Below are 53821 nucleotides of genomic sequence, written 5' to 3'. Positions count from 1 at the left end.
CAAGCCGAAACGACAATCCCCCACTGACACATATCGAACAAATGAGTGAACAATGCTTTGAATACCGTTGAAAGATACAAAAAATCAAGAAATTGCGTACACAATTCCCCCCAACAAATAGCAATCCCTTGGTTTTCTAAAATAGAGCCTTTAGCTTTGAAGTCTATTTTCTAAGCTAAAACCAAATTCATGAAAAACCTAAAACAAAAAGCCTATGAATAAAGAATCTGCTTCTGCTCTGGGCTGGGGGCTAGTTGCGCTCCCGCTCTATCTCTATGGTCTAAAAAATAAAATGGGCTGGAGATACTGGTTAACAGCTGCTCTTATTATTGCGCCTATTGGTGGAGTGATTGGACATGCCCTGGGAAAAGAAGATAAAGAAGCCAAGGCTTTGCAAAATCAAGCTCAAAAACATGCTCTGGAACAAAATGCGATTGAAGCTTGTCGAGAACGGGAATGCAAAGACAAAGGCGGCTTTTATTTCAATGGTCAATGTCAAGGTGATCCTATTGTTACTTCTTACGGTCAAATATTGGGGACCAACTATCACGACTTGAATTGTTAGTTTATGCTCTCTTACTAATATAGAAGGTTGCCTTTAATTATAGAGGGCAACCTTTTGTTTTTGCAGTATTCTAAGATTAAAACACAGGCTTTAGCAGTTCCGAGTTGATTCGAACATAGCCGAATCAACCGTAATTGCGGTTATACATTGTTGGCATTAGTCTATTTTTTCAAATAATATATCTTTCACAGTACCTTCAGAAGCAACTTTAAAAGAAATTACCTTTCCATTATTGCCACGATTGAATGTGTACTTTGTTCTTCTATTCGCCCCAAAGGTATCTTTAACGCCTTCTTTAATTAGGACACCTTCATTATTGGGGTAGTTTAAAATTAGATTGTTGTTTTCAATTACAATAGAATATGTAACATTGAGTTCGTCTGAATGGTAGTTTCCAACAAACGCATCTAAATTTTGATTAGGAGATGAAGCAAGTACAATGCTTTCAAAGTAGAAAATAGCCCCTCCGAAATCAACTAATAAATCAGCTCCTGTATTTCCCTCTATTTGAAATGTATATACAATTGAAGGGTTATCAATTCGGACGAATGAATTTGCGCTTTTTGAAATTAATGTTGTGGCACTTCTACCAAAGCTGCTAATAGCTTTTAAGGTGTCATTTTCAATAAAAATTTCCATTCTTAAATCACTGTTTAACTCTTGATAAACTCCTTTGAATTTCATTTTTTCGCTAGTAGAATGCTTATATGATTCTTGTCTTTTACCCTCAACAAATGTTTCATCAACAAGTAAATCCAATATTTCATAAGAAATGTTTACTGCATTAACATCCTCAGAGTTTGTATATACTATAACTGCTATGTTTTTCTTTGGAATGCATATAAATTGAGAACGCATGCCTAAATCCCGACCACTGTGATTATAAGTCGTAAGTCCTTTGTAAGAAGAGACAAACATTCCTCTAGCATGCCTCATAAGTTGACCGTTATTTAAAAGGTCCAATTCGGTTATAAATTCTGCTAAATAGAAGAAGTCATGATTTGGATTTAAAAACACATTAGACCATTTTGCTAAATCTTGAACGGTACTCCCCATTCCACCTGCACCAATACAATGAGTTAAGGATTTGGGTTGTCGGTACTGCCCACTCTCTTTGTAATAAGGATATGCTCTGTTTTCAATAATATCTTCTAAATTCTTACTGTAAAATGTATTATGCATTTTCAACGGTTCAAAGATTTCTTGCTTGGCAAATTCTTCAATTTTCATTCCTGAAACTCTTTCAATAATTAATGCAAGCAATACGTAATTTGTATTAGAATAAAGCATCTTTTCCCCTGGTAAATTATTTACACCTTCTTGTTTAAACATAAGCTCTTGAATCATTTTATTTGTATAACCTCTATGTTTATAATCAAAACCTTGCAGATCAAGAAGAACGTTATGGTTTCGAATACCACTCGTGTGATTCAAAAGATGCTTTATTTGTATGACATACTTATAATTACTTAATTCTGGAATATATTTTCTTACATCATCATTAATTGAAAGTTTCCCTTGTTTTTCCAATATACCTATACATGCTGATGTGAACTGTTTTGTAATAGAAGCAAGTCCAAATACTGTTGAATCATTAAAAGGGAGCTTATATTCCAAATTCATTACACCTTTATTAATGTGATACATAAGTTCGCCATTTTGAACAACTCCAACAGTTATACCTGGTCCAGATTCAATATAGGAATTCAGGATTCGATTTATGTTCTTATCGAAAGAAGTTTGAGAAAATGCAATCGCACTAGTAAGAGCTGAAATAATGGTTAGTATGAATTTCATTTTTTTTAATGATGTTTTTTGGTAATTAATGCCAACGTCAGACTGTTGAAAAAACGATAGACTTCTTACCTAAAGAGCTATTAAAAGCCGTTTTATTGGAGTTTTTCAATAGTCTGGCGTGTATGCATATGATATGCTAGAAGTTATGCGCTGTACAATATAGCTATTCCCGAAGCAAAATCTGCGATTTGGCGGTGCTAGACAAAATCCCTGAACTTTAACTTTAGCCCTGATTCCTAGAATAGCCATATGCACTTTATTGGCAACAGTTATTTTTTTTTATAGTACTCATAGAAATAAAAAGATTCATGGATTAAAAGGGAGAAATCATCGTAAGTGTATTCTTTTACTAAATTATTATACTTGTTGAAATGTTGAACACGGTTTGATGTAAAATACTTCTTATGATAATCATGGTAATCGGTCTCCCAAATTATCTTTTTCCTTTTTTTGAATATGACTTTTTCAGCAAGAAACCACTCATTTGTTGCATCATTGAATATAAACTTTTCATAGTTTTTCTTTTTAGGGTGAATTGATATTTTTAAACTATCTGTGAAACCATTTTTTTCTTGAATGAAGACTTTAGCTAATCTGGAGTCTTCAAAATTACATATAACCTTAAAAGGATTAAATTCATCAATTGCTACTTCAATCTTTTCGAAATTAAATTTGGGATTGACTTTATCTTTGAAGTATGCTTCTCGAATTTGTAAAGTATCTTTGTCTTGAACATTTATTTGACAGAATGATTTTTGGGAAATTTTAGTATAAATGTTAACTGTTGAGGAATCTGACCAATATAGTATTTTATGAATATAGTTCGGGCTTGAAACCATAATTTTGGTGCTATCTAAAGTACTAAATTTAATAGAACTGAGAGGAGGAAGATATGTCGGCCATTCTTTTGGACTACCGTCTGGTAAATATTCTGTTATAAAAGTATCTCGTCTAATTTTTCCTTGCCAATAAATTTTAAATAAATAATCAATTTTGATATTAGTTTCTTTCTTTATTTGTCGAGACTGACAATAAAGGTTTTGAAATAAGAATATAAAGAACACGGAGATAATTAGTTTTAACATTAGTTTAGTTTGATTTACTAAGTATGACTTTATGAGGTTTTAGTTTCTTACAAAACAATATTTTAGAATTCCTTTATAAGGAAGGAAAACGCATTGTTAATTGTTGCCAATACCATATATACACAATTGCATATACAGTCAACTATTTATCAATTGCGATCCAAGAGCACCAAGCCGAAACGACAATCCCCCACTGACACATATCGAACAAATGAGTGAACAATACTTTGAATATCGTTAAAACATACAAAAAATCAAGAAATTGCGTACACAATTCGCCCCAACAAATAACAAGCCCTTGGTTTTCTAAAATAGAGCCTTTAGCTTTGAAGTCTATTTTCTAAGCTAAAACCAAATTCATGAAAAACCTAAAACAAAAAGCCTATGAATAAAGAATCTGCTTCTGCTCTGGGCTGGGGGCTAGTTGCGCTTCCGCTCTACCTCTATGGTCTAAAAAATAAAATGGGCTGGAGATACTGGCTGACAGCTGCTCTTATTATTGCGCCTATTGGTGGAGTGATTGGGCATGCCTTGGGAAAAGAAGATAAAGAAGCCAAGGCTTTGCAAAATCAAGCTCAGAAACATGCTCTGGAACAAAATGCGATTGAAGTTTGTAGAGAACGAGAATGTAAAGACAAAGGCGGCTTTTATTTCAATGGTCAATGTCAAGGTGACCCTATTGTGACTTCTTACGGTCAAATATTGGGGACTAACTATCACGACTTGAATTGTTAGCCTATGCTCTCTTACTGATATAGAAGGTTGCCTTGTTTGGGGCAACCTTTTTTAGCTTTTAACCACCTAGACTATTTATATAAGTTGAATTTCTTTTAAAATAGAAGACAAGCATTCATCAATAACTAATATTTGCTCATCAATTATTGCTCTATCAAACGTAACTAGATTATCTTCTACAGGAGACTCAGATAATAGTTCTTCTAACTTTACCAACTCTTTCTCTAACTTAATAACACACGCATTATCAACATCAAGTGCGTTGAACAACTTTTGTAGAAAGGAGATCGAAGGAATAATCTGATTGTTGAGTACTTTAATAGTTTCTGTATCAATAAATTCACTGTAAGTCAAACTTTCGCAGAACTTATGAAAGCTTGCCCATGTCGCATCTAATTTAGAGCTTAGATATTCATACTGATTCTGTGTTTTATTAACTTGTTTTTGCAAAATATCTGCAATATAAAGACCAACAAATAGAGTAATAATACTAAGGGCAATATTAGGTATATCTAGTTCACATTTTACTTTAAAGTATCTAAATTCACTTGTAATATAAGAGACTATAACCCCTAGGCAAAAAGCAATGGCAATGGAATAGAGATGGTCTCTTAGTTTCCTTACAAAGGATGATTCTTTGAGCTTTTCTATCCATGAATTGCCTTTAGATGGTTTAGGCTGGCTCATAAATAGTATCTTTTATCTTTTTTATGTATTTAGGTGTTTCTCGTGAAATAATCAAAATATTATTCCAAACAATATCAGGAGTATGTTCATTTCTTAGCCTTCGAAATGCTTCGTTTAAAAATGAACTCATATATCCTTCACCACCATCCAAAATGATTTTTAACTTAACTTTTTGATCTAAAGCAATTTTAAATTTATCTTTCAGCAACTCATCAAAAAATTGTTGCCCAGAGTGTGGACCATCTTCATAAGTTCTGAATCCTGTTCTAGACGAAAAATCTTTTGGGATGTCAATTGTCACCATAGTTTTATTGTTAGATTGGGAAGTGTGCATTTGGCTCACAAGTTTTGTTTATTTTCCAAAAATAATAAGTTCCTTCAAAATTTACCTTTATTGTCTCAATTATTCCTTCATCGAAATCTAAATAGACATTATTTGTTATAACAACCAAACTAGTAATAATCTTATCAGTATACATTTCGAAAATAGTTGGCAAGCCTTTTCCTCTCCACGACAAGCCTGTTTGAGATTCTATACCATCTTCAAAGGCTGCTTTTAATAAGGCAGCATTATTTCCGAATAATCGTCTAGCTGCTCGATAGATAAAGTTTCTACTAAGAGTCTCTGTAATTCCTTTTCCATTGTCTACAAATGAAAACTTAACAGAGTTTTCTGCTTCGTTGTGGCTAATACCCAAATGCCAAGTAATCTTATCCTCAGTAGAAAAAGCATGATCACAAGAGTTTCTTAGCATTTCGCCTATTCCTCCATATAAACAAGGACATCTTGCTTTAGTTCCCCAAACCGTCTCCATTGCCTTATAAACTTCAGGAACAATTATTTGATGATGAGTATCTTTTGTTCCTGTTGTTAAGATTTTATTCTTTGAATTTTGATTTTTTGATGCAATCGTACCACCCATTCGATCCATAAAACCTGATGCTTCTAGAATGTCTTTTGCAGCTATGTTTGTAGGTTTTTGTCCTTTACAAAGTATATCATGTCTCGATAAATCATCTATAACAGACAATAACATAGCCAAAGCTCCTTCTGCTATAACTTGGACATTTCTCAAATCTAAGTCTAAATAATGACCTCTATGGCCATATTTTTTGACCTTAGCTATAAATTTTAGAACTTCTAGGACGTGCCCATACCTTAAGGTTAAATTCTCAGGGGCAATGAGTCTTTTAAATTTATTAGCTAAATGATTAGTGGCTTTTGTGTTTGATGGTAGATTTAACTTCTTTTGTGTACTTTTAGGTCTGTATCGTTTTGGGGATCTATGCCGCTCTTTTCGTAATTTCTTCTTCTTTGCCATTTTTGAGGGTCCATTCATTTTTTTGAGGAATAGTTAAAGGTAAAAAAAATATTAAAAATAAATAATTTAATTTACATACAACCTTCATTAACAGGAGAAATAACCACAGAAGTATAAAGCTTTAAAACCTTAGACTTGTTTCTTAACCTCGTTAATTAACCATTCGGAGCCATATAAATCTGAAATAGAGAAGAATTTATTTTCATTAATAAGTTTTACAATAGCTTCTATTGTATTTCTATCTACTTGTTCTTCTAAGTTATATATGCTAATAGTTAGAGAGTGTTTCTTTTTTATCTCTACTTGGTCAAAAGTTATATTCTGTAAGAGACCTCCAATAATTATTATTTCTCTGATAGGACCATAGAAGATAATATCTTCTAAAGTTGAATACTCAAGAGCTATTGAGTACGAGTGGAATTTAGTTTGTTTTATTTCAATATCTTTTTTATAAAAAAAATGATGAGGAGTATAAATGTTGCTTTCTGATAAAATATGTTTTTTTTCAGTAGGAAATAAAGTGTTGTATTCCCATATTATAATTTGATTTTTACCTGTAGGCAATAAATTTCTAGAGAAAGAAAAAGAATATGCTTTAGATATAAAAGAAAATGTACGATTAAATCGAATTAAATATATAACAAGCATTATAGGAGCTAGGAATGCCAAAGTAGAAAGTCCAATTATTAATAAAGAATGAATTAAAGTATGTTTAAATATTAGTCCAATGATAATATGAATTAGTATAATAATAGGTAATGCAAACCCTTGATTTCCTTTGTATTTAGATAAATACATAACATTACTGCTAGCTATTTTAGACAGGTTCATGAGTATTAAACTAGTTAAAAGCATTCCAATAATAATAATAATAAGGTCTAATCCTAAAGATGTATTTGAGTAATATCCTAAATAGATAAAAGGAAAGAAGATTAAAATAGAAGCTAGAACACTTAGCATTCTGCTTTGTTTATATATTAAGTTCAATATTTTTAAATAAAAAGACATTGGATGTTTAAAAATATGATAACAACAATATTGTAGGATTCCAACATAGTGATTTATTTTACCACAGATATTAAAGCACTGATTTTTAATCCAGGCTTTACTTTTACTATTTGATATTCTTAAAAGAATGGGGATATTCTCATTTGCTGAAATATCCCCATCATATTTAATTGCTTCATATGTGAAAAATTCCATTCCGTCAGTCCAGTTTGGGGACTGAATTAATTTATTACTAAATTGTTTTTCCTTGAGTTTGTCAACAATTTCTAGTGAAACAAAATATTCAAAGAAAGATTTATGAACAAAGCTGTACATGTTTTCATTTCTTTGTAAGAAGTATGCTGTAATTAATTCATTTTCTAAACCCTCACGAGATTCAGTTCCTCTAATGTCTAACTTTTCAACTTCCCTTTTTATATAATTATTAATTGAATCTGTCCTTAGTGAAACTTTTTCTAGAAATACATCAACAGCAAGAGTCCGAAAAAAGGATAATATTATTGTTCGTTGACTTTGACTCTTATTTAGTAGACTAACAATTTTTTTACTTGTTTGCCGCTCAATCCAATGGTCTAAATAATGATTCATTAATGTATTAGCATTAAGATTTTTATTTTGATATTCTTTATATAAATAAGGTAGCATTTCCCTTATAATATGCATCATAGATGGACGCTTGCATAAATCATAAATGCTATTGTTGTTTTTTATAAATTCGAAATATTTAATGACATCTTCAGTGTTTTTATAAAAGGCTTTTATTGATATTTTTATATTCTTATCAGAAAGGTAATCCAGTAAAATTTTTTCACAAAAAGGAAGTTCTCTAGGTACAGAATTATCTATAGTTATTTTTAAAATGTTTCTTTCTTCAAATTCATTCGGAAAGTAAGACGGACGCCCTGCTATAATTAGCTTGTTATTTTTAACAGCTAATTGCCAAATAGCATTTAATTGGTCAAAACGCTGTTCATGCGTTCCAATAAATCCCATTTCATCAAAACCATCTAGTAAAAAGATGAAGTTTCCACTATGTATTAGCTTATTAAATAGTTCAATTCCAGTATCTAGTCTGTTTTGAACTATAAATTCACTAATAGCACCTTCAATACCTCTATGTATTGGAGATGTACTTCTTAAAGGGATGTATATAGGAATTCTATCTGACTTTCCATCTAGCACTTTTTGAGCTAAATGATGTGCCAAGTATTTGAGATAAGAAGTTTTTCCTGTACCAGAATCCCCCATTAATGCAAAATGTTTTCTATTATCTTCATTTAGCCATTTCTCTATATATTCTGTTAGATGACTATTGCCATTATTGTATGTTGGATTTATAAATGTATCAGCTAAAGTTATTTTTTTATCCTTAATTGTAAGAGTAGCGAAAGGTAGTTCATCATTTCTGAATGAATAAATTAAATCCTGTAGATATTTATCGAAGTTTATAATTTTTTTTAGAAAAGTCTTTTCTGTGTATATGTTTTTCTGTAACGAGTCAATCCCCCCCCCCTTTTCTAAAATATAATATTCCTCAATAAGAATATTTCTTTGTTGAGGAATAATGTTGTTTTCTATTAAGATGCTCTTTATATTCTCTAATTTAGAATTAGCTAATGATTCACTAATGTCAATTGGGAGGACGGTTTCATGACAAAAAATTATTTTAAAGTAAGTATATATCCCATTTTTGTAGTAACCATAGAGTACTTTTAGTTTTGGGTCATAGTTTAATTCTAAATTAGGATGCTTTAATTCAAATAAATTCTTGACTCGTTGATGAAAACGGTTATCTACAGGTAAAGGAATAGGAGGTGAACTGATAGTATGTTCTGGAACTATTTGTATGCTTTTCTCTTTATTCTTTGCGAATTTTTGCCTCAATCCTATGATATAAAATATAGTAATTGTAGATATTGAAAGACAAAAAATAGCATAGTTTACTGTATTGTAAAAGTCTGAAGTGACTGAGGTAATAATATTTAAGTTATACTGATGATTAAGAAAAGTAATAAAAATATTTATCAATGAAGGGAGTATGGTAGTTATAATTGTTAGAGAGCCACCAATTATAACTACGGCAACAATTACAGGGTAAGTTAACGATTTAAACTTTCCTTTTTGGCTTTCAAAAAATTTAATAATTAGAAGCCTCAACAGTATAAAAATTAGAATTAGTATTAATGTTGTTATTAAAGCAGAGATGTATATTGACATAATGGGGATTTGAGATATTCTATAATGTAGAGGTGAATTTTGATGAAGATAAATAGTAAAAAATGTAATTAATTAACACTTTATAAATTAGTGTTTTTTTTTATTATCAAAAAAAAATGCATTTAAATAAAAAAAAAGCGAAAAAATCGCTTTCTACTTCTGATTTTTCTCAAGTATAGCAATAAGCCGCTCCTTATCTTTCAACCGCTCATCTTTATCTTTTAGTTGAGCATCTTTGCCTTCAATAACTTTGTTTCAGGTATTCAATTTCCTTTTTCAGGAAAGCAACTTCTTGAGCTGTTTCTCTTGTTTCCTTGTTCGTACTATTATACACGTGCTGAAGCATACCGTTTGTGTTGACGATGCTTTGTAAATTAGAATGTTCAAGTTTCAGCTCATTAGATTGGACAAACCAATGAACCTTGATATAAACATTTTCTCCTATTAGTGTGGAAGATTCGGGGTTCAAACTCGAAGCTTCTGTCATGGATTTAATAATTGTTCTTTTGTTCACAGGTATAAGAGTAAAAAGGGGGTATGATGTAGATTTACACTTATTGGGTCGTATTGAAGGAAACAAAAAAATATAATAGGTTATGTTTTTATAGAATAATCAAATTTATACTCAAAAAAAATATGTACTTAGGTAAAAAAAAGCTTAAAAGCTTTGTTCTTTCTTTTTATTAAAAAATGTTCTTGCATAAGGGAAAAGGATATTTACCAAAGCACTTAGAAATAATAAAAACGCACCTGTATATAATAATGTGGATGAGTAAGCAGGAGGAGAGGTTGAAGTTATTTGATTGATAGCAATACCTAAGACAATTGTACCTGCTATACTAATGCATGCAGAAACAATAGCAATAAATGGAGCTGTTTTTTGATGCTCTAATTCTGCTTTTAAATCAATAATCTCAATTTGTTGTTGGGTTGCTTCCCTCACTTTTATATTATGCGTATTCAGCAACTGCCGAATAGCTATAGGATTGTTTTCTAAATCTTCCACGGTTATTGCATTTAAGTTACCTCCTTCATAGATTGTTCGTTCATCTATATTAGGGAGTGTTATTCCTGTAGAGCCACTCATTGTTCCATTGATTTAGTAAGCCATGTATATTGTAATGTATGTCCTGTTTCACCAAATAATGTACTAACTCTATACGTTAAAGATAACAATTTCCCATCAAAATAGCCAAGTTGCATAGGGATTTTATTTCCTAAAACATTTCCTGCTAAGAAATTATAAAACGTTAGCTTAAGTCTAGAATCATTGACTTTAGAAGCTTCTATATGATGGCTTTTATAAGCAGTACTATTTTGAAATGAAATTTCAATTTCAATTGTACTAATATAGAATACAATTGGTTTTCCATGTATTCCAATCACCGAACCACTATCAAGTACTTCATATTCTCCAACTTTTATTTTCATTATTTGAAGTTGTTATATAGAAAAAAGGGTTTTATACTCAAAAAAAATATGTAACTAGTCAAAAAAAAGGAACAATGTTCCCTTCTCTTTTTATCGTTTTAATAATCTGATAATTTCTTCTTTGTCTTCTAGTGATTGTCTTAAATGCTCATTCTCTCTTATTAAATGCTCTAACTTAACCTTCAAAACCTCTGATGTATCAGAAACACTAGTATTGTTTCCTGTATTACTCACTTGATTAATAGTGCCCTCTTTATTTGTAATACTCTGAATATTATTAGTACTACTTTTAATAAGCATTTGACCTTGTCCTTCTAAAATCCAATCTATACTAATTTGAGTATTATACTTTTTCAAAGCTCTTACCATTTTCATAGATAAATTATTACTACCATTTAGGTAACTAGTATAGCTTTGAGGTGTAGTATACCCTAGTATTTCTGAAAAGGTTTTTTTATTAAATTTTAAAAAAGACCTTACTTCTTCAACTCTTTCTCTTTCAGTCATTTGCAATTTTATATACTATTTTACATTGATTTAAAATAGAATTTCAAATTTAAAATTTTGGTTTTGTAAAATTTTTAGACTACATTTGTTTTAACAAAGGGAGGTAGTCAAGCAAACAAGCTCCATTTTTAACAAAAAAGCAATTAAGCAAATACACATATACAAGGGTTATTGTTGCCAAAAAGAACTTTCAAAGATTCTTTTTAGGCTACTCCATGTAGACGTATGTAGACCAATGTAGACAAATATCCAAACATCACAAAAAAATGTAAATAGTTTTTCATGTTTCTTTTGAGGGAAAGGAGGGTGAAATGATTGGGCGTACTGTGTGGTATTGCGACCTTTTGAGGAAGAGGCAGCAACTAGAGAGCGATCTCTAGCGTCCAGCGCTAAGTATAGGTCAAGTTGAGTGTTTCTAAACAAGGAAAGCTTGTGGACAAGCTACGAGCTTCCTTTTTTATCACTTTCAAAGCCTATCAAAATAATAATATAGTTCACTATTCTAGTGCCTTAATGGAAGGCGGCTTTACGTCCCGAGGTCAAGGGGTTCGATTCCCCTTGCTAGAGCTAAAAATCCAATTTATTTTATCAGAAGTAGTGTGTGCCGTTCCCAATTCGGTATGGGCGAAGCCATGTCAAAATTTAAGTCTATGGAAATAAACATCAACCACAAAGAGCAAACATTTTACCAATATGTGTTAAATACGATGTCTGTGGCAGACTTTAACACTTTACCGAGCCAATTAGAGGCAAGTGCCCGCATGACCACCATGCGCTTGCAAAAACCTAGTAAAATGAAACTGTCAATGATTCAAAAACTGGAAAAAGTATTGGGAGTGCCGATCAAGGAACTGGTGGACCAATACGAAATCGGTTTTGATGTCTTGACGGTTCGAGAATACAAACAATTAATTCAAGCGGACTAAAAAAAGGTGTATGAATGGACAACAAGAAAAGCAGTTAACCGAAGCAGAGTACCAACGTATTATAGCGCAACAGAGAGCAACGATTGAGCTATTGGAACAAGAGATAGAGAACGGAAAAATATTTGAACAGAATTTTGTCAACACAGAGAAAGCAGCGATTCTTTTGTGTGTCAAACCAAGAACAATTCGAAAGTACAATTATGAAGGCAAACTAACAGGCAGAAAACACAAGAAGGAAAGCCGCCTGTTTTTCGCCCTTAAGGAAGTCTTAGCCTATCGGAAAAAGGTCTTTCGACATTGGGCTTCTTTTGATTAAATCAATTATTGAAAATTTAGAAAAACAACATCCTATGCTAGTAACCTTTAGAAAAATAAGATCGAACAAACACGAGTTCAGAGCACAAGATAAGGACAAGGTATATCAAGGAAGTTTAGACGCTTCTCCTTCTGATCGAGGCTCTACCTTGATCAGTATAACATCATACCCTTCCTTAGACAAAGAAAAAGCAGGGGAAGTGATGAGCAAATTCGTGGAGTATAAACGACAAATGAACTAAAAATAAGAACAATGTCCAAAACAAAATATTATCACTTATCCCTCCAACACAGCCAAGGAGCAAGGTATTTATACTTTTTAGTCAATGATGAAGCCGAGAATGGCGTTTCTGTTAATGTCAACAAAGCTTGTGTTCTTTTTGACAAAGAAGAAAAAGAAGGCTTTTTAGCGGTTCCCACCTACTTAATAGAGGACTTGGAACGAGAAATAACCGTTTTTGAACAAGGCGATGAAGTTGTTTTTAATACGCCAGAGAACTTGGAGCAATTGGGCTTGCAGGAGGAAGAAGGCGTCTTGGTTCCAATGCAGCAATATTACGTACTTCCAACCGACTATAACAAAGAGGAAGACAGCACCTTTTACTTTTTGCACAAAACTCAAGAAGAAGATGAGTGCATTACCAAGAACCTACGCCAGGCAAAATTGACCACCGTATACGCTGAGGATTTTAAGTACCTGTTTCTCAAAAAAGAACGAATGGAGGCGCTTAGCGTGGATTTAGAAGCCCAGTCAGGAATTGGTGTCAACAACACGGCTGAAAATCGGGCAGCTTTAGGCTTGGAGTATGATGAGGACCTTACTTTGGTACGAGTGGAGGAAAAAGAGGCAACAGAAACGGAGGCAGCGCCCGAAGAATCGTCCGTTAGCTATTTGGGGATCGGTTTAAAAGCCTTGAGTTTATTGATGGACCTTAGAAAAGCTTACCGACAAGCTCAAGCGCCTTCTGCCCCAAATCCACCGTATCGAACAATCAATGATTTAGCCCAGCAAATTCACCAAGTCAATCGAGAGAAAGGTTTTTGGGATAAAGAGCGCAATGTCGGCGAAATGTTGATGCTGGTGACCTCAGAGCTAGGAGAAGCGATGGAAGCGCATCGAAAGGGTAAGTTTGCGGATTGGGAGGCGTATTCCAATGAAGTTTCTACGATAAAAACAGCTCCTTTGTCTTTTAAAAAGCACCTCAAAGATAGCTTTGAAGATGAGCTGGCAGATGCCACCATTCGGCTGCTCGATATGGCAGCAGGGTTAAAGATTGATCTAGACAAACACATTCAAGCGAAATTGGACTACAACCGCACTAGAGCCCGCTTTCATGGAAAGCAATATTAAGAAAATGGTCTAAGGACTAAAAGAAAAGCCATAATGGTCAACTGGAAAGGTTTAGAATGTGTGTGTGTTCGCATTCAGAAGGGTTCAATTCTCTTCCCAGTTACGAGAAATCAAGCGCAAGCGGATTCGTTACGGCGACGTATATGCCGATAGAATTTTACTGTTTTTAACAAGAGGGCAATCGAAGGAAAGACTTGCCCTCTTTCAACCCAATCAATGAGTCAACAGATAGACATACAGCCAACGGTTTTTAAAGGTTCCCTTGAAACGAGTTTTTTTGATATGATCGACAAAAAAGCGACCTATCACGCAGGAAAAGACAAGATGGAAACCTATCAAAAAGAGCGCAAAAAAGGCGACAAGCGAGTAACGCCGTACACCCACGATTTATTTCACGCCATCATTCGAGCCGTAGCGCCCACGATGGAAGACATCAAAAAGCATCAACGGGAGCTGTACGAGGAATGTCGAGCAACAGGACAGTATTTTTGTTTTACCACCATTCCAAGTTTGCAAACGATGTTAAACGACACCCAGCACCACGCCGCCTTGACTCCAAAGGACAAGACCGTTTACAATCAAATCAAATTGATGTTGGAGATCGGCATTATCACTGAAAAGGTGAACTATGTTCAAACAGGACATAGAAACCCGTTTCCCTGCGAAAAAAGCCCCTCAGGACGAGGCAAATTTCAGTTGTGGATAAACCCAGAGGTGTTGTGTATTAAGGCAAAATACGAAGGATCTGCGGCTTCTGATAATGCCTCTTTTTTTGAGGCTATAGGGAAAAGTTTACCGCAATATAGAACAAGTTCTTTACTATATAAGGATAAAGAACTTAAATCAATAACCAATACTCCTTTGGATGTGGATAAAGCGGCTTTGCCTGTCGGCAAGTTGAATCCATCCAATATTCAGGATAAAGGACGAGAAATCAAGTCGAAGCCTGTGGCATTTCCAACTTTTCCGCCGCAAAATTGGAGCAAAAAACAATTTTCTAGCTTCAAGCTGTGGGAATTGATGCGCTACAATTTGTATCAAAATCGAGTGTTTAACGAGCAGACCAATACAGAGTGTCAGTTGCTGTTAGAAAGTCTCTTGGATCAAGCAGAAAAGCACGTACAGGCCTATCGAAAAGCAAAGATTCAAAGCTTTGAGCAAAATCCCGCTTATTTGGTAGCGAAAAACCAACCAAGGATGCTCAAAAACTTTGCGGCAAGGCTGCCAAATGTAGAGCGCTCTGCGGTGGAAATTGTAGCACATGCCATTATCAAGCAAGAGAAACATGCCCAAAAGAAAGGCTATACCCTCTGGTATCCTGTGAATTATTTAAACTCCATCGCAGCCCAAAAAGCCTTTGGCTATTCTGTGGACGATTGGGACAGGATTCAAGCGAACTATTTTGATAAAAACCGCTCGTCCAAAGCCTATTTTGAGCAAATCCAATGGATGAACAGTCATTACAGCAAAATGCTAGAATTGTTGCCAAGTGATGGTGCCAAACGGGTGTACGAGCTGACCAACCAAGCTTATTGGAAATGGTACCAAGGAATCAAACGAGATCCAAACCTCAGCGAATCAAAAATCAAAGAACTAACGAATTTATTCATACAAAAATTTAAACCATTGCTAAACGATGAACACCTCCAACGCCAATACCAAGCCGAAAGCTAAAGTGCAACGAAATTACATTGCTTATGTGCATATTCGGTGGAAGAACCAAACCAACAACAAAGCGATGAAGATAGAAAATGAGAAGCAGCTCAAGAGTGTTGAAAAATATTTGGTCAAGTATCGACACTCGTGGAAATGGGCTAGCTTAAAAACATTACATACAAATAAAGTCATCCATTATTATCATCCGAAAACAGGTGTTGAACGCTTGGATTTAAAAACCTACAAAGCGCAATTTACTGCCTACTCCTTGTACATCATCCCGACCAGCTCCTACAAGCGCAAAACGGGCATTGAAAAAGGAATTAGCCAACGAATTTATGATTTAGAGCAAATCCATCAATACTGGACAAAAGATGTGTTGAGAATAGATGTTTATCTGGAGGGCAAGAAAATTAATTCGTATGAGAATGGTCGATTTTTAAACTAATACAACATGTTTTTAAACTAAGATAACATGAGTGATTACAAACTATACACAAGCCTAGAGCAGCAACGAATTCCTTTGCAATTACAACGCTCGCATTGGCAACAGCTGCACGGATGGTTGAGCAACTACCTTAGAAATGGCACTGCGCACAACAGTTTGGAAGCGTTGATCCAATGTGCCTTGACTCAAATTTACATCAAGGTATCCAAGCAGCTGGAAACCTTGGCAAAAAAAGGCAAAGCCCTACCAAGTTTTTCGACCCTTCATTTGACGCCTTTGGAGAAATATTGCTTTCGCTACGTGTTTTCGATTGAGTTGGCAATTTTGGAGGAAGAGCAGGAAGATACGACCTTTTTCATAGCGTATTTACAACCCATTTTAGACCACTTACAAGCACATGAAATCAATTCTAACACAGGATTGAGCAGCATTTAGAAGATATTTATTTATTGATAATTGATAAAACAACATAGAAAATGGCAGATAACAAGCAACACAGCCCATTCAGTGCAAAAGATTATGTGATTCAACATTCAAAGCAACTGTTAAAAGAAGCTCCGTTGTGGGCTTTGATTAGAACCGATAAAAACGGTGCTATTCACATTCATACAGAGAGCAAAGCTCAATTTCTGGCTTTGATGTTTGGGGTGTTCAAAGAGGAACCAGAATTGAAGGAAGATTTGGATATGATGTTCAAATTCGAGGCACAACGAATTAAAAAATAAATCCATTAAAAAAGGAGTTGCTGTCACTTAATCCAGCAACTCCAAGTAAGAGCATTTTGAAAGACAAAGATATGACAACTTTTAGAGAAAATCCATACGCCAAGGCACGGAATCTGCTCAATGGCTGGATATTTAGAACGAATTTGAATAAAACCCTAGATTCAAAATTTAAGCACAAACGATTTTCTGAGCGTTTTGCTTTGGCAAACAATGCTTTTTTAAGCTTGGGTGTGGTGGCACAGCTGGCGAGCATGACCACGGCATTTGTGATGCTGTCTTATTTGTTTGTGAGCACCCCTACTCTCGTTCGCATCGTCGCTTCGATTACTCTGTTGGTAGCGATTGAGGTGATCAAACGTTTATCGACCAACGATGCGATGCAAGGACTTTTTCAGTATAAAAAAGTCGAGCCTTTTGCGGCTGTCTTGGGCTTGGCGACGCTAACGGTGAGCATTTACATTGCAATTGAGGGGGCTAAGATTTTGCCGAGTTTGCTTGTTGATGATGCGATCCAGGAGCAACCGAAACAAGTTGAACCTGATGCGATCAATGAGGACTATGATGGCAGAATAGCCGCCTTGACGTTGGAGCGTGATACTTACCGAGAAAATCGTCTTTGGAGGGGTCGCTTAAGAAGTGAGGATGCTGCAATCATTGAGCAATACAACGAAGATATCCAAGTAGTACAAGCGCAAAAGGATGCTGCTTTGGTGGAGTTAAAGACAGAAAATAAGGCAGCGAGAGACCAGGCTTTTCAAGTTTTTCAAGAGCGCTCTGATGCGGTGAAAGTAGAGCGAGCCGATTTAGGACGACAGCTGGTCACGGCTGCGATTGGTTTTGAGGTTTTGTTTGTGCTGTCGATGTGTTTTTCTTGGTGGTATTATACGGAGTGTGAGAAGGAACGGCAGGATCTCAAGGAAAACATTGAACAGCCGATAAACACAGGAAGTACTTCTAAAGTTAGTACTGAAACTTTGGAAGTAAATTCGAATACTTTGGAAGTTGAAGTGGTTGGTGCTAGGGCAAATAAGAAGATCGGATTCAAAGATTATGAGGAACAGGACAAGGCTCCTCTTGAGGTTGAGAAGGTGAAAAAAGATTATACTCGGATTTGTGTTCGTTGTTCTACGCCTTTTGTCCATAAAACGCACAATCATAAGTATTGTACTCGGGCTTGTATGTTGGCAAATCGAGAGGAACGGGTTGGTAAAAAATAGCTTATTTACTTCCAAAGTATAACAAATACTTTGGAAGTTTTTTGTTTCACTGGAATGCCTATGTTTGCTGGAATACTTTGGGAGTAAAATTTGATTGTTTTGGTTGTTCTTTTAGATAGAAGGATTTTTTTATTTATTTGTTCTTAGAGTGTTGTATATTGGAGTTATAATGGCGTGCATATAATTTCAAAAAATCATTTTTAGAAATGAAAAAAAAGGAGGTATTATCAAAGATTCAGGAGTTACTAAAAAGTGGGCAAAAAGAAAATATAGAAATCGCTTGTATCCAAGCTGAAGCACAGAATATTTCTAAAGATGAAGTATTAAATCCTTGGTTAGAAATCATTGACGATAATGAATTAATTGCAAGTCCTCTTCTTAATATATTCTCCAAATTATTTAGCCAAAATTCTTTATGGCTAAATGGCTTAAAAAAAATTCCTCAAAATATAATCTTTCTACGCAATTTAAAAAATCTTGATTTAGCATATAACGAAATATCTACTCTTCCAACCAACATTGGGGAGCTACTAAACTTAGAAACCATGAATTTATCAGGGAATAATCTAAGCACTATCCCTGAAGGTTTACGTTTCCCCAAAAAACTTAAAACCATCAAATTATCAGGGAATAACCTAAGCACCATTCCTGATGGTATTGGTTTACTTAAAAAACTTGAAATTATCGATCTATGCAAAAATAAATTTAAGAGCATTCCAGAAAGCATCAAAAATCTAAAGTCTTTATCCGATTTAGATTTATCTCTTAATTATATAAATTGCATACCTAACTTTATTGGCGATTTGCAAAATTTGACTAGACTAGACTTAGAAGAAAATGCTATAAGTATTTTACCTATAAGTATCTCTAAATTACAAAAGCTAGATTATTTAAATCTTGAGGAGAATAAGATTGAGGTTATTCCAGAAAGTATCTATGAACTAAAAAATTTAACATGTTTACTCTTAGGTCAGAATAACATAAAATCTTTATCAGAAAAAATAGGAAATTTAGCAAAAATAGAACTTTTAGGTTTAGAAAGTAATCAACTGAATCAAATACCAAAATCAATTTCCAAGCTAAAAAACCTAAAAGAGTTATATATAAAAGATAATATGCTTTCTATAAGGGAAGTACAAAAAATAGAGAAACTAGTGCCGTGGTGCAAAGTAATTACTTAACAATAAACTGTAGACAACAACGTTTTCTATGTCCGTAAGATGGTTTAATAAATGGGGACAAAAAAAGAGTATGGATCACTTCTTAACATACTTTAGAAAATAAAAAAAAGTCCAAAAAAATACGCTACTAAAACAGGTGGGCGTATTTTTTTTGCTTGACATTGGGCTATAAAGCTGCTATATTAGGCGTTTTAGCATTCTTAATAAAAATAAAAGCACATTGAAAAAACTGAAAAAAACTAGAGCAAAACTTCGTTCAGGAGAAAAGATTGTTGGCAAGGGTGTTCCCGATTGTATGCTCAACCAAGAGCGAATTAAGAAGCTCAAGCAACTAAATTCTAAAACAGCCAAAAAACGGAAAAAATAGATGAAGATTGTTGATACATTAACTCCAGAGGATGGTTCCAACTTGGAACGCTGGTGGAAGTTTCAAGGTTTTGAGGCAATCTATAAGGAATTTAGAAAAGGAGCTGTTAACGATGATTTAAAGAGGATTAAAGACATTCGAGAAGTGTCAAAGGTTTTTCATTTAAAAGGCTATCAATTTGGGAATTGGGTAACACATGAAGACCGTTTTAATTACTTGGCAGCACTCACGGTTTGTCTTTACGATTTAAATCGAGTTCTACAATTTAAAGGCAACAACATAGGTTTAGATAAACACTTAGGGATTGCTTTTGGAGCGAGGGGGAAAAGAGGTGCTTTGGCTCATTACGAACCAGGTACCAATATCATTAACCTGACTCGTTATAAAGAAGCTCATCGTTTTAAGGATCCTTATGACAAAGCAAAACGTTTTGTTATTTCAGGAGGGGTTGGCTCTTTTGCCCATGAATACGGTCATTTTTTAGACTATTTCTTTGGCTCTAGAGTAGAAACACATAGGGCTTTTTCGTTAACTAATGGGGATTCTACAGATTTTAAACGAATAACCTATGATGCAAAAAAGTACCCTATGCGCCATTTAGTAGAATCTATTTTAGAAAAAGCTTATTGGGCACCGAATAAAAAGGAACATTCTGTTTATGCGAATCGGATTAAAGGTGCCTCTAAAGGTTTACTTCAAAAGTATTTTTTGCAACGGAATGAAATTTTTGCTCGTTTATTTGAACAATACATTTCTCACAAACTAAAAAGCTTGAAGATACAAAATGTCTTTTTGACCAAGACAAAATATAACAAGGCTCAATATATGACCCCAACAGAAATGAAAGCAGTGATTCCTTTGTTTGATAAATTGTTAGTACAGATGCGAAGACATTTTTAAATCCTATTCTCCTTACCATTAAAGAAAGCTGTTCAATTTTGGACAGCTTTTTTTATGCCTTTTTAGAAAGCCAAAAAATTACGCCCCTAAATCAAGTCCCTCAAAAGAGAATCCTTTTGATTGCCAAACAGCTGCTCTAACTTTATGTAAAACCAATTGATTAATTTAAAATAGTACTTCGTGGATTTTTTGCTTTGCTATCGCAAAAACAAAAAAACATCTTTGTATCCATATGATTATCAGAATTTCAAACGCTGAATATTTAAAATTTAGCCTACTAATAATCGTATGGATACGATTTTACCACGAAGTATTGAAAAAAAGCACCATGATTCTAGCCATTTGTATGCTAATCGTAGCAGGAATAATTTATTACAGTTGTCATCGAATTCCCCCCGATCCACTTTTTCCGAAGGAGGTTTGTATAGAAGAAAAGGATTTTTGGGAGAACGAGACAGGTGAAACGATTCAAGAAACAACCATGTACCCACTACAAACAGTCGCTGAAGCGTCCGAAACCTTAGTACTTCCTAAGTATTCCAGGAACCAATCCATCAAGGACCCCAAAAAAGCCATTAAAAAGCGTCGAAAAAAGCGCCGCATTGCCAAAAAAAGCCGCCAACAGAACCGCATTTGTTAACTCTTTAATCCCATACCATGAAACGACAAAAGACCGTTTTTATCTACCGACACAAAAGGCTTTTACGCCGTATTTCTGTTTGTCATTATGCTAGAATAGATCAGCGCTACCGACTCGATTTAGAGCCCAATTGTACCCATTTGCGCATCAAATGGTAAGCATTACTTTTCTCATTAAATCTTAAACCAAAAATGAAAACCATCAAATTAAAAAGAGGGGATGTGATTTCCCATGCGGGGAAAACTTACCGCATGAACAAAACAATTCATGCCAATGTCACGGCAGAACATCAAACGGATACGACTGTAACACCACGACAAGAAATCCCACCACCACCGATTCCAGAGCCCATCGGAAGGGCAAAAAGCGATCCTGCTCAAGGCGTTTCCAAAGCAAGGGTACTCGAATTGATTCAAGAAAAAATTAAAGTCTTGGAGCAACACGAAAATAAGTTGTTGATGGAGGGGATTTTTGATGTGGACGATGATTTAGGATTGATCGACCAGCAACGAGGGGAAAACTATAAAACGGCTTCTTATGCTGCTACGACCGTTCATATTATGGACTTAAAATCATTGTATAAAAAAGTTGAAAATCTAGCTTAAAAATGACCGATAAAAACGACGTAGAAAATGCCTCAGAAAATGAAGTTGTCAATAACTTTGTCAATGGATTAGAAAATGAGGTTGAAAATGCCAAAAACTGCATTTCTGACGTAGAAAACGCTTTAGAAAAGGAACAGACATTTTCAGAAAATGCCGCCACAATGGACGTAGAAAATGCGCCCACAATGGACGAGGAATTGGAGGAAAAATTGGACGAGGAATTTCCTTTAGAAGAGGAGGAAGATTGGGAAGAAAATGAAGCAGCCGATGCCTTTGATTTTCCTGATGATGAGTTAGAAGAACAAGACCCTTTGGATGAGGCAATCAATGGCGAGCCAGAAGAAAAACCAATCGACGAAGTGATTGGAGATTTAACAGGGGACAGCGTGAAAAACTTGGAGCTGCTAGAAGAATTAGGAGAAATTGCGATGGAAAAGATTGACGACTCCAAAGCTATGTTGTGTAGTGCCATTAGTGGAGAATCTCCTGCTCGATACGCCAGTGACAAAAAACTGAACAAAGCGTTGTTGAGAGCCTTTGCCAATTACATGCGGAGTAACCAGGTCAAAACCCCCAGTCCTTTGGGTTCTTTGTTGTTGGTGTTAGCCATGTGGGGACTGCCCACCTTGGGAGCGGCTTTTTATGATCGAAACAAAGCCAAAAAAGCGATCAAAAAGCAGGCTGCTCAAAAAGCAAAAAAAACAGCAGAGGGAATTGAAGATCTGGAAATAGAAGGCGAAGCTCAAAGCGATACGTCAGATCAATTGGATTACACACACTTGAAGGAGTATCAAGAAAATAGACGCCTGTTTGATATCCACAAAGAAACGGGCTGTTACAATCGAACCCCCAAAGGACAGTTTTGCAAAACCAGTTTAGCGACCGAAAAACCCAGTCCAGAAATTCAACAGATGTTGGATCAAGGATGGAGCAATGTAGAGATTCGAGCCGCTTTATACAACGAGTAAGTATGACAAACCATCCTTTTTTTTTAGCCTACTTTGGAAAACCCCATTCAGGCAAGACCTATGATTTGATCCAATTTGTGAAGCGTTGTGGACGAGAGACTATTTTTGTCTACAATTCTGGACACGAGAAAGATTGGATTGGCTTTATAGAAATTGAGCTTTGGTCGGATGCTAAAAGCAAGGAGCTGTATTTTACCTACAAAGGTCGAGACTATGTGTTTCACAAACACTTTATGAAAAAATTCAAAGGCAAACGAGTGAAAGCCATGATGGCTGATGAGAAGTTGACCGAACAGCTGCTTTATAAACGCTTGTCCAGAAAAGGCTACAAAGGCTTGTTTTTTATCATTGACGATGCTACCAATGTCTTTAGTTCTCAATTAACCCAAGCACAAAAAGCCTGTTTTTACCGAGCCAAACACGTTGGGATTTGGTTTGCCTTGGTGTTTCACGATCCCAATATGTTTCCCAATGGCGCTTGGGGAGCCTTGACCTTAGCTCGTTTTTTTAAGAACAATGTGTCTCCACCAAGAGGCAAAAAGAATGTCATTCCTCATTTTGACCAGGTGATGAAATCGTTTGAAATCTTGCAAGATGCGCCTTTGTACAGTCATTGCACGATTGTCATGGATACAGGGGATTTGAAGGTGAAACAACCAACCGCACCACGAAAAACTAAAAAAGGACCTTCAAAAAGGTCTCGTTCAACCACACAAAAATAATAGAATCAATGTTAGACATGTTATTAGCAGGACAGAAAGAACGCTTAAAAAAAGATTTGGAAACTATCCTGGAACAAATTATAGGTCAAGTAGCGGATGCCCACGAATTAAATCCATTTGATTTGGTGTTGAGTTTGTCGGCTCAAGGCGATCAAGCGATTGCTACTGTTTTCACCAAAAAGAAAGTTTCTTTGCATGATTTTGATGCTGGAGATATGATAGAAGACTTGTTAGAAAAACAATTGACGCTGCTTCCCGCACTGGTTCAAAAGCTATTTTGGGAACGAGTAGGAAATGCAAAAATCAGAGAGGAGGTACGGGATAGTTTGAGGGACAATGGAGCAATCTTCGTTCGTTATGATGCCAATTATCAATTTCAGTATTATCAACAACAAACAGGCAAAATGAAACGCATTGACATGGATGCTTTTTTTGCGAACCTTACTTTTTAAGTTTATCTTTAATTACTTTATTTTGATACAGTAGTTGGTTAGAAACGGCAACCAACTATTCCATAAAAATATCTTGTTATGAACCGTCCAACAAACTTGTTGACCGTTCATCCTCCTTTCCCTAAAAAACAGCTTGGTCGTTACCGAAACATTCGAGGCGCTTACCTGATTCACCATCAGGGTCAAATTGTCTATGTTGGCGGCTCGAAAAACATTCAGAAAGCCATTGCCAGACTCTTTCAAAAAGGCGGTGCGTTGCAAGAACTGTGTTTTGAGCAATGCACCTTTGAAGTGATTTTATCCAATCTTAAAAGAGGCACGGTAGAACAAGCCTTAAAGATAAAACTCACTCCAGCCTACAATTACCACCCCGAGCTGAGGGATTACAAAGCCTATCGTAAAAAACAATCCAAACGCATTTGGGCAGCCTATCGAGCACAAACTCGAATCGAGGTCCAAGGCGAGCACCAAACCGATTCTAAACATGGATAAACAAGCCGTTAAAACCTTACAATACCGCTTGAGAAAGGTATTGAATATTAGTCTGTCAGTAGATGGCGACTATGGACTCTCAACCAGACAGGCGGTCTTAAAATTTCAGCAGACTCATGGTTTGCAGTTAGATGGCATTGCTGGTCCTCAAACGTTGGCAAGATTGCATTTGGTTTATATAAGAACCGTTCAAGCCAATTCTAATTTGCTTCATTTTGGAAGCAGGCGTTTTGTCATTTTTGTGGATGCAGGTCATGGCGGCATCAACGATCAAGGACGTTATGTGACACCAGGAAAAAGAGCCTATCATCAAGACTTGATCTTACACGAACGAGGGCATTATTACGAAGGTTTTGAAAATCGTTTGGCAGCAGAAGCTTTTATAGAAGCTTGTACGAAACAAGGTATTCAATGTATTCGCACCTATCATCCACACAAGGACTGGTCGTTGTCGGAGCGCACGGAATTGGTTCGAAGCTATCTAAGAAGAGGTTATTACGGCTATTTGCATTCCTTTCATTCCAATGCGATTTCTAGTAGCAACAGCATTCAAAAGCTAAAGAACACCATCGGTTATATGGTCTTTAGTACGCTAGGAAATACCTTTTCGGATCAAATTGCTCAGCAGCATTTTACACACGTTCAGCAAGCTGTAGGCACCAACAATTGGCACTACCGAGAGCAGCTGAAGGATGGCGATTCGGATTATGAAGTGAACTTTCAGATCTTGAGAGAAACAGATCTCTTTGAGTTTACCGATTGTTTTGGAGCCATCTTGAGTGAGTGGGGTTTTCACAGCTCCAGCAAAGATGCTGCTTTTATTACCAATCCAGATACTAGACTCCAACGGGTTCAAGCTTGTGTAAAAACAGCGCTCTGGGTAAAACATCAATTTAACACGCCTAAATCCTAAACCTATGAAAGAGAACATTCAATTCCTACTGATTTTGTGTTTGTTTGCTTATGTGATTTTTTTGCAGCAATGTCGTCAAGCTTCACCATCAGAGCGAGAACAAGTAAAAATAGATACCATCATTCGAATGGACACCATCTTACCGCCTCCAGTAATTGTGCAGCTGCCAAGGCAAGATGTCCCAGAGCCAAGCATTATTTATGTGGATAGCTCTAAAGATATGGTAATTCAGGAGCAAATTGATACGAGCAAACACCAAGCTGCTCAATTGTATCAAGATAGCTTAGAGGATGAAAACTTGACTTTATATTACTCTTCTATTGTTGATGGTCAGCTGATTCGTAATGACTTGGATTACAAGCTAAAGATCCCTACCCAAATTACGAAGACGATTGAGATTCCGAAACCTATTCCAATGCCTGTTCATTCGATTCTGTTAACAGCTGGTGTTGGTGGGAATGTTCGTTCTTTTGCCAGTGTTCGGCTGGGTTTACAGTTTGTATCTGCAAAGGGTTGGTCTTTAGGCTATGATTATGATTTGTTGCAGAAGGTGCATTCTGTGAATCTTGGGGTGCGGTTGGGGCAGTTTGGGGCAAAACAAAAAAGAGGTTAGCTGACGAACTAACCTCTTTTTTTTACTTTTATTAAACTCATTTGGATATGAAATCTAGAATACTTTTTTTGATGTTTTTAGCATCACTTTTAAAGAAAAAATAGATTAATAACAACCAAAATAAACCAAAACCCAATAGATATAAAGATATCTGAGAATCCCCTAAAATAAAGAAACATATTGACGCAAAAAATAGAACAACAGGTACCGAAAAACCTAAAGGAGCTTGAAAAATTTCTACCAATAACTTGTCTTCATCTTTTTTTAAGAGCACTTTTATATATCCTATTCTTCCCGTTAATAAATAACGGAACAACATCTGATTTTCAGAAATAGTCTTAAGCAGTCTAAATTCTTCTTCGAACTTTGTACTTGTTGTGTTACTGATAAAAATATCTTGAATGCTTTTGTTAACGCCTTCTATTTGGTATTTGTGATTTAGTAACATAATGGAGGAATTTATTAAATTCTGCTGGGGCAGTTTTAGATATAGTTTCTTTATTGTGACAATAAGATAAAAAGAACCTTTTATAGAATAAGGTAGCGTAATTATAAACGATTTATGCTGTTCTCTTTTTTCTTTAGCCAGTTTTTTAATTCTTTAGCATATATGAGTCGTACAGAATCAGGGTTCCAGTTCTTTTTTACAATACCCCCATTTTTGTCTAAATAGATTTTTTCCTTAAAGCCAAATCGTTTGATAAAAGAAAAAGAGTATTCATTATGGTAAAGTGCTTTTTCTGAAATGTTAGTATAAATTTTAAATAACTCTTTTAATGATTCAATATCTTTTTTGCTACGTATTTCGACAACTTTTTTAAAGTTTTGGTTTTCAATATTTCCAATAGCCTTTTTGATAACAATTTTTTTAGTCTTATCGAATAGCCTTTCTAATTCTGAGTTTCCTGGTATTTTTTTATTTAAGATAAAGTTGAGAATTGCCTCAATAATTGAATCTGTAGATGTCATTTTTCTTGTTATTCTAAATGATTTTCAACTGAGTTAGTAGTTCATGTGTTCTTCCTAAACCTTTCACATTTTTTGCGAAGAGATTTAGGAAGAAAAGATCTAATAAATTATCAATGGATTGAAAGTGTTCCTGAAGATAGGAGGGCACTATTGCTATTTGTCAATTATAATCTTAACTAAAGAAGTTTTTTGTTTTTTTTGATATGTGGAAAGCATTAGCTCATTTGGAGAAAGAGGAATAAGAGATCTTCTATAGTCGTAAGTGGTTCTTTGTGTTAATTTTCCGATATCAAATAAAATTTTTTTATCAACTTTTCCATCATCATCTAAACAGTATGCCATGATGACACTATTTTTCCCATTTGTACAATATTTAACCCTTTCGTAATTGAGTTTTTCATTACCTTTGTTATCTAAAAAAACAATATAATGTTTATCATTTAAATAAAAATATTTATATGAATTAAAGCGATAATACCCCCCCTCCTTTGTATTAAGTTGCCACTTAAGTAAAATTCTGCTCCAAATAATATCTCCTGTTAAACTTATTTTAAATGCAAGAATGTTACCATAATTTCCTGTACCTGAGGAATGCACTCCAGCAGGATCGAAGTTAAGATTTTGTTCACATATCATTAGTAAGTTACCATCATTACAATTTATTACCTCAAGATTTTTTAAAAAAGAGACTCCCTTATTAATCTCAGGAATTTTTTTCTTATTAAAATGTTCAATTTCTCCTGGAATTTTAAACTTATTCAATTTAGGCACCTCCTGTGTCATGTCCATAATAAAAAAAGCAGATGTTCGAGTAATATTTCTGTCTGCAAAACAAGCTCCCATACAGTAAAGATTTCCTTTATTATCTTTGTGAATAGTCATACTATGAACTAACTGCCCTTTAAGGGCTTCACTATTCAATAACTCAATACTATTACTATTAGCTTTTAGAATTAAGACTTCATAATTTGGTTTATAAGACTTCTTAACTGTTTCTCTGTAATCTGCCCAGTCGTACTCATTTTTTCTTTCTTTATTATACTTAAAAACTTTGATGATAGAATAATAATCACCATTGTTATCTAGAAAATTAGCATGCATGTCAAAAGGTCCAGATGGAGAATGATAACCATAAACATTATCGGTTTTCCATAATAGCTTCATTCCTTTTTCAAAAACTTGGACTTTTTGACCTAAAATAACTGCTAATTTTGAACTATCTTTTGATAGTTGAATACCTAAGAAAGGTTTTTGACCAATATAAGATGATCCATTAATAAAATAACCTATTCGACCAGTAACAGGTTCCTCATATAAATTTTGAGGTGCCTCAAGCCTTGTAGCATCAAGATTCAATTTTCGAATATAAATTTTAAATGTTTTAGCATCTTTTTTTTGAGAATAAAACAAGTAGAAGAACTCTTCTTGAAACTCAAAGAAATTCCAACATTTATCATCTTCAGGAAAGTTCTCAATATCTTTACTTGATATAAGGTTTAATGTTTTTTTATCATAGATTGCAATAGTTTTTTGACTATAAGAAATAATGTTTTTCTCATTAATTTTCTTTTCACCAAAACAGGATACACTAGAAGACTTACCAAATATATAGCTATCAGAGTTTTGAGAAAAAATACTACTAATAAATAAGTTAAATAGAATTAATAAACCTACATTTTTCATAAAAATTTTGTTTATATTTTTTCTCAAAGATAACTATTTAAACGTTTTTTGAATAATTGATGAGCAAAAAGCGTAACCCCCAGCGTAATAATTTTCAATCTACTCCACACAACCCAAGTCCAAACATATACGCCAACATTTTTAGCCCTTAAAAACCATCCTAAAAACACCCAAAATTACGCTACAAAAGATCTCAAAAGCCCTTAAAAAATTCGTTTTTTAGCCCAAAATAGCGGCATCTTTGTACTGTTCATAACAAGCAATAGAAGCAAACCCAAACAAATTTACTTATGTGCCACTAAACCCTTTTACCCATGCTCATACCAGAGAAGATGGAAATAGTCATCAAACCCGACTATTTAGGAATCGGCTTAATTGGTTTAACGATTTTATTCATTCTAGTCATCAACAAAAAAGTCCTTTAGATGAAAGCAGTAGCAAAAGCCATCTTAACCTGGTTTGTTGGTTTATTTAATGTCGGACTATACAAGATGACCGACGGCATGGATAGCCTAGTGTTGTCCTTGGTTCGGAATGGAGTCGAAGAACAAGCCAATGAGTTAATCCGCCTGTACCAGTTGGTAGAATATCAACAAGAAATCTTAGTCATTTTAGACGTGTTTAAATGTCTTTTGATGGTGATTAGCATCTTGTTTTTATTCATCGTGAACCAACCACGAATCAGCAGTTTTTTCTCAAAAGGCTGCACCAAAATCAAAGCATTGTATCAAAAATTAATTCAAACAAAACCCGTAGCTTAAGATGGCAACAAACAAAGTATTAAGAGTCTACATCCCAATTACGAAGGATTTAGCAGTCGCATCGGATCAAGCCTTAGTGAATGGCAAACCATCCAACCTTCCTCTAGGACCAGGAGAATACCAAGTAGAGTCGATTGAAGATTTAGAAAAAGCAGGTTTTCCAATTGATTGGAGCCGTTCCTTGATGGCATCAGGAGCCAAAGGACAAGTACAAGAAGGCCATTTTGAATTCCGTTTGTTGCTTCCTGACAGCAAAAAAGAAGATGGCACCTACGATTATGCAGCCAAAGGAGTGGTAAAAATTGGCGTGACCGATGCCAGTTTAGTGCTCGATGGCAGTAAAGGAAATTCTGTTGAAGGTTTGGTTGTTAGTGGTGGCGTCTTTGGAGAAGACACTTTAGCAATCCTTGCGGGCTTGGCAAAAGAAGGAGTTTATCTAAAAATCACAGGTATGCACTTGGATGCGGACGACGATCAACATTATACCTCTAAAATGGTAGAACGTTCTTGGCTGCACGATGGGACTTCTGATGGTGATCGAAACATCTTTTATCCCAAAGCCTCAGCGAACGACAACCAGACGAATATTCGTTCCATCACCGACCTTGGTGTAGCTTTAGATGGCAGCAACTATTTAGAAATGCCTGTCTATCGAGGTGTTGGCGTGAATGTGACGATGACCACTGAGTGGGTTCGTCGATAGTAAACCTAAAAAACAACCCCTTAAAACCCTAAGAGCCAATTGTCCCGAGTGGCAATTGGCTTTTTTCAAACCCATATCCTATGGCAGTAGGTCAATTTTTTGATAGCATACAGACAGGGGATATATTGAGCGGTGGTTTTGGCAATCATGGTGTTTCAGGGAGTGAACTTGCCCATATATTTGGAGCAATGGCACAATCGGACACCATTCAAGCTGCTCAAGAACGAGAAGATCGAGCCAAGCGCACCAAACTACTAGTGATTAGTGGTGCCGTGATCACGAGCTTATCGTTTATTCTCCTATTATATTACCTAACCTCTAAACGCCCAAGAACCTAATGGAAAAATTGCAAACAGGTACCCTCGCTGAATTGAGAGGCGATTCTACCACCAATCCCAACCCAACAGCCAGCCAGCCCACGATTAAAGTGGCGAGTCCAGCTCCAACGGCTACGAATGAATTAAATACTTCTAGCAATGCTTCTGCTACCGTTATTAAAGAGCCCACCACGACCGATACACCAACCCAAACAGGAACAACTCCTTGTGGTTTGTGCAAAGCCAAATCCATTGCCAATCTAGCCTTTAGTTTTAGTTTGGTGATCTTGGTCTTAGCTTTTTCTTTTAGCCTTGTAAAAAGTCCTAAATAATGGATTTTACAAAGCAATACGGTGGGTCAAGCAATGGCTTGAATATTAACCTATCGAGCAACCGTCCCAGTTACAGCCAACAGTTTGGAGGCTCGAATGGGACACTGAGCGAGCAACGGCAAGAAAGTAAAACAGGCACTGATGTAGCAGGAATTATTGGCGCTAGTGCTGGTGGTTTGGACAGCATCACCAATTTTATTACCGCCGTTACAGGCAAAGGCGGTTCTAGTACTACTCCTGCTTATGTGCCCCCGCCACCACCAGAAAAGAAAACCAATCCTTGGCTCATTGGAGGCATTGCAGCAGGAGTGGTTGTTTTAATCATTGTGATCATACTAACTAAAAATGGAACATCCAAGCAGTAAAACAGGGCTTCTAATCGCTGTGATTCTTTTGGTTTTGGTCGGAGGTGGTTTTGCGGCTTGGAAAGTCTTGGGAACCAATAAGGACGACGATGAACCTGTTCAGGAACAACGCCAGGAGCAGTTGCCTCCGATTACAGGAAGAAAAGATGCAAGCAGTGAAGCCACCAATATTTTAACCAAGGATTTAGTGGCGAAGTTATTGGGCAATAAGAAGGATCCTAATGCACCACCACCACCCAAACCTGTTGCAGTGCTTCAGAACAGCGAAGCAGGAAAAGCCTTGATTCAGGAGCGGATGAAGTACATCCAAATGAATGAAGGAGCCGCCGATGAGGTGCGAGCCATTCACAAAGTAGGTCGAACCTTGGTTGATACATCCAGTTGGACCAGCCAAGCAATTGAGGCAATCAGTGGAATGTTTGCACAGCTGCATCAAGTTGAAAAGAACAACTATTTAACCTATCCCATTTTTGGAAAGTATGAAACCAAAGGAGAACCATTAAGAAAGGAGCTGCAACGCTTTTTAGCGCAGTCTTGGGATGGATATAATGTTACCAATCAACGACATGCAGGCGATGCTCATTGGATTGGTCAACTGAGCTTAAATTTGATGTATGGCAGTCAAAATGCGTATGTACATTCGGAGGATGAGGTTTGGTGGATGAATCAAGGAGAGAGTGTTCGAAAGGGACTAGACTTTTTTAAGGCAGTGAATGGGCACAATGTCAGTGATAGAGAGCTGCTAAAAAGAGTGCATGGTCGTCCCGTGTATAATGCTGGGGTAATGCATGCCTTTGTTAAAAGTTGGATGGCTGAAATGGAATACTTTGATCGAGTGACGGAACAAACCGCTGTTGCCGCATTGATTGCAGAAGGTTATTTGGTAAAAACAGCAAAAGCTGATAAAATGGGGAAAAAATAATGAGAGAAAAAACCAATCCCGTGTTAACAAAAAATCAACTGTATATCGGAGGTGTTGTCGTTTTGATTGTCTTGATTTTTGTTCTAGGCAATTATTTTGGCAAAAAATCCAAAACCAATAAACAGATTGAGGTACAGGTAGATATCAAAGATGAAAATGGCAATGCAGTAGCCTATGATCCGAATGAGCTTTTGGAGCGTCTACACAAAGGGCTGACAACTCGATATTACTTTGATTTTTCAGAGCGTTGCGAACCGATTAAGGAATTGTATGACTTAGATGCGGTTCGTTTTATGGCGACGGTACGAGCGTATAAAGTAAAATATGGGGTGGATATTCAGGTGCATATTGCTGCTTGTAATGTGGGCTGTGATGGCAGTGGAGGCTATGGTGCTTATGGTTATTTTATGTTAATTGAGCAGCGAATTAAAGAACTAGAACATATTATCAAATAAAAGCAAAGGCTTCATATCATTTTTAGAAAATTATCAACAACAATACAACAAACCCAAACATGAAAACACTATCGAAAAAAACTAAAATCATCCTCTTCGTACTCATCGTCTTATTACTAGCAGGGGGAGCAGCTTATTATTGGAAACAAAAAGCAGACAAGCAAAAGGAGAAAGAAGCCAAGATGGACGCAGAGCAGCCCCAAGAACCGAAAACAGTAGTTGCCGCTGAGCAACAAAAAGCAGACAAAACAACGGTTAAAAAACAGTTGACAGTCATGGACAGCACCGATAAACCTGTTTAAAATGAAGGAAAAAATTCAAGAACACAAAGTCCCCTTAATTGTGGGGGCTTTGGTTTTGTTGGCTGTACTTGCTTTTATGTATAAAAATAAGCTAGCATCCTTCTTTTTGTATAAAGGAGGATTGACCAATGCTCAATCCGCAACAATGCATCCAACCGTGACCAGCAACAACAGTGCAATAGTGGATAGAGATACCCTTTTACAAAAAGGCAGTAAAGGCAAGCAAGTAGAGGAATTGCAACAATTGCTGAATGTCAAGCATGGTAGTAGTGGTCCTAGTTTTTATGAGTACTTAACGGTAGATGGCATTTTTGGTTCCGCAACGGAAGCGATGTTAAAAAAGTACACGGGAAGAACAAGCATCAGTATCAATGACTTGCTAAAAGCCTTGAAGTAATGCCGTTCTTAATCCCCTTTATTCTAGGAGCAGGTGGGACGGGCTTTTTGTGGTGGCAAACCAAACAAAAGGAGGAAAAGGAGCCCCATTTAGGGGAAGATCTGTGGAATGCCCTAAAGCCCATTTTAATCATCTTATTAGTGCTGTTGTTTCTGCGATGGCTCTATAAAAAAGGAAGTATTGAACATGACGTCGATGAAAACATATAATGACTCAGGCATGAAAGGAGTGGCTTTATTAGCCATCGTTTTGCTCTATGTCTGTGGAAAAGAAAAAGGTAGTTATTTAATGGCAGCCAGTTCCTTTTTAGTAATGGCAATTCCTGCGTATAGTTTGGGGCAGCTTTTCTTTGAGGATTCAGAGCAAAGAACAACAACTAAAGTAGACGTATGGTTATTCTCTAATCTATGACAAACAATCAAATACAAGCCGTCGATGCGTCGATGGATACCATTCGAAGAATGCTGCACAACAGAGACAGAATGATTAAAGGGTTGGTCCTTGTGCTGTTGTTAACTTGGGTTATCGGAGGTTATCATGTTTTTGTGCAATTGCCAAAAATGAAAGGGAATGACGCTCAAGAATAAAAAAGCGGTGCTGGTTGGCGTTGTTTGTTGCATCGTTCTTCTGTTCCTTTGGTTCAAGGATCAGCGGCTTAAAATAGTGGATCAATCCAATGCATTGCTGCGCTCGGCGACTAAAAAATATGGAACCAGGACTTTAGATCAGATTCGTCAAATTGTTGTCCATCATTCGGCTTCTATTGGTCAAACGGCCAAGGACTATGCTCGCTATCATGTCTTGACCAAGGGCTGGGCGGGGATTGGGTACACTTTTGTGATTGAAGTGGATGGGTTGATTGTTCAGGCGCATCCTTTGACGGTCGTGAGTTACAATACAGCTGGGGTAAATACGGCCACCATTGGCATTTGTTTGAGTGGTGATTTTACGAAACAAGAGCCCAGTCGGGCACAGCTCAAGAGCTTAAAGCAGCTAATCCGATATTTAAGAAAAACCTTGCCTCAGCGTTTGGACGTTTATGGTCACAAGGACTTTGGAACAACCCGTTGTCCAGGACCGAATTTATACAAACATTTGCATCAATTTCAATTGGCATGACAATACAAACGAAACAATATGTAGGAGGGGCGGCTTTGTTGCTCCTCTTTTTAGTTTTAATCCGCTCCTTAATTGTAAGGGCTAGGCGTCTACGTTTTGTAAAAGCCTGTGAAGCTGCTTTTGGTTCCTTAGATCAAACGCAAAAGGATTCCATCCAGCTTATTGTGAAGATGTTTGAACGATATGGAGATAAAGACCAAAATAAGTTGATTTATATCCTGGCAACTGCTCGACATGAAAGCAACTTTCGACCGATTAAAGAAAGAAGAGCTTCGTCTAGTCAAACAGAGGTGTACAACAATCAAAATGCCTATTGGTATACGGGCTATTATGGGCGTGGTTTTGTACAGCTGACTTGGGATCGGAACTATGCTAAAATGTCGAAGTTACTAGGAGTTGACTTTGTTTCTAATCCTGATTGGGTGATGCAGCCTAAGTATGCAGCTCGTATTTTGGTGCAGGGGATGATGGAAGGGGCGTTTACTCGTCGTCCTTTGGAAAGGTATATTAATGCATCGAAGGTGGACTTTTATAATGCTCGCTGGGTGGTGAATGGTTTGGATCGGGCGGAGCGAATAGCCAATTATGCAGAATCTATTATTCAGAATATAACTTGATTCCCGTGAACATTGGCATCATTTGGTCAATACAACTATTTTAATAAAACTTAAGATTGGAGATAAACCAAGTTTGATTTATCTCCAGTTGAAGTTACTGCTGTTTAATGCACTCGATATTGCCAATGCATAACGTATCTTTGGTTAGGTCAATCAGAGTCACTTTATCTTTTTTAATTAACATCTGATTGGTGAATTCCTCATCGCAAACAATATCCTCTGATGGATCAAAATTCCATTCAACTTTTACAATGTCATTCTTTGTAACCTTTTTTACAACTCCTTGATAAATCATTGCAGTTCCATGTAGACCATAAGGACTATCTACAGGAGCTGTAGGACTATGTCCTAAATACAAAATAATAGAATCTTCGCTAATGATAGATAATTTACTAGTATGAACGCAATACGCTTCTGTTGGCTGATGATCGTATGTTGTGTCTATACCTAAGTATATAATTGGATCATCACCAACTTCAAATTTATCCGAATTGCATGAACAACATAATATTAGAATAAAAATAATACTTTTTGATAGTTTCATGTGCCTTTATTTAGCCCTAAGTAAATTCTTCTATATTTCTAGTTCAATAGAAATATGTTTAATCTCTAAATATAAGATAAATAGATGTTTTTTCCAATTTTATTTTAGATCTCATAGTAGACTGTATTGCCTTCCTACAATAGTTCTAAAGTCGCCCTGAATCAGGCGGTATGGATTGTCAATCATACTCAAGTAATTTCAAATCATTTGAGGTAAATGATCTTTTAAAAAAATTTCAAAAAAAATATCCACTCCTCTCCTTTTGTGTATTTTTTTGCTACCCCAATAGCTTTTTAAATTATAATCAACTAATAAACAACAAATTACCCTAAGACATCCATATCCTTGTCCTGGGCACAATTCACACGTTGCATTCGGTTGCAAAAAGAACCAAAAACCTAGTAAAAATCGCCGTTTCAGCTAGTTTTTTGGTTTTCTTTTTTATCCCATGTTACGGTTCATTTACATACTTCTACACTACTTTTCGGTACCCATTCGGTACCCGTTTTGTTCCCATATTAATACTTGATTAAAGGAGTTTTTTCATTTTCTTTAATTTTTTCAAGTATTAAAACCATGATTAATTTCTCTATTGTTTACAATCGTAAACACCAACTCCGTAAAAACGGAACCGCATTGATTCAAATCAAAGCTTATTTGAACAACAAAGCCAAATTCTTTTCCACCAACATCTACGTTACCCCCAAACAATGGAGCCCCAAGCGCAAGCAAGTGGTTGACCATCCCAATGCCATGTCCTTTAACAATGAAATTAGAAGGCAAATTGATCGGATGGAAACCTACGCCCTGGAGTTGATCAAAAAACAAGGCTCTGTTACCCTAACGCAGTTGGAAAACACCAAACGCTACGAGGATCTCAATTCCTTTACCGAGTTTTTTGAATACGAGATGACCAACAGCTCTACCCTAGCCAAAGAAACCAAGAAAAAACAAAAGACAGCGCTCAACTATCTCAAGAAGTTTCGAAAGAAAATTCTTTTTGCGGATTTGACCTATGATTTAATCCTAGAGTACGACCGATTCTTGGCAAGTCATGGCTTGCATGTCAATACCATTTACACGCATCACAAGCAACTAAGACGTTATATTAATGTCGCCATCAAACGAGATATTTTTGATGCCAATAAGAATCCTTACAAGAAGTTTAGCCCCAAACAGGTGAAAACGGAGCGCACGGTGCTCACTCAACAGGAAGTCGTACAGCTGGAGCAGCTCTCCTTTGGACGAGAAGAATTTTACTTGGAGCTGATTCGGGATATGTTTCTCTTTTCTTGTTATACGGGCTTGCGCTTTGCAGATGTTCGTTCAGTCAAACGGGAGAATATCGAGCAGGACTACCTAGGCTATGTCTTAAAAATTGTGGCGCAAAAAACGGGCAAACAATTGATCTTGCCTTTGTACAAACTCTATGGACACAAACCAACGGAAATTGTCAATAAATACCTGTTGCACGGCATGGCTCCTCAGGATCCTATCTTTCATGCGTATGCCAACCAGTATTACAATCGAGTTTTAAAAACTTTGGCAGAACGAGCATCCATTCACAAAAAACTAACGAGCCATGTGGCTCGCCATACCTTTGCCACACATTTGGCTTCTAAGGTGCCCATTCATATTCTAAAGTCTATTTTGCAGCATTCTAAGTTGGAAACGACTATGGTTTATTTGCATCTGTCTAATAAGATTATTAATGATGCTTTGGATGGGATTGATTGGTAGGATTATACAGACAGTAAAATAGTTGTTTTACTGCTTGTTTTTAAACTATTCTGAAAGCTTTATATAGAAGAACTCCTATCTTCATACCCTCTATTAATAAACGCAATATGCATATTAAAAAACATAAATACTTCTTAAATGCAGTATAAAAAACACTTTGTCAGCAGCTGTTATTTTGAGCATTATATGATTATTAGTACTTGTTGTATTTGAATTAATATTTTTGAGTGATTTTTTTTGCTGAAAAAGATAAAAAATGGAACTCAATGAGAGAATAAAGCATTATACATTTATTTAAAATTTAAAGGGAAATCATACAAAATAATGTTTATTAGATTTTATCATAAATCGTATTTTTTGATAAAAAATAAAAATTAGCAAAATGGGTAAAGGCACAATTAGACAACATTTCGTTCCTAGAACATACTTGAAAAACTTTGGTATAGTTGGGAAAAAAAAAGTTCAAGTATATGTTTATGATAAAGAAAATGAACGTAATTTTTTAACTAATACAGCAAAAATAGCTGTACAAAAGCATTTCTATTCATTGGAAGGAAAAACTATAGAAGAGCAACAGATGATTGAAAAATTTTATGCTGACAACATAGAATCAGACTATGAAGAAGTTTATGAGCTTCTAACTGATGCTAGTAAAATTCAAATAACTGATGATGAAAAGTATAAAATTGTTACGACAATACTTAGTATATACTATAGAAACCCCATATGGGTAAATAAACATAATGAAGTTTGGAAGAGTGCATTAACCGAAAGTTATAGATTACTTGAAAACTCAAAAGAAAAGAAAATCCAATTACCAGATGGAGAGTTTGTAGATTGTGAAAATAAATCTCTTGAAGATGTTATTGAGGAAGTTAGGCAAAAGCACCATCAAGCATATTTATTGGAACATTTGAAATATACATTTATGCTTGTAAATGCAAGGTTAGATGACAGTATTACTGTTATTAAATTAAGTGGTGACCATGAATTTATTACTAGTGATAATCCTGTAATAATGTCTAATATGGATGGTTCTAAAATAATACCTTTTGATAAGGACAATTTTATAAGATTACCAATTGATAATAAACATCAAGTTATAATTTCGCCTAAAAGTATTTCAGGTTCTAAAGAAGAAAATAATGTTATCTTAAGGAGATTTGATAATGAAAATATATCATCTATGGAAAGTATGATACTTAATACTCAGGAATATGACAATGCTTTAACTTATATAATAGGTAATGAAAGTGGAGTAAACGGATATTTAAGAAATAAACCATTATATGAAAGAACGGTAACTCCAAAGGAATTAGAAGATGATAAAAAAGCTTTAATAAAACTTAAGGAACTTTTGGAACCACTTAAATTTGATAAAGAATTACTTGAGGCAATAGAGAAGTTTTTTGGTAAATTTTAAAAAGATTCCTTCCCTAAAAGATATATTTTATAGCTGCTAGCACACTTGTATATGCAATATAATATACACAAAAAATAAGAAAACCACAACACATAAAACAAAAAAACAGCAGCAAAGAAATCAATTCCTTGCTGCTGTTCTCATTTTTTTGAAGACCGTTTCAATTTTACAAGTCGTTCAATCTTTTGGTTAGCAATCTTGTTTTCTGTCTGTTTGATGCGTGTGTCAAGCTCAGATAGTTGTTGTAACAACGCATCTTTTAGTTTTAGATTTGTTTTCATTAAGTAATTGTACAGGATTTAGCCGATTAGTTAAACCATACAATAAGGGACTTAATACAACGGATCAGACAGCAAAAAGATTCATATTTAAAGTAAAAAGTTATCAAAAATCAAAACGCTATAACGCTTTATTTATCGACATTACCGCCCATTTTCGTTTAATTCATTCTTATTCAATTAGTAGATTATTAACATCTTTATAATAACTATTTTGAAGATGTATTTTTAATCCTCGTCTGGTAGTGCTTCTACTATTTTCCTAATCCGATCTAATTCTTCAGCTAGCCCATTAACCTCTTTTCTAAGCATCGTATTTTCTCTTTCTAAGCTATCTGCCAAGCGATCTAAATAATCCTTGTCAACTTCATTTACCTCTACCTGAGGCTTTAAAAACATTTCCCCCTCTCCTATTAATAACCATTTGATATCTAATTGAGGATACGCCTTTAATAATGGCGCTAAAATTTTAGCACTTGGCTCATTAACACCATTAATTATCCGTGTAATTGTCGGTCGAGTTACATCTAATTTCTTTGCAAGCTGACTTGCATTAATTTCGAGTGCAGATACAATTTCTTTAAACCTTTGATTTATAGACATTAAATAATAATTATTAAAATAAAAAGCTAAAAAAAGTTTTTTTTTGTTACCAAAAATTTGATTTTATAAATTTTTAGTTCATATTTGTAATACAAACGAAACACAATAGAACTAAAAAGTTACAAATTCTAAAAAACATTGTTCTTATGTTATGAACCTAATTAATACGAACATTTATTGTAATAAATAGATACAAAATCTTAATAAATAGATACAAAAGTCTACTCTATTGAATAGATAGTAAAAATTTATGTAGACTAATGTAAACAAATGTAAACGAAAATCCGAGAATCGAACCTAAAAAAATAACATTTCATACTAGGATGAATGGTTTTGGGCGTACCGAGTGGTATTGTTGAGATTTTATGAGGATGGAGGATCAACAACTAGAAGGCGACTTCTAGCGTCCAACAAAACAAATAAATTTTAATGTATTAGCTCCTTTGTTTGTGAACTCAGCAAATGTTAAAGCGAGTTGATGCTTTCACTTATTTTATTCATGTGGCTTGTCACTGCTTTTAAGCGGTAGGGCGAAGCCATGCCCAAACAACAAATTTTATGACCGATTTTGAAACACCAACTTTTTGTCAATTCCTAAGACAAAACCTTTCGATTGACCAATACGAAGCACTAAACACCACCTTAGGCATTAGCCAAAACAAGCTTACTCGCTTGCTCAAAACGCCAGCCAATACGCCTTATGAGGTCGTATTAAAACTGGAAAAACTATTAGAAATAAAAGCCATTGAATTGGTCGAACAATTTGAGTTAGGCATTGATACAATAACCATTCGACAACATTCTTTTATTCAATCATAATCATGGAAATCCATCCAAAAAATTAAGATTAATATGATGGATCAAAACTTTGTAGAAGCATTAAAACTACAGCTCAAAGCAGAACTTCGAGCAGAACTTCGGGAAGAACTAAAAGAGGAAGTAAAGGACGAAATTAAGGAGGAAGTGAAGGAGGAGTTCAAAGAAGAGCTGAAACTCTTACTCATCAAAGACAAGAGCATTATCAATACAGCTGAAGCGGCACACTTACTAGGCTTACAGCCTAGAACTGTAAGAAAGCTCAATGAGGAAGGGAAACTCAATGGACGCAAGTACAAAAAAAGCGGCTATTTGTTTTTTGTAAAACAAGAAGTGGAGGATTATCAGACCGATAACCTTCGGCATGCGGCTTCGTTTCCGTAGCAACATTTTATTCATTGGATTGGGTGCAAGTGGTTTGTACCCAATCTTAAAACCCTACAACCACATCAAAACGATCAGGCGGGGAAGATTGTCTATCCGCAGCAATCAAAGGAGTTCGACTCTCCTTCTGGTCACAGGGTAGCAAGTTTTTACTTGTATAGTTACGGCGACTTATATGCCGAGGTACAGCTGCAAGGCTGTGCCATTTTTTAAGCTTTAAACAGAATAACAATATGGCGCAACACGCCCAATTTTTAACCAAGTTTCATCAATTCTCTATCTACGATCTACTGGACCGAAAAGCCAGCTTGGAAAAGATTTATGATTTGATGGAGATCTATCAACGAAAGTGGCTTCGTACGCACAAACGAGGTGGTATGGTTTCTAGTGTACACGATGTCCTACAAGCAATCTTGTCGCTGATGCCTCGCACCATGGAAGCCATGAAAACCGAGCAGCCCAATGTTTTTGATTGGTCGATACACCAACAAGAATTCTTTTGCTTTGCCAACAACGAGTACCTGGCCACGATGGTCAACCAGCAAGCCGCTCGTCCCCTACTCCAAATTAGTGGGCGCACGGTGCGCTCTTGTATTCAAAAGCTCTTAGAGGCTAAAATTTTGGTGCAGAAGGTCAACTTTATGCACACAGGAAAAGCGTATCCTTTGCCCATGCATGAGGATCCTAGAGGACGTGGAAAATTTAAGTTGATTCTGAATTATGAGTTGCTAGTTTGGGGCGAAATAGAGGCAAATGAAGCCTTGGGCTCCTCTCGTTCTGATGCTGCTCAGCCCCTTGATGCTGCGGATAGAAGGACATCTTTTCCGCAGATGTCTATACTAGATAATATAGATACTTTAAAACAATATAATACAACACCAACAGGAGTTGTGGATAAGGCTTCTGCTAGCGCAGAGCTAAATCACAAGATTATCTCAGGTGCAGAGCAGGGAAGCAAGTCAATTTCCAATTGTCCTCCAAATCTTTTGCCGAACAATTTTGTGCAAAAAGTCTTCATTCCGAGCAGCAACAAAGAAGATTTTTTGGCTCGTCAGCTCTTTGAGCAAGCTCGAGTCGCACTTTGGGGCGGCAAAAATTTCAATGTCGCTCAAACAGAGCAAGCCGTTGACCTGCTCCGCTCGCATTTGCGCTTGGTAGAGGATCATGTGCGCCTGTTTCGCAAACAAAAGCTCGAGCAATTCAAGGATTCTGCTTATTTCAAAGGTTTGGCCAAGAATCCAAAGTATCAATGGAAGATGTTGAACGAGTGGTTTGCCAAAAAACTGCCCAATATTGAGCTATCGGCTCTTAGAATTGTGTCCGAAGCCATTCAAAAACAACGAGAAAATGCTTTAAAGAATGATTATATGGACAAAATCTTTGCGCCAACTCAATATTTCATTTCTAAGCATTGGGATCGTGCACTGGGCTATTCTAAAGATGATTTTAATACTATCTATACCAAGTTTAGTCCCAAAAATCGAAGCCTCTCTTATTATCAAATGGTGATGGAGCAAATCAACCAAGCACATACTTCAGCCTTGCAAGCCTTACAGGATGGTAAGACACCGTATGCAATGCGTGTCACCGAAAAAGCCTGGAGAAAATTGAGGGGCATGATTGCACAAGCACCTCCCTGTATGAGTGCCGCTCAAAAACAAAAACTCATTCGAAAATTCAAAGATCGTTTACAACCTATTTTTTCAAATCAACTCTCTTAATTATGGCTAGTAGTACCAAAACCGAATTTAAAATCAAAAGAGATTCTTTAAGTTATTTATTAATCAAAACACCAGGTAACCCCACCCCAATCAAACGCTATTCGTTGGATGCTAAAACCCCTCAAAACCCAAGCTTGGGCATTCATCGCTTGGAGCGTGTTTTTCTTAAAGGAAAAGTATTTGAATGGGCGGTTTTGTATGATAACAAAACGGGTAAAATCAACGCTTATTACCACCCTCAAAAGCAGGATCAAGCCTTGAGTAAAGAAGCTTTTCAACAGCTCTTAGGCAGCATTAAGCTAAAGCTTTATATCATTTACAAAGCGGCTTACAAATTAAAAACAGGTCGCACCAAAGGCTTGAGTATGCCAATTGAACGACTGGATGAAACGCCTCAATATTGGAATCAAGACGTAGAGCGGATTATGGTCTACCAAAACGGACAACACACGCATAATTTTATCAAAGGACAATTTTTTAGAGTATGACCTATTATCAAGCCATTGAGCAAATCAAGGTTCTACATATTCCAATCAAACTGACTTTGAAAGATTGGATCTACTTGGCAAAAATGCTGCTCCCCTTCTCTGCTCCAGAGCCTGCGGATGATTTTATACAAAAAGGTTGGAGAGCTGCCTTAATTCAGATTATTATCAAAATCAGCAAACGACAGGAGAAACACTGGCAAAACGAAGCTAAAATCTATCGAATCCAACTCACACCAACAGAAAAATATGCTTTGGAAGAGCTGCTTTACAACGACGACCCAAGTGATCTTTATTTAAGGACGATCTTCTACGAAATCAAAGTACAATTGGAACAATTTGACCAGCATAAAAAAAGGATCCCTAGCGGCAACTAGGGACCCTCTTAGACAAATTCTTAAAAAACAAATTTATGACATCTTTTGCAGAAAATCCACACAACAAGCAGCGTAAAGTTCAAAATTACGCCATTTTCAATTGGTCTTTAAACAAGACATTAGAACAGAAATTTGAACACAAAAACTTTGCCCATCGTTTTGCTTGGGCAAATCGAGCCTTTTTAGGCATGGGCGTGATTGCACAGTTGGCAAGTTTAACCACGGCATTCACCATGCTTTCTTATCTATTTCTCAACATTCATTGGGTGATTCGAATCGCTTGCTCCATTGCTTTAGTGGTTATGATTGAGGTCATCAAACGAGAATCAACCGATGATGTGATGAAGGGCTTATTTCAGTACAAAGAAGTTGAAAAGTTCTCTGCTCTCTTGGCAATCGTAGCGGTTGGGGCGAGTATTTACATTTCGATAGAAGGCGCTAAAATTCTCCCTTCCCTACTGGTTGAAGAAGCGACTCCTCAAGCACCTGTTTTAAAATCTTCTGAAGGGATTGTTTCTGATTATGATAATCGAATGGCAGCGCTCGAGATACAACGGGATAATTTTCGGAATACTAGGTTGTACAAAGGGCGCTTGGCTCGAAAAGATTCTAAAGTGGTCCAAGAATACAATGAAAAGATTGAAGCGACTCAAGCACAAAAAGACGCTGCTCTAGCGGCTCTTTTACTCGAGAACCAAGTCATCGAACAAAAGGCATTGGAGGATTTTGAATCTAGGAAATCTACCATGACTTTGGAGCGAGAAAAATTGAGTACACAATTGGTTCGAGCAGCTATTGGTTTTGAGTTGTTGTTTCTACTTTCGATGGGCTTTTCTTGGTGGTATTATACCGAATGTGAGAAGGAGAAAAAGGAAGGGAATATTGCTCAAGTAGCAGCTGCTTATACTCCTTCTTCGGTTCAAGAGGAAGAAAAAATCCAAGTTCCAGAAGATGCTCATCAAGCTCCTAGCATCAATAAAATAGGCTTCATTAATTATGAAGAAGTGGAACAAAAACAACTTCAAGAAATAGAAAAAGTAAAGAAGGAATATACTCGTATTTGCCCTCAATGTGGTACGGGTTTTATTCACAAATCCCACAACCATACTTATTGTACTCGTAGCTGTATGCTTGATGCTCGAGAACAACGAGCAGAATGAGAAGCCCTATTTTACTAAGAATTACTGCAGTAGTAAAACACCAAACTGCTGCAGTAAAATAAATGATATTATTTTATTCAAACACCGATAAACACTAGTGTACTGCAGCAGTAAAAAAAATACTACTGCAGTAAAAAACTATCTTTTATGGTCAAACAAAACGATGTTTCTATACTGCAGCAGTTGCTTAAAAAACTACAGCAGAAATTAGAAAAAGAACAGCAAAAATTAACTCAAATGAAAGGAAGTAAGAATCCTTTACAATTGCTTTGTCAAGAACAACAAATTTGCTTGTTAAAAACAAAAATTAAAAGCACTCAAACTTATTTGCAGCAGCTGAGACCAAAAGCCTCCTCAGCAAAAATATAGAAAAAATCAACCTTTAAAATTTACGCCATTAGTTCCTAGTGGCGTTTTTTATTGCCTTGTTTTTTGCATTCAAAGTCCGTATTTTAGGGGCTTTCATTCTTTCATCAAATCCAAAAACACATGAAAAAACTAAAAAAAACCAGAGCTAAATTACACCCTGACGAGCAAATTGTTGGACGAGGGGTTCCCTTATCCATGCTCAACCAAAAGAAACTAAAACGATTAGGAAAACTTAAAAAAAGACGCTAAACCATGAAAATTGTAGATACTTTAAGTCCAGAAGGAGGCTCTAGAGCCGAACGATGGTGGGAAGATCAAGGTTTTGTAGAATTGTATCAATTCTTTCGAAAAGGAGCGATGGAAAAACGCTTTTATGACAAGCTCAAAGATGTTCGAACGGTGCACGAAGTCTTTCAATTGAGGGGCTATCAGTTTGGTAACTGGGTAACGCATGAAGACCGTTTTAATTATTTAGCTGCTCTAGGTATTTGTTTGTATGACTTAAATCGAGTGTTGCGATTCAAAGGAAACAACCTTGGTTTGGACAAAACATTGGGCATTGCCTTTGGAGCTCGAGGGGTAAAGGGCGCTTTAGCCCATTATGAACCCTCTACCAATATTATCAATCTCACTCGTTACTACGAAGAGAACCGTTTTGATGAACCTACCGAGAAAAAAGTCCGCTTTGTCTTTTCGGGCGGCGTGGGATCCTTTGCACATGAGTATGGTCATTTCCTAGATTACTTTTTTGGTGCTCGAATAGAAAACCATCCCAAAATCTATGCGCTATCTGATGGTCGCTCGACAGATCCTAGACGCATCAATTACGATCCCGCTAAAATGCCCATGCGTTACTGGATGGAGGAGATTCTAGAAAAGGCGTATTGGGACAAGAGCAAAACAGCGGATTCTAGTTATGTGAGACGTATTCGAAAAGCAATTCCTAAACAATATCTAGATTACTTCTTGAGAAGAAATGAAATCTTTGCTCGGCTCTTTGAGCAGTATGTTGGTTACAAACTCCAGGAGATGAAGATTCAAAATATCTTTTTGACCAAAACGAAGTATCATGCTATCCAATATATGACACCTACTGAGTTAAAAACAGTGGTGCCTTTGTTTGATAAGTTGCTGCTGCAGATGCGGAAACATTTTTAGAGGGCTTCCCATTTTAGGTTCTATTTTCAAAATAGAATAAATTATAACATAATTAAATATATAAAACCCTTATTATTAAATATTTTTATTTCTTGGCATTGCTTTGGCATTTATAGTAAGTGTATCAAAAGTGATCATAACTAACTAAGAATAAATTTGGGTTTTAATTACTGCGTGAGTGCGCAAGCGCAGTTGGGGTGATTTAGGACTTGTACGAATGGGAACCTGCAAAGCTCATGGAGCGAAGCGGAATAATACGTACAAGTCCAATCTTTCACCACTAAACCTTCTAAAGATAAATTTGGGTTTTAATTGGGGTGATTTAGGACTTGCATGAATGGGAATACATGCAAGTCCAATCTTCAACCGCTAAAACTTCTAAAGATAAATTTGGGTTTTAATTACTGCGTGAGTGCGCAAGCGCAGTTGGGGTGATTTAGACCTTACATGGATGGGAATACATGTAAGGTCTTTTATTTTTACTAAAGACTAATACCTTTAATAAAAATAAAATAAGGGACATAAGGTAATCCATTTATAATCTTCATAAAATATAACTAATTACTATATCCTTTGGTTGTTTTTAATTTATATTTTCCCTGTCATCATTATATCCAAGCTCATCAGCTTTCGCTAAATATATTTTTGATTTTTCAGGCTCGCTAAGTTTGTGAAATATAAGCCCTAAATAATAATAAACATGAGCGTTTGATTCATCTAAACTTTTTGACTGCGTACAATCTTTTAGTGCATCTAAATATAACCCTAATTTATATTTTGAAAAACCTCTATTGTTGTAAGCAAAAGCAAAATTAGGATTTATATTTATTGCATCATCACAATCTTTAATAGCCTTATTATAATATCCTTGTTTAATGTAAATATACGCTCTGTTGTTATAAGATAAACTATGGTTTTTATCAATTGAAATTGCTTTATCATACTCACTTATAGCTTTATTGTATTTTTTCATGTCTGAGTATATGATTCCTCGATTATAGTATAAATAAGGGTCTTTTGAATAAATTTTTTCAGCTATATCGTAATCGTTAAGAGCTTCTTGAAGTTCTTTATTTTCTGTTTTTATGAGAGCTTTATAGAAATGTGCATCATAGTAATTTTCATCAAGCTCAATGGCTCTGTTTAAATCGAATTGAGCTTTAGTGAATAGTGTTAATTCATAGAAAATTAAAGCCCGATTAAAGTAGGCTACTTTATCTTCATTATTTAGGGATATCACTTTAGAATAATCAACTAATGCCCCTTCCTTATCATTTATCTGATTTTTAGAATAAGCCCGATTAAAATAAGAATTTTCATCCTTTGGATTAATTAGAAGATTTCTACTGTAATCTTCTATTGCTTTTTCATGGTTTTCTAATCTAGCGTAAGAACATCCTCGATTGTGATATGCATCTTCAAGTATTGGATGTATTTCTAAAGATCTGTTATACTCAATTATAGCACCCTCATAATCTTCATTGCTAAATTTTTCATTTCCTTTCTCAAATAAGTTATAGGCAATAGAATAATTTGCATCTTTGTATTTATTATTTTGAGAGTTATGTATCCTCTTTTCACGTTCTAGGCTTTTAATTTTTAATTCTTTATAGGGAGAATCATTTGAGCTAAGAACATTTTTAACTGTAGAATATAGCCTGTTTATAAAATGTATCATTATTAAAAAATTGAGAGTTTAGTTGTAACTAACTACAATATATACAATTTCAATATTAGGCAATACACTTCTTATTGAGAATTTATAAATTAAATTATATCAACCAACCTACAAATATACGCCACAAAATTCCCCTGCCTCAGCAACAAAACTTTCCAATACCAAACACATACAATACTTTTACAGATATAAAATATTCTATTCTAAAAAAAAGTAACGTATGAAAAAACAACAACTGGGCAATGCCCAAACCGACCATCCACAACCGATTGACAAAACAATTGTGGTAGGCTTAATTGAAGCACAAATCCAAAAACTAGAAGCCCACGAAATTCGCATTCTCAACAACGGTATTTTTGAAGACGATTGGCTGGAGACAGACGAAAATCAAGCGATGGCAGATAACTTTTCTTTGGCAGCACACGCCACCAATGCCACCCTTATTATGGAGTTAAAATCCTTGTGCAAAAAAATCCAACAACTGACTTAAAAAACGATTTTCAAACTGACGTAGAAACTGGATTAGAAACTGCTCAGAAACTGGCTAGAAATTAACAAAAACTGCGTCTACTGGCTCTACTAGCACAAAAACTAATTTTCAAACTGCTTAGAAATTAAGCAGAAATTAGCTAGAAACTGCTCAGAAATTAAACAGAAATTAAACAGAAACTGCCATAGAAACTACTAAAAATTATTACAAAAATAACCTCAAAAAAAATGGAAAACAAGCAACCAAATACCACCTATGATTTGGAAGAGGAGCTGCGCCAACAGCTGCTGGAGCAAGCCAATAACAAGGATTTGACCACCGATCTAGACGAAGAGGAAGAACTAGATTTTGAAACCGCAAAAGACCTAGAGCAAAAATCAACAAAAACCGCCTCTACTGACTCTACTGGCACAAAAACTGATTTTTCAGAAGTAGAAACTGCTGCAGAAACGGCAGAAAATAATTCTGATACCCTAGAGCAGCTCGAAGAAGGTTGGGAGGAAGAGCCTATCATTGAAATTGAAGAAGATCCACTGGATGGATATGTTCAAGAACCACCCAAAACTAACCCTGTTGAAGAAATCAAAAAAGCAACAGGCTCGAGTAGCAAAAATCTCAAAAACTTGGCAGAGCTGGGAGAAATTGCCTTCACCTATATTGACCTAGCCAAAGCTCAATTGTGTAGCTCTATTAGTGGGCAGTATGTGGCGGAATATACGGCAGATGAAAAAGCAAAAAAAGTCTTAATTGCTGCCGTTCAAGAATACTTGAGCACTCAAGAAATTAAAGCCCCCACACCTTTGATGACGCTGCTCTTGGCAGTGGGTACTTGGGCAGCGGCTGGTTTTGGAGCTGCTTTTTGGCATCGTTATCAAATCAAACAAATGGAACCAAAAAAAGAAACGGCTTCTTCAGAAATTACTCAAGAAGAAATGGTGGAAGACAACCAGGAGCAGGGACAGCCAAGCTCTGATTTTTCCCATTTAAAAGAATATCAGGATGGGCGCAAATTATTCAGCATTCACAAAACAACAGGGACCTACAAACACCTTCCCAACAATACTTATTGCGCTATTGATGTTGCCGATGAAGTTCCCAGTCCTGAAATTCAAGCCTTGATTGACCAAGGAAAAACGAATCCTGAAATTAGAGCAATTATTTACGATGAGTAAGCCTACAACCACGACAATAGACCAACACCATCCGTTCTTTTTAGCCTATTTTGGAAAACCCCATTCAGGAAAGACCTACGATCTACAGCAATTTGCATTAAGGTGTAATCGACCCACTATTTTTGTGTACAACTCAGGTTGGGACAAAGATTGGGTGGGCTATGAATTGATTGAATTGTGGTCGGATAAAAAAGAACAGGAGCTTTATTTTTCTTACAAAGGCAAAGATTATGTCTTTGAAAAGCACTTTATGAAAAAGTTTCGAGGCAAGAAAGTCAAAGCCATGATGGCAGACGAAAAACTAACCGAGATGCTTTTGTACAAACGCCTTTCTCGTAAAGGTTACGAAGGGCTGTTTTTTATTATTGACGATGCCACCAATATTTTGACCTCTACCTTGACCCAAGCACAAAAAGCTTGTTTCTATCGAGCCAAACATGTGGGCATCTGGTTTGCCTTGGTTTTTCACGATCCCAATATGTTTCCCAATGGTGCTTGGGGAGCTTTGACCAAAGCCAAGTTTTTTAAAAACAATGTGGCACCACCGACTCAAAAGAGTAAAATCATTCCACACTTTAGAGAAATTATGAAAGCTTACAAAGTTCTTAAAGAGGCTCCAAAATACAGCTATTGCACCTTGATTATGGACACAGGCGATTTATCTTATACACCTTTTAAAAACAAAAAATAACGATGCTAAAAACCTTGCTTAAACTGAATCTGCCAACGCTGCAGAAAAACCTAGAAGCCATTGTTGAAGATTTGCTCACAGAAGTAGCGGATCAACACCAATGCAATCCCTTTGATTTGCAACTGATCTTAACCAAAGTCGAGCAGCAAGCACTTGGAAAAATCTATGATTCTGACAACAACTGCTTGCATCAATTAAATGCAGCTCAATTGTTAGAAGACTTATTTTATCTCCAGCTGGAGCAATTGCCTGCTGTTGTCCAAAAATTGGTTCAAAAACAGGTTGGCACCATCAATATCCAGGACTTTATTATCGAACAGCTCGAAACAATGAATCTTTTGATTCGATACAACGACGCTTGTCAATTGCAATTATTTAAAATTACCACGGCAGGCACCGATCCAATTGATCTAACGGCTTTTTTTGCTAACTTAGAGCTGTAGTTTTTTATTTTTATAATCGTCCTTTTTATCATTTTTAAACACACATACATTTTATGAATCGTCAGGGCAATAACTTGACCATTCATCCACCCATTTCCTCCAAGCTCCTAGGTCGCTATCGACACAAAAAAGGCATTTATGTCATTCGGTTAAAAGACCAGGTCATTTATATTGGCAACTCGGTTAATATCTACAAATCAGGCTTGCGCCTCTTTCAAAAAGGGGGCGTTTTACAAGCCATTCCAGTCCAAAAGGTCAGCTTTGAAATTCTATTGACCAGCATGCGCTTATCATCGGTAGAGATGGTGCTCAAACGGCATTTTCAACCCCAATACAACTACATTGGTAAATTGCCCAACCATCAATCTACTTACGAAAAAAAGCAGATCCAACGCATTCAAAACATTTATTTTAGTCAGAGCCGCTTTAGCGTTGAAGGAGCTCGACCATCTAATACTTAACCCCAAAACTAACGTTATCATGTCTTGCATTCCAATTATCAGCAATGGGCATGGTGGTTTGATTGGCAACGTCTACCAAACAAAGGGCAAACGCTCTCCTGTTTGGTCTGACGGTGCGGTTCTTTATGAAGGAGAATTTAATCGAGCCATCAAAAACCGTTTGTTAGAACTGCTCCATTTTAAAGGCATTCCTTATTATGATTTGGTGCCAGAGCAGCACGACATTCATCGGAGTGTTCGAGTTGCTCGAGCGAATCGTTTTCATGCCCAATACAAAAATACCTTTTTACTCGACTTGCATTCCAATGCAGGAGGAGGCAAAGGATCGGAAGTTTTTATCTCCAGTGCTGCCAGCAGCTCCAGCTTGGCTTTAGCGCATTGGTCTCAAGCCTTGTTTGTCCAACATTTTCCAGAAAGTACGTTTCGAGGCATCAAACGCAGGAATTTTGATTTGGTACATTTGACCAACATGCCCGCCATTCTCTTGGAGCATTTTTTTATGGACAATGAGCAAGAATGCAGAACCTATTTAATGACAACCAAAGGACGAGATCGGATTGCCGCTTATACCTTGGCAATTATTGAAGCCTACCTTAAATACCATCATTCATGAAAGATAAGTTACAATTTGCTTTGATTTTGGGACTCTTTGCTTATGTGATTTTCCTACAGCAATGCAAGCAAGGATCTAGTTTGAGTAATCAACAAACAATTCGAATGGATACGACGATTGTTCTAGATACGATTTTGCCAGCTCCTGTTATCGTGCAGTTACCTCGTCAAGCTGTTCCTGAGCCTAGGATTATTTATGTCGATAGTTTTAGAAATATCGTTGAATCAGAACTTATTGATACAAGTAAACATGTCGCTACAAAGCTTTATAAAGATAGTTTAGAGGATGATAATTTGACCTTGTATTATGAATCTTTGGTAGATGGGCAGCTCCTGCAGAATGAGCTGGATTATAAACTAAAAATACCAAAGCAGATTACCAAAACCATTCGTATTAATACACCTGTTCCTATGCCTACCAATGGACTCTTTTTGAATGCTGGGGTGGGTGGTAATATCAATAGCTTTTCTAGTGTAACTCTTGGGTTGCAATTTGTCTCTAAGAAAGGTTGGGCACTCGGTTATGATTATGATGTCTTGCAAAAGGTGCATCAAGTTAGATTGGGGGTTCGTTTGCTGCCTTTTAAGAAACGAAAACAGTAAAAGCGTAATTTCAGGCGTATATTTTTTTCGGTCCTCTTTTTAATCCGTTTAACTGCCGTTTGTTCAAGGTTGTTTTTAATCCAAAAAGCCGCTTTAAAGTTGCTAGAATTACGCCTCTTTCAACCTTGAATGCTTCGTTCATATTCGTTTTTTTAGCATTTTTTACCGCATCTTTGTCTTGTCAAAAAAGCAGCCTAATTACTTCCTAAAACCCTTGTTTTTATTATGCTCATCCCTGATGAATCCAAACACACCCTCATTATCAAACCCGATTACCTTGGCGTTGGTGTCATTGGATTGGTGGTTTTACTAATCCTGATTATCAACAAAAAACTCCTCTAAATGAAAGCGCTTCTTAAATCGGTTTTTACCAGTTTGTTAAGCCTGTTTAATGTCGGGATCTATTGCTCGGATGGCGTGGATAGTTTGTTGCAACAATTGCACTTTTTAGAACTCGAAAATCAAGCCAATGAAATCCTCCGATTGTATGCCTTGATAGAGTATCAAAACCAATTGATCCTTGCCTTAGATGCCTTTAGAACGGGTTTAATGTTCCTTTCCTTGCTCTTTCTTTTTATCCTCAATTTTGCCCTCTTCAAACGCTCTTATCTATGGGCAATTAAGAAAGTCCAAACTGCTTATTCTTTTATTACTACCAAACTCAAAACGAAACTTAGAAAATGGCGAATGTAAAACGTATTTATGCCCCTTTCACCAAAGATTTATGCATGGCGAGCCCTTGGGCTTATGTCGATGGTGAATTATCCTATCGTCCTCTACCTGCTGGGACTGTTGAGCAGGAATTAATCACCGATGTCCAAAAAGCAGGTGGTATTGTTGATGCCAACTATTCTATCTTGGTTCAAAAACAAGGCAGCGACGAACAAGGACAATTGGAATTGACCTTGCTTTTGTCCGATGAAAAAAAGGAAGATGGCAGCTATAAATTTCCAGAAAAAGCCATGGTGAAGATTGGTATTGATGGCGATAGCCCTGAAATTTTCCCTGGTGATCATGCTGACTTTTTGATCGGCTTGGAAATTGGTGGAACCTATGGTCCTGGTACCTTACAAACCATTGCCCAATTGGCTCGTCAAGGCAAACAATTGGTCATTAATGGCATGCACATTGATGCGGACAACGACAAACATTTTACCGCTAAAATGGTCGAGCGTCAATTCAAACACGATGGTTCTAGCATGGGCGACCGAAATATTTTGTATCCCAAATCGTTGGCTAGTGACGAACAAACCACCATTCGAGTCCTAGCAGACATTGACGTCACCTTAGATGGCTTTGGCTATTTAGAAGTGCCTATTTATCGGGGCATTGGTGCCAACATCACCCTAGATACCACCTTCACCAAATAACACCAACCCTCCTTTAACCCTTAAAGCCAAGTTGCGGGAAGACCTCCCCCGTACTTTTTAGGATCTCCTCCTTGTTGCTCGACCCATCAAAAGGAATTGTCTTCCCTCATGCAACTTGGCTTGTTTTAATGCTTTTTCTATGGCAGGTTCTGTTTTTGAATCCATCTCCACAGGTGATATTGGCATCTTGGATGGTGGTTTAAATATTGGCACCCAAGGACTGTCCAACAAAGACCTCAAAGTCATTTTTGGCTCCTTGGCTCAAGCACAAACGGCTCAGGCTAGCCAACAACTGCAAGTTCAACAACGGCGGGATCAACTGCTCATCATTAGCGCCTCTGTTGTTGTTTTATTGCTGCTTCTACTCCTTCTTTTCTTTTACTCCAAACACCCTACATCATGAGTCTAGGTACCCTTTCTGAATCTCGTATGGCAACGGCTCCGATTGCAACGATT

76 protein-coding genes (1 of these 76 only partly in view) are annotated in these 53821 nt (G+C 36.2%); 60 read left to right on the top strand and 16 right to left on the bottom strand.

Translation table 11 applies throughout. From position 1 onward, the window contains the following. Positions 1-214: 214 nt before the first annotated feature. Positions 215-565 carry a hypothetical protein gene (locus QP953_RS12115; protein ID WP_309555241.1) on the top strand — a complete coding sequence of 117 codons (351 nt, stop codon included), beginning with the start codon at positions 215-217 and terminating at the stop codon, positions 563-565. A gap of 156 nt (positions 566-721) precedes the next feature. On the opposite strand, the gene QP953_RS12110 is transcribed toward QP953_RS12115, so the two are convergent. Beyond that, complete coding sequence (locus tag QP953_RS12110) at positions 722-2362, bottom strand: serine hydrolase (protein ID WP_309555240.1); 1641 nt, start codon at positions 2360-2362, stop codon at positions 722-724. Positions 2363-2631: 269 nt separating this feature from the next. After that, the gene (locus QP953_RS12105) at positions 2632-3447 is read right to left on the bottom strand and encodes a hypothetical protein (RefSeq protein WP_309555238.1); all 816 of its coding nucleotides are present in this window, start codon (positions 3445-3447) and stop codon (positions 2632-2634) included. A 384-nt stretch (positions 3448-3831) separates the two neighbouring features. On the opposite strand from QP953_RS12105, the gene QP953_RS12100 reads away from it, so the two are divergent. Further along, positions 3832-4182, top strand: coding sequence for a hypothetical protein (locus tag QP953_RS12100; protein ID WP_309555237.1), 351 nt, complete (start codon positions 3832-3834; stop codon positions 4180-4182). A gap of 75 nt (positions 4183-4257) precedes the next feature. Here QP953_RS12100 and QP953_RS12095 read toward each other — a convergent pair whose 3' ends face one another. The 8 genes from QP953_RS12095 to QP953_RS12060 all read right to left on the bottom strand — a co-directional run bounded on the left by QP953_RS12095 (position 4258) and on the right by QP953_RS12060 (position 11354). Further along, complete coding sequence (locus tag QP953_RS12095; protein WP_309555236.1) at positions 4258-4869, bottom strand: hypothetical protein; 612 nt, start codon at positions 4867-4869, stop codon at positions 4258-4260. After that, positions 4856-5203 (bottom strand): STAS-like domain-containing protein, encoded by a 348-nt coding sequence (locus QP953_RS12090; protein WP_309555234.1) that lies wholly within the window; start codon positions 5201-5203, stop codon positions 4856-4858. Before QP953_RS12090 ends, QP953_RS12095 begins: the two co-directional genes overlap by 14 nt. Then, positions 5184-6209: a hypothetical protein gene (locus tag QP953_RS12085; RefSeq protein ID WP_309555232.1), complete on the bottom strand. Its 1026-nt coding sequence runs from the start codon at positions 6207-6209 to the stop codon at positions 5184-5186. Before QP953_RS12085 ends, QP953_RS12090 begins: the two co-directional genes overlap by 20 nt. Positions 6210-6320: 111 nt before the next feature. Continuing rightward, positions 6321-9416: an NACHT domain-containing protein gene (locus QP953_RS12080; RefSeq protein WP_309555231.1), complete on the bottom strand. Its 3096-nt coding sequence runs from the start codon at positions 9414-9416 to the stop codon at positions 6321-6323. A 241-nt stretch (positions 9417-9657) separates the two neighbouring features. Next, entirely contained in the window at positions 9658-9903 is a 246-nt protein-coding gene (locus tag QP953_RS12075) for a hypothetical protein (RefSeq protein WP_309555230.1), read from the bottom strand. 171 nt (positions 9904-10074) lie between these two features. Then, complete coding sequence (locus tag QP953_RS12070) at positions 10075-10503, bottom strand: hypothetical protein (RefSeq protein WP_309555229.1); 429 nt, start codon at positions 10501-10503, stop codon at positions 10075-10077. Further along, on the bottom strand, positions 10500-10847 hold the full coding sequence (locus QP953_RS12065) for a DUF6864 domain-containing function (protein ID WP_309555227.1): 348 nt from the start codon (positions 10845-10847) through the stop codon (positions 10500-10502). The genes QP953_RS12070 and QP953_RS12065 overlap by 4 nt, the downstream gene beginning before the upstream one ends. A gap of 90 nt (positions 10848-10937) precedes the next feature. Further along, positions 10938-11354, bottom strand: coding sequence for a hypothetical protein (locus QP953_RS12060; protein ID WP_309555225.1), 417 nt, complete (start codon positions 11352-11354; stop codon positions 10938-10940). 432 nt (positions 11355-11786) lie between these two features. On the opposite strand from QP953_RS12060, the gene QP953_RS12055 reads away from it, so the two are divergent. From QP953_RS12055 to QP953_RS11950, 22 genes are all read left to right on the top strand, one after another. Then, complete coding sequence (locus QP953_RS12055) at positions 11787-12014, top strand: hypothetical protein (protein WP_309555224.1); 228 nt, start codon at positions 11787-11789, stop codon at positions 12012-12014. Next, complete coding sequence (locus QP953_RS12050) at positions 12005-12280, top strand: hypothetical protein (protein WP_309555223.1); 276 nt, start codon at positions 12005-12007, stop codon at positions 12278-12280. Before QP953_RS12055 ends, QP953_RS12050 begins: the two co-directional genes overlap by 10 nt. 10 nt (positions 12281-12290) lie before the next feature. Beyond that, positions 12291-12596 carry a hypothetical protein gene (locus tag QP953_RS12045; RefSeq protein ID WP_309555222.1) on the top strand — a complete coding sequence of 102 codons (306 nt, stop codon included), beginning with the start codon at positions 12291-12293 and terminating at the stop codon, positions 12594-12596. A 34-nt stretch (positions 12597-12630) separates the two neighbouring features. Continuing rightward, the gene (locus QP953_RS12040; RefSeq protein WP_309555221.1) at positions 12631-12837 is read left to right on the top strand and encodes a hypothetical protein; all 207 of its coding nucleotides are present in this window, start codon (positions 12631-12633) and stop codon (positions 12835-12837) included. Positions 12838-12848: 11 nt separating this feature from the next. Continuing rightward, the gene (locus tag QP953_RS12035; RefSeq protein WP_309555220.1) at positions 12849-13946 is read left to right on the top strand and encodes a hypothetical protein; all 1098 of its coding nucleotides are present in this window, start codon (positions 12849-12851) and stop codon (positions 13944-13946) included. Positions 13947-14162: 216 nt separating this feature from the next. Then, the gene (locus tag QP953_RS12030; protein WP_309555218.1) at positions 14163-15620 is read left to right on the top strand and encodes a hypothetical protein; all 1458 of its coding nucleotides are present in this window, start codon (positions 14163-14165) and stop codon (positions 15618-15620) included. Further along, on the top strand, positions 15583-16050 hold the full coding sequence (locus tag QP953_RS12025; protein WP_309555217.1) for a hypothetical protein: 468 nt from the start codon (positions 15583-15585) through the stop codon (positions 16048-16050). Before QP953_RS12030 ends, QP953_RS12025 begins: the two co-directional genes overlap by 38 nt. 27 nt (positions 16051-16077) lie before the next feature. Then, positions 16078-16485, top strand: a complete 408-nt coding sequence (locus QP953_RS12020) for a hypothetical protein (RefSeq protein WP_052600312.1) — start codon at positions 16078-16080, stop codon at positions 16483-16485. 41 nt (positions 16486-16526) lie between these two features. Further along, positions 16527-16775, top strand: coding sequence for a hypothetical protein (locus QP953_RS12015; protein ID WP_052600313.1), 249 nt, complete (start codon positions 16527-16529; stop codon positions 16773-16775). A gap of 17 nt (positions 16776-16792) precedes the next feature. Continuing rightward, positions 16793-17992, top strand: coding sequence for a hypothetical protein (locus QP953_RS12010; protein ID WP_309555215.1), 1200 nt, complete (start codon positions 16793-16795; stop codon positions 17990-17992). 206 nt (positions 17993-18198) lie between these two features. Then, on the top strand, positions 18199-19173 hold the full coding sequence (locus tag QP953_RS12005) for a hypothetical protein (protein ID WP_309555214.1): 975 nt from the start codon (positions 18199-18201) through the stop codon (positions 19171-19173). Positions 19174-19393: 220 nt separating this feature from the next. After that, a complete protein-coding gene (locus QP953_RS12000; RefSeq protein ID WP_309555213.1) occupies positions 19394-19540 on the top strand; it encodes a hypothetical protein in 147 nt (48 codons plus the stop codon). After that, on the top strand, positions 19541-20440 hold the full coding sequence (locus QP953_RS11995) for an LPD1 domain-containing protein (protein ID WP_052600324.1): 900 nt from the start codon (positions 19541-19543) through the stop codon (positions 20438-20440). A gap of 328 nt (positions 20441-20768) precedes the next feature. Beyond that, complete coding sequence (locus QP953_RS11990) at positions 20769-21080, top strand: hypothetical protein (protein WP_309555212.1); 312 nt, start codon at positions 20769-20771, stop codon at positions 21078-21080. 17 nt (positions 21081-21097) lie between these two features. Next, positions 21098-21238 carry a hypothetical protein gene (locus QP953_RS11985; RefSeq protein WP_309555210.1) on the top strand — a complete coding sequence of 47 codons (141 nt, stop codon included), beginning with the start codon at positions 21098-21100 and terminating at the stop codon, positions 21236-21238. Between the two features lie 33 nt (positions 21239-21271). Then, a complete protein-coding gene (locus QP953_RS11980) occupies positions 21272-21685 on the top strand; it encodes a hypothetical protein (protein ID WP_309555209.1) in 414 nt (137 codons plus the stop codon). Positions 21686-21687: 2 nt separating this feature from the next. Further along, positions 21688-22653: a hypothetical protein gene (locus QP953_RS11975; protein ID WP_309555208.1), complete on the top strand. Its 966-nt coding sequence runs from the start codon at positions 21688-21690 to the stop codon at positions 22651-22653. Between the two features lie 2 nt (positions 22654-22655). After that, entirely contained in the window at positions 22656-23375 is a 720-nt protein-coding gene (locus QP953_RS11970) for a hypothetical protein (protein ID WP_309555207.1), read from the top strand. An 8-nt stretch (positions 23376-23383) separates the two neighbouring features. Then, the gene (locus tag QP953_RS11965; protein WP_309555206.1) at positions 23384-23827 is read left to right on the top strand and encodes a hypothetical protein; all 444 of its coding nucleotides are present in this window, start codon (positions 23384-23386) and stop codon (positions 23825-23827) included. Positions 23828-23905: 78 nt separating this feature from the next. After that, positions 23906-24319, top strand: a complete 414-nt coding sequence (locus tag QP953_RS11960) for a hypothetical protein (protein ID WP_309555205.1) — start codon at positions 23906-23908, stop codon at positions 24317-24319. Then, complete coding sequence (locus QP953_RS11955) at positions 24312-25232, top strand: peptidoglycan-binding protein (protein ID WP_309555203.1); 921 nt, start codon at positions 24312-24314, stop codon at positions 25230-25232. Before QP953_RS11960 ends, QP953_RS11955 begins: the two co-directional genes overlap by 8 nt. Positions 25233-25236: 4 nt before the next feature. Beyond that, complete coding sequence (locus QP953_RS11950) at positions 25237-25845, top strand: hypothetical protein (protein WP_309555201.1); 609 nt, start codon at positions 25237-25239, stop codon at positions 25843-25845. Positions 25846-25882: 37 nt separating this feature from the next. Here QP953_RS11950 and QP953_RS11945 read toward each other — a convergent pair whose 3' ends face one another. The 3 genes from QP953_RS11945 to QP953_RS11935 all read right to left on the bottom strand — a co-directional run bounded on the left by QP953_RS11945 (position 25883) and on the right by QP953_RS11935 (position 28497). Beyond that, positions 25883-26293, bottom strand: coding sequence for a hypothetical protein (locus QP953_RS11945; protein ID WP_309555199.1), 411 nt, complete (start codon positions 26291-26293; stop codon positions 25883-25885). A 101-nt stretch (positions 26294-26394) separates the two neighbouring features. Continuing rightward, complete coding sequence (locus tag QP953_RS11940) at positions 26395-26814, bottom strand: hypothetical protein (protein ID WP_309555198.1); 420 nt, start codon at positions 26812-26814, stop codon at positions 26395-26397. Positions 26815-26967: 153 nt separating this feature from the next. Beyond that, positions 26968-28497, bottom strand: a complete 1530-nt coding sequence (locus QP953_RS11935; protein ID WP_309555197.1) for a hypothetical protein — start codon at positions 28495-28497, stop codon at positions 26968-26970. 425 nt (positions 28498-28922) lie between these two features. Here QP953_RS11935 and QP953_RS11930 point away from each other — a divergent pair, with 425 nt between their 5' ends. From QP953_RS11930 to QP953_RS11865, 14 genes are all read left to right on the top strand, one after another. Then, positions 28923-29258 carry a hypothetical protein gene (locus QP953_RS11930; RefSeq protein WP_052599922.1) on the top strand — a complete coding sequence of 112 codons (336 nt, stop codon included), beginning with the start codon at positions 28923-28925 and terminating at the stop codon, positions 29256-29258. A gap of 1 nt (position 29259) precedes the next feature. Continuing rightward, positions 29260-29961 carry a hypothetical protein gene (locus QP953_RS11925; RefSeq protein WP_309555196.1) on the top strand — a complete coding sequence of 234 codons (702 nt, stop codon included), beginning with the start codon at positions 29260-29262 and terminating at the stop codon, positions 29959-29961. An 80-nt stretch (positions 29962-30041) separates the two neighbouring features. After that, a complete protein-coding gene (locus QP953_RS11920) occupies positions 30042-30299 on the top strand; it encodes a hypothetical protein (RefSeq protein ID WP_052600357.1) in 258 nt (85 codons plus the stop codon). Then, a complete protein-coding gene (locus tag QP953_RS11915) occupies positions 30299-30610 on the top strand; it encodes a hypothetical protein (RefSeq protein WP_309555194.1) in 312 nt (103 codons plus the stop codon). Before QP953_RS11920 ends, QP953_RS11915 begins: the two co-directional genes overlap by 1 nt. Beyond that, complete coding sequence (locus QP953_RS11910) at positions 30610-30975, top strand: hypothetical protein (RefSeq protein ID WP_309555193.1); 366 nt, start codon at positions 30610-30612, stop codon at positions 30973-30975. The genes QP953_RS11915 and QP953_RS11910 overlap by 1 nt, the downstream gene beginning before the upstream one ends. Next, positions 30956-31897: a hypothetical protein gene (locus QP953_RS11905; RefSeq protein ID WP_309555192.1), complete on the top strand. Its 942-nt coding sequence runs from the start codon at positions 30956-30958 to the stop codon at positions 31895-31897. Before QP953_RS11910 ends, QP953_RS11905 begins: the two co-directional genes overlap by 20 nt. Then, positions 31897-32352 carry a hypothetical protein gene (locus QP953_RS11900; protein ID WP_052600353.1) on the top strand — a complete coding sequence of 152 codons (456 nt, stop codon included), beginning with the start codon at positions 31897-31899 and terminating at the stop codon, positions 32350-32352. Before QP953_RS11905 ends, QP953_RS11900 begins: the two co-directional genes overlap by 1 nt. A 59-nt stretch (positions 32353-32411) precedes the next feature. Then, positions 32412-32654 (top strand): hypothetical protein, encoded by a 243-nt coding sequence (locus QP953_RS11895; protein ID WP_309555191.1) that lies wholly within the window; start codon positions 32412-32414, stop codon positions 32652-32654. A gap of 1 nt (position 32655) precedes the next feature. After that, on the top strand, positions 32656-33051 hold the full coding sequence (locus QP953_RS11890) for a peptidoglycan-binding domain-containing protein (RefSeq protein ID WP_309555190.1): 396 nt from the start codon (positions 32656-32658) through the stop codon (positions 33049-33051). Next, on the top strand, positions 33051-33260 hold the full coding sequence (locus QP953_RS11885) for a hypothetical protein (RefSeq protein WP_309555188.1): 210 nt from the start codon (positions 33051-33053) through the stop codon (positions 33258-33260). Before QP953_RS11890 ends, QP953_RS11885 begins: the two co-directional genes overlap by 1 nt. Further along, positions 33247-33462, top strand: a complete 216-nt coding sequence (locus QP953_RS11880; protein WP_309555187.1) for a hypothetical protein — start codon at positions 33247-33249, stop codon at positions 33460-33462. The genes QP953_RS11885 and QP953_RS11880 overlap by 14 nt, the downstream gene beginning before the upstream one ends. Beyond that, a complete protein-coding gene (locus QP953_RS11875; protein WP_309555186.1) occupies positions 33459-33638 on the top strand; it encodes a hypothetical protein in 180 nt (59 codons plus the stop codon). Before QP953_RS11880 ends, QP953_RS11875 begins: the two co-directional genes overlap by 4 nt. A gap of 76 nt (positions 33639-33714) precedes the next feature. Next, complete coding sequence (locus tag QP953_RS11870) at positions 33715-34170, top strand: peptidoglycan recognition family protein (RefSeq protein WP_052600347.1); 456 nt, start codon at positions 33715-33717, stop codon at positions 34168-34170. Then, entirely contained in the window at positions 34167-34787 is a 621-nt protein-coding gene (locus tag QP953_RS11865; RefSeq protein WP_309555185.1) for a glycoside hydrolase family 19 protein, read from the top strand. The genes QP953_RS11870 and QP953_RS11865 overlap by 4 nt, the downstream gene beginning before the upstream one ends. Positions 34788-34881: 94 nt before the next feature. On the opposite strand, the gene QP953_RS11860 is transcribed toward QP953_RS11865, so the two are convergent. Next, on the bottom strand, positions 34882-35331 hold the full coding sequence (locus QP953_RS11860; RefSeq protein ID WP_309555184.1) for a hypothetical protein: 450 nt from the start codon (positions 35329-35331) through the stop codon (positions 34882-34884). Positions 35332-35907: 576 nt separating this feature from the next. Between QP953_RS11860 and QP953_RS11855 the strand changes: the two genes are divergently transcribed. Together QP953_RS11855 and QP953_RS11850 are read left to right on the top strand one after the other, a co-directional pair. Continuing rightward, positions 35908-37071 carry a site-specific integrase gene (locus QP953_RS11855; RefSeq protein WP_309555182.1) on the top strand — a complete coding sequence of 388 codons (1164 nt, stop codon included), beginning with the start codon at positions 35908-35910 and terminating at the stop codon, positions 37069-37071. Positions 37072-37453: 382 nt separating this feature from the next. Continuing rightward, entirely contained in the window at positions 37454-38494 is a 1041-nt protein-coding gene (locus QP953_RS11850) for a DUF4238 domain-containing protein (RefSeq protein WP_309555181.1), read from the top strand. Between the two features lie 506 nt (positions 38495-39000). Here QP953_RS11850 and QP953_RS11845 read toward each other — a convergent pair. Then, positions 39001-39375, bottom strand: coding sequence for a helix-turn-helix domain-containing protein (locus tag QP953_RS11845; protein ID WP_052600291.1), 375 nt, complete (start codon positions 39373-39375; stop codon positions 39001-39003). Positions 39376-39933: 558 nt separating this feature from the next. Here QP953_RS11845 and QP953_RS11840 point away from each other — a divergent pair. From QP953_RS11840 to QP953_RS11800, 9 genes are all read left to right on the top strand, one after another. Beyond that, on the top strand, positions 39934-40194 hold the full coding sequence (locus tag QP953_RS11840; RefSeq protein WP_052600290.1) for a hypothetical protein: 261 nt from the start codon (positions 39934-39936) through the stop codon (positions 40192-40194). A gap of 33 nt (positions 40195-40227) precedes the next feature. Further along, positions 40228-40575: a helix-turn-helix domain-containing protein gene (locus QP953_RS11835; RefSeq protein ID WP_052600289.1), complete on the top strand. Its 348-nt coding sequence runs from the start codon at positions 40228-40230 to the stop codon at positions 40573-40575. Positions 40576-40808: 233 nt separating this feature from the next. After that, positions 40809-42296: a hypothetical protein gene (locus tag QP953_RS11830; RefSeq protein WP_052600384.1), complete on the top strand. Its 1488-nt coding sequence runs from the start codon at positions 40809-40811 to the stop codon at positions 42294-42296. Positions 42297-42298: 2 nt separating this feature from the next. After that, positions 42299-42784, top strand: a complete 486-nt coding sequence (locus tag QP953_RS11825; RefSeq protein ID WP_309555179.1) for a hypothetical protein — start codon at positions 42299-42301, stop codon at positions 42782-42784. Further along, on the top strand, positions 42781-43158 hold the full coding sequence (locus tag QP953_RS11820; RefSeq protein ID WP_309552740.1) for a hypothetical protein: 378 nt from the start codon (positions 42781-42783) through the stop codon (positions 43156-43158). The genes QP953_RS11825 and QP953_RS11820 overlap by 4 nt, the downstream gene beginning before the upstream one ends. A 35-nt stretch (positions 43159-43193) precedes the next feature. Then, positions 43194-44318, top strand: coding sequence for a hypothetical protein (locus QP953_RS11815; RefSeq protein WP_309555178.1), 1125 nt, complete (start codon positions 43194-43196; stop codon positions 44316-44318). Positions 44319-44465: 147 nt separating this feature from the next. After that, a complete protein-coding gene (locus QP953_RS11810; RefSeq protein WP_309552783.1) occupies positions 44466-44687 on the top strand; it encodes a hypothetical protein in 222 nt (73 codons plus the stop codon). A gap of 120 nt (positions 44688-44807) precedes the next feature. After that, positions 44808-44936 carry a hypothetical protein gene (locus tag QP953_RS11805; RefSeq protein ID WP_255351982.1) on the top strand — a complete coding sequence of 43 codons (129 nt, stop codon included), beginning with the start codon at positions 44808-44810 and terminating at the stop codon, positions 44934-44936. 3 nt (positions 44937-44939) lie between these two features. After that, complete coding sequence (locus tag QP953_RS11800) at positions 44940-45845, top strand: LPD1 domain-containing protein (protein ID WP_309555176.1); 906 nt, start codon at positions 44940-44942, stop codon at positions 45843-45845. 583 nt (positions 45846-46428) lie between these two features. On the opposite strand, the gene QP953_RS11795 is transcribed toward QP953_RS11800, so the two are convergent. Further along, complete coding sequence (locus tag QP953_RS11795) at positions 46429-47523, bottom strand: tetratricopeptide repeat protein (protein WP_309555175.1); 1095 nt, start codon at positions 47521-47523, stop codon at positions 46429-46431. Between the two features lie 220 nt (positions 47524-47743). On the opposite strand from QP953_RS11795, the gene QP953_RS11790 reads away from it, so the two are divergent. The 11 genes from QP953_RS11790 to QP953_RS11740 form a co-directional block, all read left to right on the top strand. Next, the gene (locus QP953_RS11790) at positions 47744-48013 is read left to right on the top strand and encodes a hypothetical protein (RefSeq protein ID WP_309552779.1); all 270 of its coding nucleotides are present in this window, start codon (positions 47744-47746) and stop codon (positions 48011-48013) included. Positions 48014-48240: 227 nt separating this feature from the next. After that, entirely contained in the window at positions 48241-49185 is a 945-nt protein-coding gene (locus tag QP953_RS11785) for a hypothetical protein (protein ID WP_309555173.1), read from the top strand. Beyond that, on the top strand, positions 49178-49876 hold the full coding sequence (locus QP953_RS11780) for a hypothetical protein (protein WP_309554581.1): 699 nt from the start codon (positions 49178-49180) through the stop codon (positions 49874-49876). The genes QP953_RS11785 and QP953_RS11780 overlap by 8 nt, the downstream gene beginning before the upstream one ends. Before the next feature lie 2 nt (positions 49877-49878). Beyond that, positions 49879-50319: a hypothetical protein gene (locus QP953_RS11775; protein WP_309552725.1), complete on the top strand. Its 441-nt coding sequence runs from the start codon at positions 49879-49881 to the stop codon at positions 50317-50319. Positions 50320-50372: 53 nt separating this feature from the next. After that, the gene (locus QP953_RS11770; protein WP_309552723.1) at positions 50373-50780 is read left to right on the top strand and encodes a hypothetical protein; all 408 of its coding nucleotides are present in this window, start codon (positions 50373-50375) and stop codon (positions 50778-50780) included. Between the two features lie 19 nt (positions 50781-50799). Beyond that, positions 50800-51393: an N-acetylmuramoyl-L-alanine amidase gene (locus QP953_RS11765; RefSeq protein WP_309555172.1), complete on the top strand. Its 594-nt coding sequence runs from the start codon at positions 50800-50802 to the stop codon at positions 51391-51393. Next, the gene (locus QP953_RS11760; RefSeq protein ID WP_309555171.1) at positions 51390-51995 is read left to right on the top strand and encodes a hypothetical protein; all 606 of its coding nucleotides are present in this window, start codon (positions 51390-51392) and stop codon (positions 51993-51995) included. The genes QP953_RS11765 and QP953_RS11760 overlap by 4 nt, the downstream gene beginning before the upstream one ends. A gap of 342 nt (positions 51996-52337) precedes the next feature. Next, positions 52338-52688, top strand: a complete 351-nt coding sequence (locus QP953_RS11755; protein ID WP_309555170.1) for a hypothetical protein — start codon at positions 52338-52340, stop codon at positions 52686-52688. Further along, positions 52676-53365, top strand: a complete 690-nt coding sequence (locus tag QP953_RS11750) for a hypothetical protein (protein ID WP_052600386.1) — start codon at positions 52676-52678, stop codon at positions 53363-53365. Before QP953_RS11755 ends, QP953_RS11750 begins: the two co-directional genes overlap by 13 nt. Before the next feature lie 139 nt (positions 53366-53504). Beyond that, positions 53505-53768: a hypothetical protein gene (locus QP953_RS11745; protein ID WP_156039973.1), complete on the top strand. Its 264-nt coding sequence runs from the start codon at positions 53505-53507 to the stop codon at positions 53766-53768. Next, positions 53765-53821: the 5' portion of a hypothetical protein gene (locus tag QP953_RS11740; RefSeq protein ID WP_309555169.1), read on the top strand. Its footprint extends 306 nt past the window's final position; only the first 57 of its 363 coding nucleotides appear in the window; its start codon is at positions 53765-53767; its stop codon lies beyond the right edge, outside the window. Before QP953_RS11745 ends, QP953_RS11740 begins: the two co-directional genes overlap by 4 nt.

It is taken from the genome of Aureispira sp. CCB-E, assembly GCF_031326345.1.
In the GTDB taxonomy this organism is placed as follows: domain Bacteria; phylum Bacteroidota; class Bacteroidia; order Chitinophagales; family Saprospiraceae; genus Aureispira.
The sequence above is the reverse complement of the archived record's forward strand: the minus strand, read 5'-3'. Positions and strand labels throughout refer to the sequence as shown.

What these genes read in the sequence shown, in the direction of transcription:
- QP953_RS11785 (WP_309555173.1), top strand. Translation starts at nt 48,241, where the DNA reads ATGGAAAACAAGCAACCAAATACCACCTATGATTTGGAAGAGGAGCTG.
- QP953_RS12110 (WP_309555240.1), bottom strand. Translation starts at nt 2,362, where the DNA reads ATGAAATTCATACTAACCATTATTTCAGCTCTTACTAGTGCGATTGCA.
- QP953_RS12025 (WP_309555217.1), top strand. Translation starts at nt 15,583, where the DNA reads ATGAACACCTCCAACGCCAATACCAAGCCGAAAGCTAAAGTGCAACGA.
- QP953_RS12040 (WP_309555221.1), top strand. Translation starts at nt 12,631, where the DNA reads ATGCTAGTAACCTTTAGAAAAATAAGATCGAACAAACACGAGTTCAGA.
- QP953_RS11780 (WP_309554581.1), top strand. Translation starts at nt 49,178, where the DNA reads ATGAGTAAGCCTACAACCACGACAATAGACCAACACCATCCGTTCTTT.
- QP953_RS11825 (WP_309555179.1), top strand. Translation starts at nt 42,299, where the DNA reads ATGGCTAGTAGTACCAAAACCGAATTTAAAATCAAAAGAGATTCTTTA.
- QP953_RS12085 (WP_309555232.1), bottom strand. Translation starts at nt 6,209, where the DNA reads ATGAATGGACCCTCAAAAATGGCAAAGAAGAAGAAATTACGAAAAGAG.
- QP953_RS11895 (WP_309555191.1), top strand. Translation starts at nt 32,412, where the DNA reads ATGAAAACACTATCGAAAAAAACTAAAATCATCCTCTTCGTACTCATC.
- QP953_RS11925 (WP_309555196.1), top strand. Translation starts at nt 29,260, where the DNA reads ATGGCAACAAACAAAGTATTAAGAGTCTACATCCCAATTACGAAGGAT.
- QP953_RS11980 (WP_309555209.1), top strand. Translation starts at nt 21,272, where the DNA reads ATGAAAACCATCAAATTAAAAAGAGGGGATGTGATTTCCCATGCGGGG.
- QP953_RS11965 (WP_309555206.1), top strand. Translation starts at nt 23,384, where the DNA reads ATGTTAGACATGTTATTAGCAGGACAGAAAGAACGCTTAAAAAAAGAT.
- QP953_RS11890 (WP_309555190.1), top strand. Translation starts at nt 32,656, where the DNA reads ATGAAGGAAAAAATTCAAGAACACAAAGTCCCCTTAATTGTGGGGGCT.
- QP953_RS11750 (WP_052600386.1), top strand. Translation starts at nt 52,676, where the DNA reads ATGGCGAATGTAAAACGTATTTATGCCCCTTTCACCAAAGATTTATGC.
- QP953_RS11995 (WP_052600324.1), top strand. Translation starts at nt 19,541, where the DNA reads ATGAAGATTGTTGATACATTAACTCCAGAGGATGGTTCCAACTTGGAA.
- QP953_RS11960 (WP_309555205.1), top strand. Translation starts at nt 23,906, where the DNA reads ATGAACCGTCCAACAAACTTGTTGACCGTTCATCCTCCTTTCCCTAAA.
- QP953_RS11855 (WP_309555182.1), top strand. Translation starts at nt 35,908, where the DNA reads ATGATTAATTTCTCTATTGTTTACAATCGTAAACACCAACTCCGTAAA.
- QP953_RS11810 (WP_309552783.1), top strand. Translation starts at nt 44,466, where the DNA reads ATGGTCAAACAAAACGATGTTTCTATACTGCAGCAGTTGCTTAAAAAA.
- QP953_RS12045 (WP_309555222.1), top strand. Translation starts at nt 12,291, where the DNA reads ATGAATGGACAACAAGAAAAGCAGTTAACCGAAGCAGAGTACCAACGT.
- QP953_RS11900 (WP_052600353.1), top strand. Translation starts at nt 31,897, where the DNA reads ATGAGAGAAAAAACCAATCCCGTGTTAACAAAAAATCAACTGTATATC.
- QP953_RS12100 (WP_309555237.1), top strand. Translation starts at nt 3,832, where the DNA reads ATGAATAAAGAATCTGCTTCTGCTCTGGGCTGGGGGCTAGTTGCGCTT.
- QP953_RS11885 (WP_309555188.1), top strand. Translation starts at nt 33,051, where the DNA reads ATGCCGTTCTTAATCCCCTTTATTCTAGGAGCAGGTGGGACGGGCTTT.
- QP953_RS11975 (WP_309555208.1), top strand. Translation starts at nt 21,688, where the DNA reads ATGACCGATAAAAACGACGTAGAAAATGCCTCAGAAAATGAAGTTGTC.
- QP953_RS11935 (WP_309555197.1), bottom strand. Translation starts at nt 28,497, where the DNA reads ATGAAAAATGTAGGTTTATTAATTCTATTTAACTTATTTATTAGTAGT.
- QP953_RS11830 (WP_052600384.1), top strand. Translation starts at nt 40,809, where the DNA reads ATGGCGCAACACGCCCAATTTTTAACCAAGTTTCATCAATTCTCTATC.
- QP953_RS11850 (WP_309555181.1), top strand. Translation starts at nt 37,454, where the DNA reads ATGGGTAAAGGCACAATTAGACAACATTTCGTTCCTAGAACATACTTG.
- QP953_RS12070 (WP_309555229.1), bottom strand. Translation starts at nt 10,503, where the DNA reads ATGAGTGGCTCTACAGGAATAACACTCCCTAATATAGATGAACGAACA.
- QP953_RS12065 (WP_309555227.1), bottom strand. Translation starts at nt 10,847, where the DNA reads ATGAAAATAAAAGTTGGAGAATATGAAGTACTTGATAGTGGTTCGGTG.
- QP953_RS11920 (WP_052600357.1), top strand. Translation starts at nt 30,042, where the DNA reads ATGGCAGTAGGTCAATTTTTTGATAGCATACAGACAGGGGATATATTG.
- QP953_RS11795 (WP_309555175.1), bottom strand. Translation starts at nt 47,523, where the DNA reads ATGATACATTTTATAAACAGGCTATATTCTACAGTTAAAAATGTTCTT.
- QP953_RS11860 (WP_309555184.1), bottom strand. Translation starts at nt 35,331, where the DNA reads ATGAAACTATCAAAAAGTATTATTTTTATTCTAATATTATGTTGTTCA.
- QP953_RS12115 (WP_309555241.1), top strand. Translation starts at nt 215, where the DNA reads ATGAATAAAGAATCTGCTTCTGCTCTGGGCTGGGGGCTAGTTGCGCTC.
- QP953_RS11950 (WP_309555201.1), top strand. Translation starts at nt 25,237, where the DNA reads ATGAAAGAGAACATTCAATTCCTACTGATTTTGTGTTTGTTTGCTTAT.
- QP953_RS12080 (WP_309555231.1), bottom strand. Translation starts at nt 9,416, where the DNA reads ATGTCAATATACATCTCTGCTTTAATAACAACATTAATACTAATTCTA.
- QP953_RS11955 (WP_309555203.1), top strand. Translation starts at nt 24,312, where the DNA reads ATGGATAAACAAGCCGTTAAAACCTTACAATACCGCTTGAGAAAGGTA.
- QP953_RS12075 (WP_309555230.1), bottom strand. Translation starts at nt 9,903, where the DNA reads ATGACAGAAGCTTCGAGTTTGAACCCCGAATCTTCCACACTAATAGGA.
- QP953_RS12030 (WP_309555218.1), top strand. Translation starts at nt 14,163, where the DNA reads ATGAGTCAACAGATAGACATACAGCCAACGGTTTTTAAAGGTTCCCTT.
- QP953_RS11815 (WP_309555178.1), top strand. Translation starts at nt 43,194, where the DNA reads ATGACATCTTTTGCAGAAAATCCACACAACAAGCAGCGTAAAGTTCAA.
- QP953_RS11800 (WP_309555176.1), top strand. Translation starts at nt 44,940, where the DNA reads ATGAAAATTGTAGATACTTTAAGTCCAGAAGGAGGCTCTAGAGCCGAA.
- QP953_RS11880 (WP_309555187.1), top strand. Translation starts at nt 33,247, where the DNA reads ATGAAAACATATAATGACTCAGGCATGAAAGGAGTGGCTTTATTAGCC.
- QP953_RS11790 (WP_309552779.1), top strand. Translation starts at nt 47,744, where the DNA reads ATGAAAAAACAACAACTGGGCAATGCCCAAACCGACCATCCACAACCG.
- QP953_RS12060 (WP_309555225.1), bottom strand. Translation starts at nt 11,354, where the DNA reads ATGACTGAAAGAGAAAGAGTTGAAGAAGTAAGGTCTTTTTTAAAATTT.
- QP953_RS12015 (WP_052600313.1), top strand. Translation starts at nt 16,527, where the DNA reads ATGGCAGATAACAAGCAACACAGCCCATTCAGTGCAAAAGATTATGTG.
- QP953_RS11770 (WP_309552723.1), top strand. Translation starts at nt 50,373, where the DNA reads ATGAATCGTCAGGGCAATAACTTGACCATTCATCCACCCATTTCCTCC.
- QP953_RS12005 (WP_309555214.1), top strand. Translation starts at nt 18,199, where the DNA reads ATGAAAAAAAAGGAGGTATTATCAAAGATTCAGGAGTTACTAAAAAGT.
- QP953_RS11990 (WP_309555212.1), top strand. Translation starts at nt 20,769, where the DNA reads ATGATTCTAGCCATTTGTATGCTAATCGTAGCAGGAATAATTTATTAC.
- QP953_RS12105 (WP_309555238.1), bottom strand. Translation starts at nt 3,447, where the DNA reads ATGTTAAAACTAATTATCTCCGTGTTCTTTATATTCTTATTTCAAAAC.
- QP953_RS11760 (WP_309555171.1), top strand. Translation starts at nt 51,390, where the DNA reads ATGAAAGATAAGTTACAATTTGCTTTGATTTTGGGACTCTTTGCTTAT.
- QP953_RS11915 (WP_309555194.1), top strand. Translation starts at nt 30,299, where the DNA reads ATGGAAAAATTGCAAACAGGTACCCTCGCTGAATTGAGAGGCGATTCT.
- QP953_RS11840 (WP_052600290.1), top strand. Translation starts at nt 39,934, where the DNA reads ATGACCGATTTTGAAACACCAACTTTTTGTCAATTCCTAAGACAAAAC.
- QP953_RS11940 (WP_309555198.1), bottom strand. Translation starts at nt 26,814, where the DNA reads ATGACATCTACAGATTCAATTATTGAGGCAATTCTCAACTTTATCTTA.
- QP953_RS11755 (WP_309555170.1), top strand. Translation starts at nt 52,338, where the DNA reads ATGAAAGCGCTTCTTAAATCGGTTTTTACCAGTTTGTTAAGCCTGTTT.
- QP953_RS11845 (WP_052600291.1), bottom strand. Translation starts at nt 39,375, where the DNA reads ATGTCTATAAATCAAAGGTTTAAAGAAATTGTATCTGCACTCGAAATT.
- QP953_RS11905 (WP_309555192.1), top strand. Translation starts at nt 30,956, where the DNA reads ATGGAACATCCAAGCAGTAAAACAGGGCTTCTAATCGCTGTGATTCTT.
- QP953_RS11775 (WP_309552725.1), top strand. Translation starts at nt 49,879, where the DNA reads ATGCTAAAAACCTTGCTTAAACTGAATCTGCCAACGCTGCAGAAAAAC.
- QP953_RS11745 (WP_156039973.1), top strand. Translation starts at nt 53,505, where the DNA reads ATGGCAGGTTCTGTTTTTGAATCCATCTCCACAGGTGATATTGGCATC.
- QP953_RS11970 (WP_309555207.1), top strand. Translation starts at nt 22,656, where the DNA reads ATGACAAACCATCCTTTTTTTTTAGCCTACTTTGGAAAACCCCATTCA.
- QP953_RS11945 (WP_309555199.1), bottom strand. Translation starts at nt 26,293, where the DNA reads ATGTTACTAAATCACAAATACCAAATAGAAGGCGTTAACAAAAGCATT.
- QP953_RS11985 (WP_309555210.1), top strand. Translation starts at nt 21,098, where the DNA reads ATGAAACGACAAAAGACCGTTTTTATCTACCGACACAAAAGGCTTTTA.
- QP953_RS12020 (WP_052600312.1), top strand. Translation starts at nt 16,078, where the DNA reads ATGAGTGATTACAAACTATACACAAGCCTAGAGCAGCAACGAATTCCT.
- QP953_RS12095 (WP_309555236.1), bottom strand. Translation starts at nt 4,869, where the DNA reads ATGAGCCAGCCTAAACCATCTAAAGGCAATTCATGGATAGAAAAGCTC.
- QP953_RS11820 (WP_309552740.1), top strand. Translation starts at nt 42,781, where the DNA reads ATGACCTATTATCAAGCCATTGAGCAAATCAAGGTTCTACATATTCCA.
- QP953_RS11835 (WP_052600289.1), top strand. Translation starts at nt 40,228, where the DNA reads ATGATGGATCAAAACTTTGTAGAAGCATTAAAACTACAGCTCAAAGCA.
- QP953_RS12090 (WP_309555234.1), bottom strand. Translation starts at nt 5,203, where the DNA reads ATGCACACTTCCCAATCTAACAATAAAACTATGGTGACAATTGACATC.
- QP953_RS11875 (WP_309555186.1), top strand. Translation starts at nt 33,459, where the DNA reads ATGACAAACAATCAAATACAAGCCGTCGATGCGTCGATGGATACCATT.
- QP953_RS11765 (WP_309555172.1), top strand. Translation starts at nt 50,800, where the DNA reads ATGTCTTGCATTCCAATTATCAGCAATGGGCATGGTGGTTTGATTGGC.
- QP953_RS11805 (WP_255351982.1), top strand. Translation starts at nt 44,808, where the DNA reads ATGAAAAAACTAAAAAAAACCAGAGCTAAATTACACCCTGACGAGCAA.
- QP953_RS11865 (WP_309555185.1), top strand. Translation starts at nt 34,167, where the DNA reads ATGACAATACAAACGAAACAATATGTAGGAGGGGCGGCTTTGTTGCTC.
- QP953_RS11910 (WP_309555193.1), top strand. Translation starts at nt 30,610, where the DNA reads ATGGATTTTACAAAGCAATACGGTGGGTCAAGCAATGGCTTGAATATT.
- QP953_RS11930 (WP_052599922.1), top strand. Translation starts at nt 28,923, where the DNA reads ATGAAAGCAGTAGCAAAAGCCATCTTAACCTGGTTTGTTGGTTTATTT.
- QP953_RS12050 (WP_309555223.1), top strand. Translation starts at nt 12,005, where the DNA reads ATGGAAATAAACATCAACCACAAAGAGCAAACATTTTACCAATATGTG.
- QP953_RS12035 (WP_309555220.1), top strand. Translation starts at nt 12,849, where the DNA reads ATGTCCAAAACAAAATATTATCACTTATCCCTCCAACACAGCCAAGGA.